Raw genomic sequence first — 55706 nt, 5'->3', positions numbered from 1 at the left:
GCTATTATCGTCGGTGAGGCTTGTCAGCCCCATTAATAATTTTCCACCATGGTTTCCATTAAACTGCATTAAACCTATACGCACGCCTTCCAACCCAGAAATTAGATTCTGAGCAGCAGTCTTCATTATGTCAGTACGGCGTATATCTAATTTAGACCGTCTAGCCTCACCATCATCAGTGATAAATTTTGCAGCTGTAAAACCGCCAGTTTCTCTGTCTTCAGAAAAAAACCAGTTTAAAAAATGGCCACTCGCATAATCTTTATTAAACCCATTTGGAATCTTATAGTCAGCAGCATCTACACCAACACTGAAATAAGTACTATTATTTCCTCCTCCAGCTGCATATAGCCATGCGGTATACTGCTCATCTTCATCAAAGCAATCGCCATTAGTATCCCACGTACGCCAATCACCCGTTGCGATTACAGAACCGTTATATCGCTCTACTAATCGAAACTGAACATTACCACTGCTTACATTTACACGATATTCAACCTCATCATAATGTCGAGTGGAATAACTTCCATTACTATGCCGATATGTATATTCTGTTGAGACAGGATTATTACAATTAAAACTTGAAGGGCTATTAGCATCATAGCCATCTGCGGGAAGAACCATTTCTTCCATAGATCCCGAGGAATCCAGCACAAACATAATATTGGGCTCAGCCGACCCCCGCGAGTACAAAGGCACATCAGATAGCTCCCCTGGCGCAGCAGATGAATGTGTTGCCAATATCATAAAAAAGGCGGCACTTAATGAACGCAATGGGAAATATTGTTTTTTTTGATTTTTTATTTTCACAGCAAAGTCCTCAAAACTCTTTTCCATATAAAGTAACAATAATCCTCTCGGTACCGCTGTTACCTACCCCGCGACTGACGATCTTAAATACTTCGACAATGGTTTCCTCACCACCGGTTTGCCCCACACCAATATTAATATCACCAACGTTATCACTTGAGGCCAACCCGAATCTTTCGATATACATCCGCCCTTTCATTTTTTTTCCATTGGAATCAAGCATGTAAACTTCTCTCGCAATGGAATTACTGTTTTCCCAGGTTTCCTCTGCAAATATATCTTCAGGGCCCTCACCCTCATTATGCTGCCAGGTGGCTGCCCCAAAATCGCTACTTTTACCAAGCGCGTTTATTGCTTGCTCGCCAAAACGAGCCATGGATTCGGCAACTTCCAGAGCGACTTTCGCATCTCGTGAAGCCGAGGTCATTCGCTCCCCCATCAAAACCCCACGAGCTCCAGAAATGCCAATTAACGTTAAAACTAAAAGAATAATCAGGCTGACCATCAGCACTGCACCTTGCTGATTCTTTATTATCCCCATTACATGCTTCCTCTATTACGCACCTTGACCGTAGCAACATACAATTTGCGCAGCAGACCATCATCGTATTCTTTTTTACTACCATCCAGGCGTGTAATAGTCTGCTTATCGACCCCAGCGACACTATCACTAGATACCAATAACTCTATTTTTATTGCAGTTACTTCAGCCATGCTTATGACATTATTAGCAGTCTGCCACTGATTAACGATACCGTTACCATTCGTATCTACACCATATGATACCTGCATATCATCTATTCCGGGGACGAGTTCCTGAACATTTCCAGCCTCATCCTTCATAAATAAAGAATTAGTATCCTGAGTACCTGAGGCGATAAAAAACACTTTTTCATAAGGGGTAAGAATTTTTGAATCAACCCCATACTCTTCTTTGAAAACTATTCCAGCTGGATAATTCAGTTTTTTATGGCCAGCTGTTTCAGTAGTACTCAAAACAGTAAATACACTTCCAGATTTACAGTTTGACACTATGACGATATCGTTATTTTTAATTGGGCAACTATCACTAACAACAATATCCCCTTTATCTGTACCATTTAGCATTCGCCCTTCTCCAGCACATGCATCTTCAGCGCCACTAAGGGTCAAAACGTCTGTTCCCACGATAACTGCGGTATTTTTAACCTTAGTATTAGTGGCAACATTGTCCTGACCAGCCACGCCAATATTATCCCCACCAATACTTGAATAAAATTTATCTACAGAAGCAGACAAATTTTCTATATTTTTATTTTCAGCACATCCCCAAAAATCGGCTTGGCGAATTTCTTTGCTGAGCATATCAACTGCAAAACGCCCACTTTCCTGTACTCTTGAAAAGCCATTCTGCATACGCAATGTATCGCTGTTGCTCTGGAAGATCTGCAGGACACCAAGTAGTAATAAAGAGCCTAATAAAATACCAATCATCAGCTCAATCAATGAAAGACCTCGCTGCGATATAAATAAATTCATAATTTACAGCTCCACGCTCATTTCAAAAATCGCATCATCTAAATCAGCTTTACTACCAGCATAATCTTCCCCTGTATGCTGTTCCTTCCAATTGATAGTTACCGTAACTTGCCCCCCTTTACTTACAATTTCCCCTGTCGCGCTGGGTAGGTTATTGGAAAGTAATAGTCCCCACTCATATAAATCCAAGCCTGCCAGCTGTGAGGGTTGACAGCCACTACTGCAATCTGGGGAACTACCAACACTCGAACCTATATCGGAACTATCATAATCCCCCGACTTAAAGCCGGTGGGATTAGCTCTCATCCGCTCAATAATTTCCTGTGCTGCCAGAGCTGCCATATAACGATGATGCGAACCATTACCATTTTTTAGACTCATCATTTGGGTCGAGGCTAATCCCAACAAACCAATTGCGAGAACTAAAACAGATACCAGAACTTCAATTAATGTTGCGCCGCTTTGTTTATGCATTGGCAGACCCTCCGCTGCAGTCAGCAGACTTTATTAGTCGTAATGCCCCAGAAGCTAATAGCTCCAATTGGCGACCATAATCTCCTTTTCGATCATCACAAAGACTAAGTATTAATGGGCTTACCAAGCTACTCTCACCTCGGGCATTAAATGAAAAAGCTACATTTTTCAACGCACCGCTATTTAACTCTGCGGCAAGCGTGATCATTGCTGGATCAACTTCCAAAACCCGCAACTCCGTGTCACCGCTGCCAAAAGCACCATTCCCATCAACATCAATCCAGACTCTGAGGCCATCTTTTACATCACCACCAATTGCCGATACCTGAACTGCACCTCTATGCCGCACAGCTTCAGAACGTGCATATTGCAAAGTACTGCTCAAGTCATTTGTCATTGTTGACATACGATTGTTATCTATAAGCGTGCTAAAGGACGGAACTCCAACGGCGACAATTATGCCTAGCACAGTAACTACAACCATCAGCTCAATCAGGGTGAAACCCTGCATTCCTTCAGGATTATTCATGCTGCTTTACCTTTAAAAACAGGCTTGTGGCCCAGTAGAATCGATAATTTCAATACCAGTAGCTCGCTTCAATTAATAAAGACAAACCGCATCGACTACACACGGCTACACCACTCTAGGCATGTATTACCTTACGGGGTGCTTAGAAGCTAGACGGCCAGATATCAATATCGCTAAACGCTATCTATAACGTATGTATATCAATTTATCATTATGCTTTGAGCGATGGGGTCGAGGGTTTGGTCAGTTGCCGACAGGCGGCTTCACTAAAGCGACGGGCGGGTAGTTAAAAACAAGAGGGCTGAGAAATGGAAGAGCTGCGTATTAACGCAGCTCTTTGGGAAGGGAAAAACGGATGTTCTCTTCGCACCCATCCATCTCTTCGGGCAGATTAGCCCCAAGTTCTTGCAGCCTCGTGATCACTTCTTGTACCAATACCTCTGGAGCGGAGGCGCCGGCAGTGATACCAATGGATTGCTTACCAACAAGCCAATTGGCATCGACATCTGCCGCTCCATCAATCAACTTAGCAGTAGCACCACATCGCTCAGCCAATTCACGCAAGCGATTAGAATTAGAACTGTTGGGACTTCCTACCACCAGCACCAAGTCACTTTCCAGAGCCAGTTGTTTGACTGCATCCTGGCGGTTCTGTGTTGCATAGCAAATATCGTCTTTTCGTGGGCCACGGATGTTGGGGAAGCGTAGCCTCAGGGCGTTAATTACTCTTTCGGTATCGTCCATCGAGAGTGTTGTTTGGGTAACATAGGTAAGATTGTTTTCATCTTTAACCTGCAATCTGGCCACATCCTCTTCATCTTCGACCAAATAAATTGCACCCCCGGTCGTATTATCATACTGGCCCATGGTGCCCTCAACTTCCGGGTGTCCGGCATGGCCAATCAATATGCATTCAGCACCATCACTGCTGAACTTGCTGACTTCAATATGCACCTTAGTAACCAGTGGGCAGGTGGCGTCGAAGACGCGAAGTCCACGGCTTTCCGCTTCCCCCTGCACCGCTTTGGATACTCCATGGGCACTGAAGATAACGATAACATCGTCCGGTACTTCCGACAGCTCATCCACAAACACGGCACCGCGCTCGCGCAGGCTTTCAACCACAAACTTGTTATGTACGACTTCATGGCGAACATAAATGGGCGCACCAAAAACATCCAGGGCTCGATTGACGATATCTATCGCACGATCGACTCCGGCACAGAAACCGCGGGGATTAGCCAGTCGGATTTGCATCTTTACTTCAATACTCTCTAGATAATCAGCTCAGCGTGAAACCCGGCCCAATATTTATTGGATTGAGTCCACCGCAATAATTTTCACGTGGAAATTAAGGGTCTGTCCTGCCAGTGGATGATTAAAATCAACTGTCACTTCGTCTTCACCAATCTCACGAATAACGCCGGGGAGTTCACCACTGCCATTGTCAAAAGACACAACCAAACCCGCTTCAAGCTCAATATCTGGGGAAAAGCTATCACGACGCACCTTTTGCATATTCGCGGGGTTACGCTGGCCAAACCCTAACTCGGGTGGAATCTCAATTTCAGCTTCATCGCCTTCCTTGAGGCCAAATAGGGCTTTCTCAAAACCCGGTAGAAGACTGCCATCCCCAACGCTAAAGGAAGCAGGATCGCCTTTAAACGTAGAATCCACTTCGGTGCCATCATCCAGCTTCAGGCTGAAATGTAGGGTTACCCGGCTATGTTCGCCGATAACGCTATTGCTCATAGTTTATTAAATTTCCGCATTATTTTTTGCTTTATCGCTGTCTTTTTCCGCAAAAAAAAGCAGCTCGATAACCAGCATGGCCGCGCCGATACTGATACCCATATCCGCTACATTAAATACTGGGAAGTGCCAGTTGCCGTAATAAACGGAAATAAAGTCTCGCACATAGCCCAATAAAATACGGTCCCACAAATTACCCAGAGCACCGCCAAGGATTAGCGCCAGGGCACAGGGTTCCCAACGTTTCCTAGAGGGCAGTCGCCATAACCAGATAGTAACCACAACACTAAAGCCCAAAGCGATAATGCCAAAGAACCAGCGCTGCCAACCTCCAGCGTCAGCCAATAAACTGAAAGCTGCACCATAGTTTTCTGCATAGGTAAATTGCAGTAAGCCCGGGATTATCTGCATCGCCGGGCCGTGCATAAACATATCCACAGCCCATACTTTAGTAACCACATCCAGAGCCACCACCACCAGCGCCAGCCAATACCAACGCCAGGGGTGCCCTAGAAGAAGATTGGACTTAGGCATAGTGCCTCACCTCACCTTCGCCAGCTACGTTTTCCACGCAGCGCCCACAAATATCCGGGTAATCACTGTTTCCGCCCACATCAGCACGGTAATGCCAGCAGCGCGCACACTTGGGGTGATCAACCTTACTTACGCTAACCTTTAAACCCTCCATTTCGGTGGCTTCAGCACCGGCCGCATCACTGAGAGGCTGAACCGAAGTAGAGGAACAAATCAGCACAAAACGCAGCTCATTCTCCAACTCCAGTAATTTCTCGCGCAGGTCATCACTCGCATAGAGGGTCACCGCTGCCTGCAGGGACCCACCTATGGCGCCAGCCCCACGCTGTTCCTCCAGCACCTTGTTAACCGCTGTTTTTACCTCGGCAATAGCAGCCCAATAATCCGCCCCCTTACCTGCCTCAACCGGCAGTTTAGGCAATGGGTACCACTCTTCGATAAATACGCTATCGGCATTGGCACCAGGAATGAATTGCCAAAGCTCTTCTGCAGTAAAGCTAAGGATAGGGGCTATCCAACGTACAAAAGCCTGCACAATATGATAAAGGGCTGTTTGAGCAGAGCGGCGCGCGGCACTGTCTTCCTTGGTGGTGTACTGGCGATCCTTGATGATATCCAGATAGAAACCGCCCATATCCACTACGCAGAAGTTATGCAACTTCTGATAAATCTGGTGGAACTGGTAGTTGTCATAGGCAACCAGGATCTCATCCTGCAGGCGCGCTGCCTTGTCGAGAGCCCAGCGGTCCAGAGCCAATAGCTCATCCTCAGGGAGTAAATCTTTTGCCGGATCAAAACCTGCCAGATTGGATAGGAAAAAGCGCGCCGTATTGCGCAAACGGCGATAGGAATCAGCTGTGCGTTTTAAAATCTCATCGGAGACAGCCATTTCACCACTAAAATCCGTGGCCGACACCCACAGTCGTAGAACATCAGCACCCAGCTTGTTAATCACATCCAGGGGCGCAACGGTATTGCCAATAGACTTTGACATTTTGCGTCCCTGGGCATCCACGGTGAAACCATGAGTCAACACCTGCTTGTAGGGGGCGCAATCGTTGATGGCGATAGAGGTCTTGAGGGAGGACTGGAACCATCCGCGATGCTGGTCAGAGCCCTCCAGATACAGATCAGCAGGGAAACGCAGTCCTTCACGGCGCTCCAAAACAGCGTAGTGAGTTACACCTGAATCGAACCACACATCGAGAGTGTCTGTCACTTTCTCATATTGATCGGCGTCATCACCCAGCAGTTCACTGGGATCCAGGTCAAACCAGACATCCATACCTGCAACATCTACCTTCTCAGCGACTTTGTCCATTAGTGCTGGGGTATCTGGGTGCAGCTCATGGGTTTCTTTATTCACAAACAACGCGATCGGCACACCCCAGGTGCGCTGGCGGGAAATACACCAATCCGGGCTACCGTCCAGCATGGCGTCTATACGGGCTTTACCCCAACCGGGTATCCACTGCACGTCATCAGCTGCTTTTTGTGCCTGCTCCAGTAGATCGTTTTGCTGCATACTGATAAACCACTGGGGCGTCGCGCGGTAGATCAGTGGGGTCTTGGTACGCCAACAGTGCGGATAGCTGTGCTCCAATTTATCCTGGTGTAGTAGTACACCACGCTCCTTTAGAAGGGCGACAATTTTATCGTCAACCTTGTAGACATGCTCACCGGCAAACAACGGCACACTATCGCGATATACACCGTTATTATCGATGTAATTGAGAGTCTCGATACCATAGCGCTTACCCACCTGGAAGTCGTCCGGCCCGTGATCCGGTGCCGTGTGTACACAGCCGGTACCGGCATCCGTTGTAACATGATCACCAAGGACGATCGGCAGTAACTTATCGTAAAAGGGGTGATGTACTTTCAAGTGCTCCAGAGCCGCACCGCGGATACGACCAACCACCTCACCCTTCAAACCGGCACGGCTCAGTACAGTTTCCTGAAGGGCTTCAGCAACCAGCAGACGGCGATCGCCAGTCTGAACAACCACGTATTCCAGCTCAACATTCACAGAAACAGCCTGGCTCGAAGGCAGGGTCCAAGGTGTCGTTGTCCAGATAACCACAGATAAAGGACCGTCACCGGCATGGCCTCCGGCGGCGTCCGCAATAGCCAGGGCGGCCTCTTCACTCACTGGGTAGCAAACATCAATGGAGTAGGAAGTTTTATCCTGGTATTCCACTTCCGCTTCTGCCAGGGCTGAGCCACCCACAACACTCCAGTAGACAGGTTTGAAGCCGCGTGCCAAATGGCCGTTCTTCACCACACGTCCGAGGGCGCGGATAATATCGCCCTCAAATTGAAAATCCATAGTGCGGTAGGGGTTATCCCACTCGCCGAACACCCCCAGGCGAATGAAATCTTTCCTCTGCCCTTCCACCTGTTTGGCAGCGTACTCGCGGCACTTTTGGCGGAAAGTCTTAAAGTCTACCTTGGTGCCGGCCTTACCAATTTTTTTCTCTACCCTGTGCTCGATCGGCAGGCCGTGACAATCCCACCCCGGAACATAGGGAGCATCAAAACCACTCAAGGTTTTCGACTTGATAATAATGTCTTTGAGAATTTTGTTGACTGAGTGACCAATATGGATGTCACCATTCGCATAGGGAGGGCCATCGTGCAGAATAAACTGTTCACGCCCGGCACGTGCCTCGCGAATTTTTTCATAGAGCTTATTGTCCTGCCATTTTTTCAGAATTGCCGGCTCACGCTGCGGCAGGTTGCCACGCATGGGAAAGTCGGTCTCAGGCAAATTCAGGGTCGCTTTATAATCAGTCATTGGGTGTCTACTTCAGCTCTAGTAGAAAATAAATTATTTCTTGTCAGTTTTTCGGGGGTTTTGCTCGAACCAACACTTGGCATTATCAATATCCTCGGCAATGCGGGCCTTGAGGATATCCAGAGAGGCAAATTTTTCCTCATCGCGCAATTTATGGCAGAACTCTACCGCCAATTCACGACCATATAGATCGCCACTAAAGTCGAACAGGTTAACCTCCAGTAGCGGCCTGGCACCTTCACCTTCGACTGTCGGGCGGAAGCCTACGTTCGCTACGCCATCCAGTTCCGTATATCCACAGGCCATATCTCTACCGTCAGTGGCAGTGGTACGAACCGTATAAACTCCCACCAATGGGGAGCGGTAGCGGCGCAAGCGGACATTGGCTGTAGGCGCGCCCAACTGACGTCCCAGGGCGCGACCTGGGGCAACCCGGCCGGTAATCCGGTAGGGTTTGCCCAGTAGTGCCTGTGCCAGCTCAAAATCCCCCCGCTGCAGGGCCTCACGGATGCGGGTGCTGCTAACCCGGGCCCCACGTATTTCCAAGGTTGCCGTATCTTCAACGGTAAACCCGTGCTGCTCCCCCATTTTTTGTAACAGAACATAATCGCCACTGCGATCGCAGCCAAAACGGAAATCATCGCCAACTACCAGGTGGCGAATGTCCAGTCCGTCGAGCAGTATATGCCGGACAAATGCCTCGGCGCTGAGGTTGCGCAGGGTTTCATTAAACTGAAGACACAGAACTCGGTCGACACCAGCCTCGAATAGCGCCAGCACTTTTTCCTTAAAACGCATCAGTCGCGCGGGGGCTTTATCGCTAGAAAAAAATTCGTGGGGTTGAGGCTCGAAAATAATCGCCACTGAGGGCAGACCTTGTTCCAGCGCACGCTGCCCTAACTGCGAAATTATTGCCTGGTGACCGAGATGCACACCGTCGAACGAGCCGATCGTCGCCACGCTTCCCCGGTGGCGGGGGCGCAGGTTGTGCAACCCGCGGATTAGTTCGCGCTCCTGGGCCAAAACGATCTTCCCATCCTCACAAAATCGAGCCGCACAGTATAGCGGATTCCCACTTGGCGGCCAGTGGTCGCTCATATTTACCGCCGGACAAAGACATTTACGCCTGAAGACCTTAACTCGTCGCGCGGAAATGGCGCGGGCGCAAGCCCGATGCAAGCAGCACCAGGAGATAAGTCAGGCCTCCAGCCGCAACCAACAGGCCCATACGCCAAGCCCTAGTAAACCAACCCCACTCACTCCAACCGCTCCAGAAATGCAGCACCCCGAGCAATACTGCCACCATGAGCAGATTCGCTACTACAAGGCGCAACAAATAACCCACCCAACCGGCTTCAGGGGTATAGACGTCATCCCTGCGCAGCCCCTTGTACAATAGCCAAGCATTAATAGCCGCCTGGCAGGCAGTGGCAAGGGCCAGCCCCATATGACCCAGCTTGAAATAGTGATTCAGCGGAATGACAAATAAGAGGCTCAAAACCATCTTGGCCGAAATCGCAATTAACCCAAAACGAACTGGAGTATAAGTATCCTGGCGTGCAAAGTAGCCGGGTGCCAAAACTTTGATCAACATAAAGGCCAAGAGCCCCATGGCATAGGCGCGCAGGGACCAAGCCGCCATCTGCATATCTCGCGGTTGCATCTCTCCGTATTGGAACAGCGTGGTCAGCAAGGGCTCAGCCAGTACAATCAGGGCTACTGCCGCAGGCAGGGAGATCAGAGTGACGCTGCGTAATGCCCAGTCGAGGGTGTGTCGAAAACGGCGAGGGTCCCCATCACTGTGCTGGCGCGAGAGATTCGGCAGTATCACCGTGGCCACGGCAACCCCAAATACTCCCAGAGGCAATTCTGTAAGGCGGTCAGAAAAGTACAACCAGGATACACTGCCGCTGGGAAGGAATGACGCGAGCAGTGTATCCAAAACCAAACTGATCTGGGTAACCGAAACCCCAAATATGGCCGGAGCCATTAGGCGCAGGACCTTGCGCACCCCGGGATGACTCCAATCCCATTTGGGTCTTGGCAGCAAACCCTCTCGGGCCAGGAAAGGCAACTGGAACAGTAGTTGCACAACTCCAGCCACAAACACCCCCCAGGCAAGCGCCAAGATTTGCGGATCAAACCAGGAAGTGGCCACCGTCGCAGCCCCGATCAATACCAAATTCAACATTACCGGAGTCAGTGCTGGAATCGCAAAACGGTCAAAGGTATTCAGGATTGCGCCGGTAAATCCGGCGAGGGAAATCAGCATCAGGTAGGGAAAAGTAATCTGTAACATATCTGCAGCTAGATCGAACTTCTCCCGCTCACTGCCGTCCCACCACCAACCAAAAGCAAAAATACCCGTCACTATTGGCGCGAACAGCACCCCAAACAGGGTCACTAGCAGCAGCACTCCACCCAGAGCACCGGCAACCCTGTCGTTCAGCTCCCTTGCCGCCGCTACTCCCCCTTTTTGGCGGTATTCAGCTAGTACTGGCACAAACGCCTGGGCAAATGCCCCCTCAGCAAACAGGCGACGAAAGAAGTTGGGAATTTTGAAAGCGACAAAGAAGGCATCGGCGGCATCTCCCGCCCCAGCAAAGCGGGCCAGAGCCATATCCCGCGCCAGACCGGCAATCCGTGACAGCATTGTCGCAGCGCCAACCACTGAGCTACCACGCAGCAGTCGCGAGGCGCCAGATTTTTCAACGGGTTGCTGCTGAACAGGGGGCTGCTGGGACAAAACTTCAACTCCTGGCAATAGGTAGGATCATTTGGACGGCAAGTCTACCGCAATTCAACAGTAACTTTGGAAGATCAGGAGGAGTCCGCGGCCCTACGACATAGTGCCTGCGAGCCTATACTAGCAATGAGCTAGTCACGCGTCCCACGGATCAGGTGGCGCGGGGAGATAAAGGATGACCATTAACGCTTTAATTATTGCTCTGGCACTGGCGATTGTGCTCTATATAGCAGTGATGCGCGGTCCCCGTCCCCGGCGAGTCCGAGTTCGAGTGGATTCACCTCGCGACCGGCGCTACCGTCGCCTGCTGTAACTGGCCACTTGGCCACCTGCCACATTTCGCCATATTTGCTCTGCAGTTTGCCACTGCAGCGCCACGCCAGCGCCTCCATGAGGCTTTTTAATAACACTCAAACGGGCCGGGAACACCCCGACCCCAACGAGTAAGAAAAAAAGCCCCCAAGGAGAAAAGCAATGAAAAAAGCGTTATTGGTAGCAGCCCTGACTTCCCTGATCGCTTCCGGTGCCCAGGCAAAGGAACACAATGAATCAAATCTGACCCCGGCCAAACAGGCCACGGTCTTTACTTCAGCAGCGGTTGCCGGCGCAGCCGTTGGTGGACCGGTTGGATTTATCGCTGGAGCACTCGGCGGGGCTTGGCTCGGCGAGCAGATCAAGCAAGCAGACGAGGCAGATATGCTGGCAACACAACTGACAGAGAGCCGTGCAGGGCTCAGCAACCTGGCACAGCAATTGGATGCGGCTCGACTGTCCGCGAACGATGCCAGCCAACTGGCACTGGATTCCCTCCAATTCCAAATGCTGTTTACCACCGGAGAAGACGAGCTTCAGGAGGGCCAACTCCAACAATTGGGTGCCATGGCCGATTTCCTCAAGCGCCACCCGCACCTGCAAATTCAACTGGAGGGCCATGCCGACCCTCGGGGTAGTGATGGCTACAACAACGTGCTGTCAGACCAGCGCGCCCTGAGTGTGGAACAGGCTCTGGTATCTCTGGGTATCGACGCCTCCCGTATAAATCGCCGCGCTATGGGCTCCACTTATTCCCAGGCGACTCGCGGCGATGTAGATGCCTATGCGATGGAACGCCGGGTAGACATCCGTTTCTCTATGCCGGAATCTGTTGCCGGCAGTTTCTGAACCTGCATCGGCGGGCCCTAGCGGACTGTAAATCCGCTATCGTAAGTCAAGATATAAAATGCACTGGTATCAGGTGGGCGGATTACAAATACGCTCACCTGCCCCCCTCCAAAGAAACCCTGTTGTGCTTGCGGGCGATCTGCGCCCGCCTTTTTGCCAATAACCCGCAATTTCGTGCATGATTCTCAACCATAAAAAGGAAGCAGCCGGAATCAGCCATGAGTGCAACTATCGCCATTGTCGAAGACGAACGCGTTATCGCCGAAAATTATCGCGACGCTCTGCGCCGCAGCGGTTATCGGGTCGATCTCTATAGTGCGAGAGCTGAGGCTATGGATGCCTTTCGCCAGCGTTTGCCGGACCTCGCTGTGATCGATGTCGGCCTAGGCAGCGAAGTGGAGGGTGGGTTCGAACTGTGCCGCGAGTTACGAGCCATGGCACCTAGCCTGCCAATCCTGTTCCTTACAGCCAGAGATTCGGAGCTGGATATTATCTCCGGGCTGCGCCTCGGTGCCGACGATTACCTGACCAAGGATATTTCTCTGCCGCACATGCAGGCACGCATCAACGCGCTGCTACGCCGGGTGAGTGTTCTGCGAGACCAAGGTGATCAAGGGGAGAGCCTGACCCAAGGTAAATTGGATCTGGATATATCCAGGCTTCACTGCCACTGGGATGGACAGCCAGTAGACCTGACCGTTACTGAATTCTGGATAGTTCACGCACTGGCTAAGAGACCCGGGCACGTCAAGTCGCGCAACCAACTTATGGAAGCTGCGCGAGTGGTTCTGGATGACAACACCATCACGTCTCATGTGAAGCGTATTCGCCGCAAGTTCCAGACCCTGGACGGAGAGTTCAACTCCATTGGCACTGCCTACGGTATGGGTTATCGCTGGCAACTTTAATAATTTTGGCCTCGGCGCATAAGATTTAAAGAGCACCGCCCATGAAGCTTCGCCGCCAACTCCTGCTTGTCAGCCTTGTCGCCCTGGCCCTTCCATGGGCCGGCTGCCAGTATCTGCGCCAAGTGGATGCGGCCCTGGCGCAGGGACAGTTACAGGCACTAGAAGCGACCGCCGCGGCAATTGCCGCCCGTTTAGCCAGTGCACCGCAGTTGATTGCCCCTGATCCCCTGCGCCACGCTCGCCCTCCTGGCGCTCAACTCTACCTAAACCCGCTTTCACAGCCCCCGATGGTCGATGGCTATGGCGATGACTGGCGCCCCTTGGGCCTGAAACCCAGAGAGCTACTCGACGAAAAGCTTAACCCGCTGGCACAGGTAACCTTCGGGCAATATAGCGAACAGGTTTTCATGCTTCTGACTGTCAGTGACTCCACGCCGGCTTACCGCGACCCCCGAACCGGCCTGCTGGCCGGTGGTGATACTGTCGAACTATTCACTGGTGGCCGGCATTACATATTGCCAGTGGCAAGCCGGGGCACCACAAGCGCCATGTGGCATAATCCAAGAGAGGGGCGATACGAACGTGAGCTGCGCCTGCGCGGACGCTGGACCTCCTCTCCTGATGGCTACCAGCTCGAATTAACCCTTCCCTACGATCTAACTCAGGGAGGCCTTTCAATTCGCATCCTGGATCGCAACCGCAGTGACGGTGTAGCGCCTGTTCGCAGTTCCAGCACATTGCCCTCCGATGGACAGCCCGGTCGCCTGACAGCCCCCCTGCCTCAACTACAGGCCGAGCTGGATCATTTTGCCCGCCCGAGTCTGCGCCTAGCCGTAGTGGATAACGAAGGATTCCTTCTCGCAAGCAGCGGGCATCTGCAGCCAGAGCCCTCCGAGAAGGTAACCACCACTCCCTGGTTGCGCAGCTGGATTTACCGCAAGTTATTGGCGCGAGAAACTTTACCGCCACTACCTGTGGATAGGTTGCCATTGAGTCATGCACCTAACCGCGATACCGAAGAGCAGTGGTTTGGCGGTCCCCTACAGTCACGCATTGGTGTTGTCAGCGTCCCGGTTGTCACTCGAGCCGACGAAGTAATCGAGCGACCAATGCTAGGTCGGGTATTGGTGCTTCAATCCGGCGAAGCCATACAGTCCATGACAGAGGGCGCTGCCCACCGGCTTTGGCTGATTAGCTGTGCTGCCGCAGCCACTGCATTGATGTTTCTACTTGGCTATGCCAGCTGGCTATCCTGGCGTATACGCAAACTGAACCGCGCCGCACGCCACGCCGTAGACGCAAGCGGCAAGTTGCGCGGTAACTTCCCTCATTCAAAGGCCAGCGATGAGCTGGGCGCCCTAAATCGCGCCTTTGCCAGCCTGCTCGGTGAACTGGACCAATATCATCAGTACCTGCGCACATTAGCCAGCAAGCTCTCACATGAGCTGCGCACACCCCTGGCTGTAGTTCGCTCTTCCCTGGATAACCTTTCTGCTGGCGAACTGGATTCCCACAGCCGCCGCTACGCTGAGCGCGCATTAGACGGCAGTGAACGCCTTTCCAGCATCCTCAACAGCCTCTCTGCCGCGAGCAACCTCGAGGCCAGTATCCATCAAGCTGAGCGCGAAACGTTTGATCTCGCCGACCTCCTTGAAGTTATGGTCCAGTGTTATGGCGATGCTCACCCTAAACACCACTTCACGCTGGATAAGCCCCCGGGAGAGTTACACTGTCACGGCGCCCCGGAGTTACTTGCGCAACTACTGGACAAACTGGTAGACAATGCCTGTAGCTTCGCCCCGGAAGGCAGTGATATCCACTTGTCCGCTCACACATATGATGACAGTTATCTGATCACGGTGAGCAATGATGGCCCACTGCTACCCAGCGGCTATGCGCACAAACTATTCGATTCCCTCGTGTCTGTGCGCAAGGATGGTGATAATGCAGGCCACCTTGGTCTCGGATTACATATCGCCAAGCTAATCGCTGACTATCATTGCGGTCGCTTGCAGGCTCGCAACCGCACCGATAACAGCGGCGTAGAGTTCAGCCTTAAGCTACCAAACCGCTGACACATATCAGAGTTTCTAGCCATATCCACAAGACGCAACCGGCTATGGTTGACAAACAACCAACTGTGGGGATAATGTCGCGTCCCGATCGGGCCCCAGGGCCTGTTAGTTACAGATTTACAGATTCCAGACAGGAGCAACCGGTGGCCAACTCACCTCAAGCGAAGAAACGCGCGCGCCAAAACGACAAGCGCCGCATGCATAACGCCAGTCTGCGCTCCATGGTGCGCACCTACATCAAGAAGGTAGTTGCGGCCATCGATGCAGGCGACGCTGAAAAAGCAAAAACTGCATATGCAGAAGCGGTACCTGTTATCGACCGCATGGCAGACAAAGGCATTATTCACAAGAATAAAGCCGCTCGCCATAAGAGCCGCCTGAACGCACAGGTTAAAGCTCTGGCAGCCTAATTCTTTAGGCAACAGACACAAAAAAGCCCCGCGTTGCGGGGCTTTTTTGTGTCTGTCATTTAACTCTAAAGCAAGATCAGATTATCCCGGTGAATTAACTCATCATCATCGCGGTAACCGAGCAACTCAACAAACTTCTCCGATGCGCGACCAAGAATCCTGGCACTCTCACTGCTATCGTAATTGACCAGCCCGCGGGCAACTTCCCGCCCTTCACCACTGCGACAGGAAACCAGATCCCCCCGCTGGAAACGCCCTTCCACTTCAGTCACCCCCACCGCCAGTAAGCTGCCGCCACTCTCGCAAAGAGCTTTTTCCGCCCCGCTGTCGAGCACCAGGGTACCGCGCACCTGCAGCTGGCCGGCGAGCCAGCGTTTGCGAGCTGTTAAAGGATCAGCGTCTGGCAACAACAGGGTACCCAGAGACTCCCCTGCCCATGTACGCATGATTACTTTTTCCTGTGCACCACCAGCTATCACGGTACAGGCACCGGAGCGAGCCGCCAATTGCGCAGCGCGCACCTTGGTAGTCATGCCACCGCGCCCAAGCCCACTGCGCGAATCCCCCGCCATAGCCAGCAAGCTAGGATCCAGGGCAGAGGCCTTCTCGATTAATTCCGCCTGGGGATTATCACGGGGGTCCTCAGTAAACAGCCCATCCGCATCCGTCAGAATCAGCAGCGTATCAGCCTCCACTAGATTGGCGACTAGTGCAGCAAGCGTATCGTTATCACCAAAACGAATCTCATCGGTGACCACCGTATCGTTTTCGTTGACAATGGGCACGGCACCCAAAGAAAGCAGGGTTTTCAGGGTGCTACGTGCATTGAGGTAGCGGGTACGGTTGGAAAGGTCATCATGGTCCAGCAGAATCTGTGCACTGCGTAAATCAAAGCGCCCAAAAGCCTGCTCATAAACCTGCACCAAATGGCTTTGCCCCACCGCCGCAGCAGCCTGCAACTGATGAATAGACTCCGGTCTTCGCCCCCAACCTAAACGATCCATACCTGCAGCGACGGCGCCAGAAGATACAAGTACCACCTCAATACCACGCTGTCGCAGTTCGGCTATCTGCTCAACCCAGGCAGAGATAGCCACGCTATTTACACCTCGACCGTTATCGGTCAAAAGGGCACTACCAATCTTGACAACCCAGCGCTGGCTATTCGCCAGCTCACGACGGGAATCTGAATTAGAGCCCATGCTCCCCCCTGGATATCGCCCCTAAGGGTCATTTAAACCATTTTTATTATTCAGAAGCCCACAATAATTAGAACCTGGGGCAGCTCAGGAGGGACTTTGCCAAATGAGATAACTCAGGGGCGATACTCAATATCGACATCGTGTTCATCGTCATCCCAATCCTCATCATCATCCACATGCTCCCTGGCTGCCTTGCGCTTAGCCCTATGGCTCTCACGCAACTCCTCAATACGCTCACGGGCCTCACGCTGCATCTGGCGCTGAGACTCCAGTTCTGCCTGCGCCAACTCAGGGTCACGGTCCTCATCTTCCTGACGCTCCTCGAGGTAATCCATTAAACGACCACTGAGGATATCAGTGCCCTCTTTGCGGATTGCTGCCACACGGAAAACAGGACCGGTCCAACCCAGCGCATCTACAATTGCCTGGCAACGCTCCTCCAGTTCTACCGCCGGTACCAAGTCAGTTTTGTTCAGTACTAACCAGCGTTCACGTCCAGCCAGTGTCTTACTGAAGCTGGAGAGCTCATGCTCAATAGCTCGGGCATTTTCCACCGGATCAGAACCATCAAATGGTGCCAAATCCACCAAGTGCAACAGCACACGACAGCGGGTCAAGTGCTTGAGGAAGCGAATCCCAAGACCCGCCCCCTCTGCTGCCCCCTCAATCAGGCCGGGAATATCGGCAATCACGAAGCTTCGGTGCTTCTGCACCTGTACCACACCGAGGTTAGGTACCAGGGTAGTAAAGGGATAGTTGGCCACTTTGGGCTTGGCTGCGGAAACTGCACGAATAAAGGTGGATTTACCCGCATTGGGGAGTCCAAGCATGCCTACATCGGCGAGAACCTTCAGCTCCAGCTTGAGACTGCGCACCTCCCCCTCAGTACCATTTGTTGTCTGCCTGGGAGCGCGGTTGGTACTGGACTTAAAGCGAGTATTACCCAGACCGTGAAAGCCGCCCTGGGCAACCAGAAGGCGCTCGCCGGCCTCAGTCATGTCGCCGACCGCTTCGCCACTATCCACATCAATCACAGTGGTTCCCACGGGGACTTTCAGCACCAGGTCTTCTCCCTTGGCCCCCGTACAGTTGCGCCCGCGGCCCGGCTGTCCACTTTCAGCTGCATAGCGAGGTTGATAGCGGTAATCTACCAGGGTATTGAGGGAATCATCGGCTTCCAGGTAAACGGAACCACCATCGCCGCCATCACCGCCATCCGGGCCTCCTTTTTCTACAAACTTCTCCCGACGGAAGCTCAAGCAACCGTTACCGCCTTTACCTGCCTGGACAACGATGGGCGCCTCATCGACAAACTTCATAATCTCTCCACCGCTATAGCGGTTGCCTTATCCGGTACGCGCATCCGCGCACCCCTATCATCATACCAGCCGACAAGCCGCCCCCTGTGGGCACCTGCCACCCTAACTTCCCGTCGCCGCTTTTCTGCGACTTTTCCAACAAAAAAGCCCCGCAATAGCGGGGCTTTTTATGAAGCTTGGGCTAATGGCCGCTTAAGCAGTTTCGATAGAAACAAACTTGCGGTTGTTGGGGCCCTTAACTTCAAACTTCACAACGCCGTCCGCAGTGGCGAACAGGGTGTGGTCTTTGCCCATACCAACGTTAATACCTGCGTGGAATTTGGTGCCACGCTGACGAACGATGATATTGCCTGCTGCTACAGACTGGCCGCCAAAGCGCTTCACGCCCAGGCGTTTACTCTCGGAATCGCGACCATTTCGCGTACTACCGCCAGCTTTCTTATGTGCCATGAGTCGTTACTCCTCTGTTATGCCTTAATGCCAGTGATTTTGACTTCGGTATACCACTGACGGTGGCCTTGGCGCTTCATGGAGTGCTTGCGACGACGGAATTTGATGATTTTCACCTTCTCTCCGCGGCCGTGGCTCACTACTTCAGCCGATACTTTAGCGCCCTCTACAACGGGAGCGCCGATGTTAATCTTGTCGCCATTAACGACCATCAGCACTTTGTCGAAATCAATGGTTTCGCCGGTAGCTACTTCCAGCTTTTCCAGGCGAAGAACTTCGCCCTCTTCTACACGGTGTTGCTTACCACCGCTCTCAAAAACAGCGTACATATTTCTATGCTCCGATATGGACGACACGAAGCAGCGGGAGGACTATTGAGTCACTGCTCCGCATTTCGGGAGCTTGCGCCGTGTTGTTTAACATCTATATTCGCCAAACGACCCCAAAGCAGCTGAATAGCCACATGAAGCCCGCAATTGACGGGGCGCAGATTCTAATCAATTCGTCGGGTTGATACAATAGCGCCCCTTTGCTGCCCGGGCCCCGGGGGGCGCCAGTCTAGTCGTATAAGGAACTCTCACATGCTGCCTTTTCACCGGGTCGCCGCCGAAGACTTTGCCGCGGTCAACCAGCGCATTCTCGATCAACTGCACTCGGACGTTCCTCTGGTGGAAAACATAGGGCACTATCTGGTCGAAGCTGGCGGCAAGCGCTTGCGCCCTCTTCTGGTGCTTCTCTGTGCACGTGCCTGTGGTTATAAGGGGGAGAGCCACATTGACCTCGCGACTATCATCGAGTTCATCCATACCGCCACATTACTGCACGATGATGTGGTGGACACATCCGACATGCGTCGTGGCCGCCTCACAGCTAACGCAAAATGGGGCAATGCTCCTAGCGTGCTAGTGGGGGACTTCCTCTATTCCCGCGCATTCCAGATGATGGTAGCCCTCAGGGATATGGATATCATGGCAATCCTCTCCGACACCACCAATACTATTGCTGAGGGTGAGGTTCAGCAGCTGGTAAATGCTGGTGATCCCGCGGTGGGCGAGGACAATTACTTTACGGTTATCCACAAAAAGACCGGCGCCCTGTTTGAAGCCGCCTGTGAAACTGCCGCCGTAATGGCTAACTGCACCAACGGGGAACAAACGGCCCTGAAACTCTATGGCCGCCACTTGGGCCTTGCCTTCCAACTTGTGGATGATGCTCTCGACTATCGTGGCAACCCAGAAGAACTTGGGAAAAATGTAGGTGACGACCTGGCGGAGGGCAAACCAACCCTGCCACTAATCTATACCATGGCCAATGGCAGCAAAGATCAGGCCCAATTGGTAAAAGAAGCGATAGAGCAACGCAGCGCGGAAAAACTATCCGAGATAGTCGACGCGATTGAAGCCTGCGGCGCCCTGGACTACACCATGGAGCGTGCACGTGCCGCTGTTAACAACGCTAAAGAGCAGCTGGAGTTCCTACCCAACTGCGAACAAAAGCTGGCTCTGCAACAACTGGCCAGCTTTGCTGTAGAGAGAAGCGTATAGCACTTTTAGCCACAGCAGCCGGGCCACCAACTATATTAGTTAGTGGCCCTATCACTCAAATACGCCTCCAGGAACATAAGTACTCCCCATACCTGAGTGCACTCCCCTCACTTACAAGGTGGGCAATATTTGTAACAATACGTTGCGAATTAAAGAGTCGTCCTCCAGATAGCAGCCTCTATAACTCTTAATCACATCTTTACAAAAATCGAGCCAGGTTACTTCCCTATAAATGCAACACCACCACCTGTAGCCAAGCTATTGCACTACTTATCCGAAAAATTAAATAAGCAGGACCAAAACTTAGCCATATCAAAGATTTAGGCATTTATTATTTTTAGTCCATAAATACCAAACGAAACTTTAGCACCATCAGTTTGAAGGAAAACAGCTTCAAAGTTTCACCCAATGGAAAATACCCAGAAGAAAAATTATGAGGCCATCCACTGCCCTATATCAATTCAGATTAGCACCTGAAAAATTCCCACAAAATAACCTTGTAATCACTAGAGGTGGACTAACTTCATTATACGTAGTGGATTACAAATTCCTGCATGACAACAATCCTTGCAGCAATAAGCTGGAATTTTTAATTTTGCAAATACACAATATTCCTCTATGTATACTAAGGACCCTATAGCTGCAAAAAAATACTGGATACAGCTGTAATCAACAAAGGAAGCTTTGGTTTTTTGGTAAAGTCAGAAGGTCATTTGGACGGTTCAAATTGAACAGGCATCAGTATGAATATTTGGTCTATGCGACAGCAATTGTTGCATGCGTCCATGAACGGTGGAAAATTTATGCACAATATTTAAATACCATGCAAAACTCTATTACCAGAAAGACCCGCCCGCTTTAGACTTACGGGACAACAGATTAAAATATGAAATTTTATTTACTAGTAATTATAGTATTAATTTAGGCAGGGAAGGCCAGCCAAATTTTTGACTGACCTTAAACAGGTCTCTTAAATTTTAACTACTGTATTTACTCTATCTTTTTCAAGCGCGAATTAAATCAAGAAGCTCTTGAGTTTTTTCACGCATTAGCGCCTCATTCCCACGGGACTCAACATTTAAGCGTACTACGGGCTCGGTATTGGACATACGCAAGTTAAAGCGCCAATCGGGATAAGCCACACTCAAGCCATCTACATGCTCAACGCTCTCAGCTCCCGGAGCATACTTTGCTTCGGCCATTTTTAGTAATTCAGCGGCATCCTTCACCTTAGAATTAATTTCCCCAGAACAGGGGAAAGCAGCCATACGCTCACTCACCAACTGAGACAAAGACTTACCACTGCGACTTACCAGCTCTGCCACTAAAAGCCAGGGGATCATACCGCTGTCACAGTAAGCAAAGTCGCGGAAATAGTGGTGCGCACTCATTTCACCGCCATAGATAGCGTCTTCTTTACGCATGCGCTCTTTGATAAATGCATGACCGGTCTTGCTCTGCACGGGCTCCCCGCCAGCTGCATGGACAATGTCCTCGGTATTCCACAGCAGGCGTGGATCATGAACAATTTTCGCACCATCATTTTTGAGCAAAAATGCCTCTGCAAGCAGGCCTACCACATAATAACCTTCGATAAATTCACCTTTTTCATCGAAGAAGAAACAGCGGTCGAAATCGCCATCCCAGGCAATCCCGAAATCGGCACCACACTCTCTCACAGCTTCCGCAGTCGCTGCACGGTTTTCCGGCAAAATTGGATTGGGAATACCATTCGGGAAGTTACCATCCGGCTGATGGTGTACTCGTACAAATTCAAATGGCAGATGCGGTGCCAAGGCATCAACCACTGCACCAGCGCCGCCATTACCAGCATTTACCACTAGCTTGAGTGGCTTCAAAGCCGTGCTATCGATATAAGACAGCAAATGTTTTACAAAATCGACACGGTGTTCAAAGCGATATAGATCACCTCGCCTTGGTGCTGAGGCAAAGTTATTTTGCTCTGCCAATCGCTTGATATCCAACAGACCAGTATCGCCACTAATTGGACTACTTCCTGCACGGACAAATTTCATACCATTGTAATCCATAGGGTTATGACTCGCGGTTACACAGATGCCGCCATCAAAATCCCCATGGGAAGTGGCAAAATAAACTTCTTCAGTGCCACACTCGCCAATATGAAATACGTCAGCACCGGCATCGCGTAAACCATTCGCCAGAGCATCGGTCAGTTCAGGGCTGGTCAAACGAATATCATGCCCAACTACAACCCGTCGCGCTCCGAGGAATTGGGCAAAAGCACGCCCCACACGATACGCAACATCTGGATTTAACTCTTCCGGCACACGACCGCGTAAATCATAGGCCTTAAAACAGGTAAGCTCAGCCACTTACTTCTTCTCCTGGGCAGCCTGCTTGGGCAGGTAAACATTCTCATAGACATGGTTCGTAGCTTCGATAAAGCCTTCAACCGAACCACAATCAAATCGGCGCCCCTTAAATGCGTAGGCCAAAACGCAGCCCTGGCGGGCCTGGGCTAGCAGCGCATCGGTAATCTGTACCTCTCCATTCTTGCCAGGAGGAGTATCGCGTATCAGGTCAAAGATATCTGGAGTCAGAATATAGCGACCAATAATCGCATTATTGCTTGGCGCCTCTTCGGCCGTCGGCTTTTCCACCATATCGGTAACCTGGTACAAACCGGGCTTGATCTCATTACCCGCAATCACACCAAATTTGTGGATATGTTCAGTAGGCACCTCTTCGACAGCAACAATACTGCAGCGAAACTGCTTGTATAACTGCACCATCTGCGCAAGTACGCCTAACTCCTCATTCAGGCACAGGTCATCTGCCAGCACTACAGCGAATGGTTCGTCCCCTACCAAGCGGCGCCCCTGAAGAATTGCGTCCCCCAAACCGCGCATTTCTCCCTGGCGCGTATAGGAAAAACTGGCGCTATCAATGACTTTGCGAACGGAATCAAGGTATCGTTCCTTACCAGTACCCGCTATCTGGTGTTCCAACTCAAAATTGGTGTCGAAATGATCTTCGATGGCGCGCTTGCCCCGACCAGTGACAAAGCCGATTTCCGTCAGCCCGGCTTCTATCGCTTCCTCTACGCCATACTGCACCAGTGGCTTATTCACCAGAGGCAGCATCTCTTTGGGCATGGCTTTCGTAGCAGGTAAGAAGCGGGTGCCGTAACCGGCAACCGGGAATAAACATTTCTTGAGCATTATGCTCCCCCATAATTTTGAAACGAGCGCACCCAGTGCTTGGCCGGCAACTTATCATAGTTGTTAGGGCCATTCACTTACAGATAATGACGCTAAAATCCCCTATTGGACCATAAAATCTACTACTGAATGCTCTAAGATTGTGAAAGCAATTCCAGCGCCAGTCACAAAAACAGCCCTGACCGACTAGACAAGCGACACAGAGCCCTTAGAATGCCCGCTCTTACAAAAACGCCCAGTATGGATTGCGTAACCACCCACCAACGGGGAAAAAATGAGTAATTTTGTTCAAAAAAGCACCTATAGCAGAGAGGAGCTACTGACCTGCTCCCGGGGCGAGATGTTTGGCCCTGGCAATGCACAACTGCCCGCTCCCAATATGCTGATGCTGGATCGCATCACACATATCTCAAAGGAAGGCGGAGCCTTCGGTAAGGGAGAACTGATTGCGGAACTGGACATTCACCCCGACCTTTGGTTTTTCGATTGTCACTTTCCAGGCGATCCGGTAATGCCCGGTTGTCTCGGGTTAGATGCAATGTGGCAGCTACTCGGCTACTTTTTGGCCTGGAAAGGTAACCCCGGGCGCGGTCGCGCACTCGGCTGTGGCGAGGTCAAATTTACCGGTCAGATTTTGCCCACCAGCAAGAAAGTCACCTATCACATCCAGATGAGCCGTATTGTTGAGCGCAGGCTTGTTATGGGAATTGGCGATGGTACCGTTGCTGTAGACGGCCGTGAAATTTACACAGCTAAGGATCTTCGCGTAGGCTTATTTACCCGTACCGATAATTTTTAAACACACCGTAAACCATTGTCGGTAGAAATCATGTAGTCCTCTACCGACAAGCTATGCTGGAGACCACTATGCGTCGGGTAGTCATTACCGGAATGGGTATTACATCCTGTATCGGCACCAATACAAAAGAAGTCACCGCCTCGTTGAGAGAAGGACGCAGCGGAATCCGCTTTCAGGAGGAGTACCGGGAGCTCGGCCTGCGCAGCCAGGTAGCGGGCCAGGTCGATATCGACTTCAAGGAACATATCGATAGAAAGCAGCTCCGCTTTATGGGTGATGCAGCCGCCTACGCATATATAGCCATGCAAGAGGCCATTGATATGTCAGGCCTGCAGGAGGATCAGATATCCAACCCGCGCACAGGTATTGTGATGGGCTCAGGCGGCACATCCACCCAGCAAATTATTGATGCGGCCCATACCCTCAAGGAAAAGGGCGTAAGGCGCGTGGGCGCCTACCGGGTGCCTCAGGTAATGAACAGTACCGTTTCCGCTTGTTTAGCCACCCCATTCAAGATCAAGGGAGTGAACTACAGCATTTCCTCCGCTTGTGCCACCAGTGCGCACTGTATAGGGAATGGAGCCGAGCTGATCCAGATGGGTAAGCAGGACATTGTCTTTGCAGGTGGTGGTGAGGAGCTAGCCTGGAGTTTGACTCACCTTTTTGATGCAATGGGCGCCCTATCGAGTAAATATAACGATACCCCAACGAAGGCCTCACGTCCCTACGATGCCGACCGGGATGGCTTCGTTATCGCCGGTGGCGGCGGCTGCCTGATATTGGAAGAAATGGAGCACGCTGTAGCCCGTGGAGCCACCATCTATGCCGAGCTGACCGGCTACGGCGCAACCTCTGATGGTTACGATATGGTCGCCCCCAGTGGTGAGGGTGCAACCCGCTGTATGCAACAAGCGTTAGCGGGAATGGACGGCAAAGGACTGAGAGGTAACGTGGATTACATTAATACCCACGGCACCTCAACCCCAGTTGGAGACGTGGCTGAATTGAAGGCTATGCGTGAAGTCTTTGGTGACACAGTTCCAGCATTTGCCTCTACCAAGTCCCTTACAGGCCACTCCCTCGGCGCCGCTGGCGTACAAGAGGCGATTTACAGTCTACTGATGATGCAAAACAACTTTATCGCTGCATCTGCCAATGTAGAGAATCTGGACCCTGCAGCTGTGGGTATGGATCTGGTGACCGAAGTTCGCGACAGTGAGATCAAGCGGGCCATGTCTAATAGTTTTGGATTTGGTGGTACTAACGCCTGCCTAGTATTCGACAAGATCTAAACAAAAAAAGGCGCCATATAGGCGCCTTTTTTATCTTTGCTGATAGAAACCTAACCAGACTTTTCTGCACCCAAACGTTCTAACCAAAGCTCTACCTGTCGGGTGAGCCCCTGGCGCCAGCTGTGCTGCTGAATGCCAAACACATCCCTCAATTTTCCACAGGCCAGCACAACACTGCGATCCTTTTGACCAGAATCCTCTAATGCACTGAGTTGCACAAACCGCTCTTCATCGTGAAATGACTGTGCCCGCTCCACAACCTCTAACGCAAACTCTATAGCGGTGCAGCTGTCTGAACTTCCGTAATGATAAACCCCTGGAGCAAAGGCACCACTGGCTAGCTGTTGTGCTATCGCTACCGTCACACGAGACAAATCGAGAACAGTAACCGGATTACCGTTATTGATACCATCCAGTTCGAGCGGTTCACCAGTTATAAAGCCCCGTAATACCCGCGCAAGCAGGGCTTCCAGGTTGCTATCCACCATCCAGCCAAATCGCAGGATAGTCAGGTTTTCTAATCCACTCAGGGCACGCTCACAAGCCAACCACTGGCGACCGCTTCGAGCCTGTGGATCCGCCACTTCATCCTCATCATATCTCCGCTGTTCACCTCCAGCGAATACCTGATAAGAGGAAAGGTGAATAACATGTTGACAGAGTCCTCTCGCGAGCTGCTTAGCCACCTGCAGAGACTCTGGCATGCCCTGGCTGTCTGCGCAGGCCGAGGCATTGATAACAATCGAGCTTGATCGCAGCTGGTCGAGCTCTGCGGGTAAAAGCTGTTGAACACGAAAGCCAGCGCGCTGCAGGCGTTTCTGCAGAGCGCTGTCGATATCGTTACCAGCAGTAATGACCGCTACCGTGTCCGGCTTATAACCGGTATGTAGATCAGACACTGGATGGGCTTAGAAGGGAATATCGTCGTCAAAGCTGTTATCGAAACCACCCGCTGGCCCCTGGTTAGGCTGCGGCTGCGGTTTGCTGGACGGTGCCATTGGTGATGGCGCCGTGCGCCCCTGAGCAAAGGAATCCTGACCTCCCTGCTGATAACCGCCCTGGAAACCACTCTGTTGTTGCTCGTAGCCACCCTGGCTACCGCCCATAGATTGGCCGCTCATGCCAGCAGCACCCATTCCGGCACCACCCATACCCTGTCCGAAACCTCCTTGCTCCCCACGGCCGTCGAGCATCTGCATTTCACTGGCAACAATCTCGGTAGTGTAACGGTCCTGACCAGTATTCTTATCTTGCCATTTGCGGGTGCGCAGAGAGCCCTCAATGTACACCTTAGAGCCTTTGCGCAGGTACTCACCGGCAATCTCGGCCAGGCGGTTAAAGAATACCACCCGGTGCCACTCAGTGCGCTCCTGCTGCTGACCGGTCTGCTTGTCCTTCCAGCTCTCACTGGTTGCCAAGCTCACATTAGTGACCGCACCGCCACTCGGCATATATTTGGTCTCTGGATCATTACCCAAATTACCAATCAGAATTACTTTGTTGATCCCCCTGGCCATGGCCCTCTCCTCTCTTCGACCCAGGTCCTACCCAGGCAATAATCATTCAATATTTAAGATGTGAGGTGACTCACACCAACCATGCGCGACCGCCCAGATTGGCGACCAGTGTATTTTTATCCAGCAGCATACAACAGACACTACCAGTTAGTAAGCACTACCCTCTCGAGCTTTTGGCTCCCGCTCCCGCAACAACCACCAAAGCAGAATCCAAACAGACAGAACGGAAAAACCGAGCCATGCTACGGCACTGGCACCCCCAAGGCCAAAAAGGTATCCCCCCAGACTACCGCCTACAAAAGTGCCGAAAAACTGCAGTGTGGCATAGAGCCCTGAAGCTGCGCCACGGGCATTCTCAGGTGCTTTGCGAGTCAGCTGGGCTGGCAACAGAGCTTCAAGCAGGTTAAAACCAGTAAAGAAAATACCTAGCAGCAGCACAACAGCTACGGGGCCATTTATAGGCAGCAATGCCGCGCTCCCCCCCACCAGGGCAACACAGGCAAAATTCAAAGCGAGCCCCACTCTATCGCTGCGCTCTGCCGCCCGCATCAGAGGCAGCATCAGGATAAAAGTACCCAGCATCAGCGGGCCATATAGTTTCCAATGCTCTCCCGCCGGCCAGCCAAGCCTGTCGACCAACACCAATGGAAGGGCGACAAACATAGCTGTTAATAAGAGATGAGAAAAAAACGCTCCTGAAACCAATCTCCAGGTAAGGCCACTAACCAAAACCTTACGAAAACCACCGCTGAAAACCGCTGGGCGCCTTGCCACCTGGGGAGTGGGCACCACTCGCCAGACCAGCAACATCCCCAGAATTGCCAGCCCTGCTGTCACCCAGAAGATAACCGGGAGTCCCCCTGCTCCCGCGAGAGCAGGGCCCAATATTACCGCCAGCATAAATGCCACCCCTATAGAGGCCCCTATGATAGCCATGGCAATGCCTCGCTTCTCATCCCGGGTGAGATCAGCAACCAGCGCCATCACTGCTGCGGCAATCGCTCCACATCCCTGTAGAATCCTACCCACAATCAGGCCATAAACAGAGTCTGTCTGCGCGGCAATAACACTGCCTAAGGCAAAAACCGCGAGGCCAGTATAAATAACAGGCTTACGTCCCCAGCGGTCGGACAGAAGGCCCAAAGGAATCTGTAACAGTGCCTGGCTCAGCCCATAGGCGCCCATCGCCAATCCCAATAGCATCGGTGTGCTATCGCGATAACCCTCACCGTAAATTGTGAGAACCGGCAATACCATAAACAGGCCGAGCATGCGAAAGACATAAAGGGAAGCCAGCCCGCCCAGGGCCCGGCGCTCAATGGAATTCATGCAGTTCCCGGAACAGCGTTAAATTGGGCGCGCATTGTACAGCGAGCAGCCGCCAGGCTGTAGTGGAAGGCGTACAACTTTCGGGCTTTTCTAACCGCGACCATAGTCATCATCAAAGCGGACTATATCGTCCTCTCCAAGATAACTGCCGGATTGGACTTCAATTAATTCCAGGGGAATGGTTCCAGGGTTTTCCAATCTGTGCACCACCCCCAAGGGGATGTAAGTGGACTGATTTTCTGTGATCAACAGCTCTTCTTCACCACGAGTTACCTTGGCGGTACCCCGCACTACGATCCAATGCTCGGCGCGGTGGTGGTGCATCTGCAAGGACAACTGCTGTCCCGGCTTAACTACAATACGCTTGACCTGGAAGCGCGGTCCGGCATCAATAGAGTCGTAATAGCCCCAGGGACGATAGACTTTGCGATGGCGCTGGGCCTCGCTGCGGCCAGAGCGCTTGAGACTGCTAACCAGCTTCTTAACCTCCTGAACCCGCTGTTTTTCAGCGATCAGCAAAGCATCATCAGTGTCTACAACTATCAGATCCTTCACTCCCAACAGGCTTACCAAACGGCTCTCTGATCGCACTAGGCAACCCTCACTCTCTTCCAGCAGGATATCTCCATGTAGCAGATTGTCATCGGTATCCCGTTCTGCCAGTTCCCAGAGTCCGAGCCAAGAACCTACGTCGCTCCAGCCCGCATCCATTGGCACCACCGCGGCAGATTCAGTGAGCTCCATCACCGCATAATCCACGGACTCATCAGCACAGGCAGCAAAAGCGACTTTATTCACACGTGTAAAGTCTAAATCCCTAACAGCACCTTTATAGGCTTCTCGGCAGGCGGTGAGTATATCTCCACGGTGCTGCCCCAGCTCTTCCAGGTAACGGGAAGCGCGAAATAAGAACATGCCACTGTTCCAGCAATGCTCACCTCCTGCCAGATAAGACTCAGCCGTCTCGGAGTCAGGCTTCTCGACAAATTCCGCCACTTTCCAGGCCTTTGCTGTCAAGAGCTCTCCACGGCGAATATAGCCATATCCCGTTTCAGCACGTGTTGGCACAATTCCAAATGTTACCAGGTGCCCTTGCTCCGCCAAGGCACTTGCCGATTGCACAGCCTCTTGGAAAGTCGTGACATCAGCCACAGCATGATCCGCCGGCAATACTAATAGCAACGGGTCATCACCACCCTCCAGAGCCGCTAAAGCCGCAAGAGCGATAGCCGGCGCCGTATTGCGCGCACAGGGCTCCAGCAGGATAGACTGAGTTCCATGGCCGATCTCCTGTAATTGCTCTGCAGCTGCAAAGCGGTGCTCCTCATTGCACACCAAAATGGGGGCCTGCAGCTGCTGTATTCCCTCCAAGCGCCGCACCGTAGCCTGCAACATGGTCTCGCTACCAATTAAAGGTAAAAATTGCTTTGGGTAGGCTTCACGGGAGAGCGGCCACAGACGAGAACCTGTGCCGCCACAGAGAATTACGGGAATCATCAATTCAATCTGCTTGGCTGTTGGATATTTGCGGCAGACGATTTTGGCACATCGGATAGCGAGTTTATACTTGGCTGTTTTTCCGGCACCGCAGTTGTGATCGCCCTGAGCGTAACAAGTTCGAAGTCCGGCCCAGTATTATCAGTAGATAGGTAGAGCGTGGACACGATTTATGTAAGGGGTGCGCGCACCCACAACCTGAAGAATATCGATCTCGACATTCCCCGCGACAAGCTGATCGTGATAACCGGACTGTCTGGTTCCGGTAAATCCTCCCTGGCATTTGATACTCTCTACGCAGAGGGCCAGCGCCGTTATGTTGAGTCTCTCTCCACTTATGCGCGTCAGTTCCTATCGATGATGGAAAAGCCCGACGTGGATACCGTAGAGGGCCTGTCTCCTGCCATCTCCATTGAGCAGAAGTCCACCTCCCACAATCCGCGCTCTACAGTGGGTACCATCACTGAAATTTACGACTATCTAAGGCTATTATTTGCCCGGGTAGGTGAGCCTCGCTGCCCGGAGCACAATGAGCCACTCCAGGCCCAAACTGTTAGCCAGATGGTGGACCAGGTATTAGCCCTGCCAGAAGGCAGCAAGATCATGTTATTGGCACCTGTGGTTCGCGATCGCAAAGGCGAGCATCAACATGTGTTCGAGCAGCTGCGTCGAGACGGATTTGTACGTGCACGTATCGATGGGCTTATCTGCGACCTGGACGATACCCCCAAGCTGGATAAGCGCCGCAAGCACACCATTGAGGTGGTGGTAGATCGCTTTAAGGTACGTGAAGACCTGCAATTGCGCCTGGCTGAATCCTTCGAGACCGCTTTAAATCTCACTGATGGTATCGCTTCCATCAGCTTTATGGATGGTGACCAGGAAGACCGCCTCTTTTCAGCCCGCCATGCCTGTCCAGTATGTGACTACTCACTGGATGAGCTGGAGCCACGCCTGTTCTCCTTTAACAATCCTGCCGGTGCTTGTCCCAGCTGTGACGGCCTGGGAGTCAAGCAGTTCTTCGATGAAGACAAGGTGATTCTCGACCAGGAAAGCAGTATCTCCGAGGGCGCCATTCGCGGCTGGGACCGACGCAATATCTATTACTACCATATGCTCGACTCCCTCGCCGAACATTACGGATTCGACCTCGACAAACCCTGGAAAAAGCTTCGTAAAACCCATCGCAGAATTATCCTGCAGGGTAGTGGCGATGAGGAAATCGATTTCAGCTATGTCAATGATCGCGGTGATGTCACCGTGCGCCAGCATACCTTCGAGGGGATTATCCCCAACTTCCAGCGCCGCTATAGGGATACAGAATCCCAGTCTGTACGCGAAGAGCTGGCTAAATACTTGAGCACACAAAAGTGCCCTGAGTGTCACGGCACCCGTTTGCGCCGTGAGGCTCGACATGTATTTGTGGATAACCGTACACTGGCGCAGATTACCGAGTTACCCGTTGGCGACGCCTTTGATTATTTCGACCACGAACTGACCTTCAAAGGCGCACAGAAAGAGATCGCCGATAAGATTCTTAAAGAGCTGCGAGACCGCTTTCGCTTCCTTGTAGATGTAGGTCTGAACTACCTGACTCTGAACCGCAGTGCAGAAACCCTATCCGGCGGTGAGGCACAACGGATCCGCCTCGCCAGTCAGATCGGTGCCGGCCTTGTCGGCGTAATGTATATCCTCGACGAGCCCTCCATCGGTCTACACCAGAGGGATAATGAGCGCTTACTGAATACACTTACCCACCTCCGTGATATTGGTAATACCGTAATCGTTGTTGAGCACGACGAAGACGCCATTCGCAGTGCCGATTTTATTGTCGATATCGGCCCCGGTGCCGGCGTTCATGGTGGCGAAGTGGTCGCGGCTGGCACCGCTGATAAGATTGCCAGGTGCAAGAAATCCCTAACCGGCCAATACCTGTCAGGTAAAAAGAAAATTGCCGTACCAGAAGAGCGTTACATCCCTGCCCCCGATTATGTTCTGCGACTCGAAGGAGCCAGCGGTAACAACTTGCAGAATGTTGACTTAGAGATTCCCGTTGGGCTATTTACCTGTATCACGGGTGTTTCAGGCTCCGGCAAGTCCACGTTAATTAACACCACCTTGTATCCGCTTGCTGCCACTGCCCTCAACAAGGCCACCACCCTAAAGGCCTCCCCTTACAAGGCTGTCCATGGGCTGGAACACTTCGACAAGTGCGTGGATATAGACCAAAGCCCCATCGGGCGTACCCCAAGGTCCAATCCGGCTACCTACACCGGCATCTTCACTCCAATTCGCGATCTGTTTGCCGGCACCCAAGAAGCTCGTTCACGCGGCTATAAGCCTGGACGTTTCAGCTTTAATGTTAAGGGCGGGCGCTGCGAGGCCTGTCAGGGTGACGGCGTGATCAAGGTGGAAATGCATTTCTTACCAGATATCTATGTACCCTGTGATACCTGCCATGGTAAACGCTATAACCGTGAAACCTTGGAAGTACACTACAAAGGCAAGAATATCCACGAAGTGCTGGAGATGACAGTAGAAGATGCTCGGGGGTTTTTTGATCCCGTGCCGGTAATCGCCAAAAAATTACAAACCCTAATGGATGTAGGCCTCTCCTATATCAAGCTCGGCCAGGCAGCCACCACGCTCTCCGGCGGTGAAGCCCAGCGAGTGAAACTATCCCGCGAACTCTCCAAGCGAGATACAGGGCAAACCTTATATATCCTCGACGAGCCCACAACCGGCCTACACTTTGCCGATATCCAACTGTTATTGGATGTTCTGCACCGCCTGCGCGACCATGGTAATACGATAGTTGTAATAGAACACAATTTAGACGTTATCAAAACTGCAGACTGGATCGTAGACCTGGGCCCCGAGGGCGGTTCAGGCGGTGGGCAGATCATCGCTGCTGGGACACCTGAGGAAGTTGCTGAAATAAAAGTTTCCCATACCGGACGTTTTCTGAAACCGATGCTTAGTTAGTTAAGTAAGATAGGGTGCCAGTCTAAAAACCGGCATCCTGAAATCCATTGAATACCATTATAGTGGCAATAGCTATCCTAATTACTTTGAGCTTCTACAGGCCTGCTGCAAAGAAGAATTCAGGATAGTGCGACAGAAAATTAGAGAGGCTAAATCTAATTCCTCCTATTCTCTCTCCAAGAATGGATCCATATGGTCTGGAGAGAGAAGGGAATTTATAATTCCAGCACAGGACAAATACACGCTTCTTGCAGTCTCTCGTGGAGAGGAAACCGCTGAGCTATGGGAAAAACTCAACAAAGAAAGATGGAACATTACTGTGTCTTCCTATTTTTGCTCTCCACTTGAAAATTGTTATCAATCAAATTCTCTAAAAATGTCTGCAGAGGTAGATCATTGCTCAACAGATTAACACCTATACACGCCATTATTTGCTGTAAAGTAAAAAACCACCAAAACAGCTAACATATTTATTAGCAAATGGCGCCGATTTTCCACTATAGAAAACAAACAGAGCGCACTCCAGTTCTGACTGACTTGTAGGCACATAATTATGAAATATCTTAATAAGGAAAGGCTCAACTTAATAATTGCACTAAGCGCCATCTTTATTTCTATAGCCTCTTTTTACGCCACTTATCTTCAAGCTAAAGCAGCTAATAAACAGGTCAGAGTAATGACGATGCCAGTCGTTAAATTTGACCAAGGCAACTTTGACGGATCAACTCAAAAAGCAACTATAATTTTCGCATTGCATAATGCCGGCGCAGGGCCTGCCATCCTAAAGAACCTAGAGTTCACATACCAAAATAAAACCTACCCTGACTTAGATACTTTTCTAGACGGCTGCTGCGCCAAGGAAAAAAAGAAATTATATGAAGCTATAAGTGAACTTAAAAAAGAAGGTGATAGTATTCTTGCCAACCAGAGCGGTTTGAACACGGTGATATTGGAACAAGCCATCATTCCTGCTCAGGCATCTATAAAATTCTTAACGTTGCAAAGAACAGTGGCAAGTGACCCGCTCTGGGAAAAGCTCGACATGCTTCGAAACCATATTGAAGTTGAAGCATGCTTTTGCTCACCCTTGGGTGATTGTTACGAATCAAAGGGAGTTCAAATTTCCTCTGAAGTAAAACATTGCCCCCATAATAAAAAATAAAAAAACAGCACCTATTTGTTTAAGCGGCGCCAATTAAGACTTCAGAGGCAAGCATTGTGCATATTGATATCAACTGCGATCTAGGTGAAGGTGTTGATCTAGCCAGCTGTGAAAAGGATGCTCAACTTATGCCCTTTATCTCCCGCTGTAATATCGCCTGTGGCGCGCACGCGGGAAGCCTAGAGATAATGCGCCTCTCCGTTATCAATGCAAGAAAACACCAGTTACAAGTTGGCGCACACCCCAGCTACCCTGATAGGGAAAATTTTGGGCGCAAATCAATAAAAATTTCCATCAATCAGTTGCTCGACTCTTTATACGAGCAACTTGAACTATTGCAAGGCCTTACTCAGGAAGTAGGAGCGCATCTCGATCATATTAAACTGCACGGAGCTCTATATAACGATGCAGAAGCAGATATAGTGCTAGCACGAAAAATTACCTCCTTACTCAATGAAGAATATCCCTCTCTGAAAATTATCGGCTTAGCCAATGGCGCAATGGAAGTTATAGCCAAGGAGAAAGGCCGCATATTTTATCGAGAGGGCTTTATGGATCGGCAATATTTAACTCCAGATAAACTGGCGCCTCGCTCCCTGCCAGGTTCCGTACTGAGTAACGTAGATTTATGCCTTGAGCGGGCTGTTGCGCTAGCTAAGGGAAAGAAATTTGCAAGTTATCATGGCACACCCCTTAAATTTTCTGTCGATACAATATGTTTACATGGGGACAACCCCCAGGCGGTTAATATTGCACAGAGGCTGATCAACCATCTACACCATCATGGGCTGAGTATCGGCTCGTGATATCTACCCAAGAAAAGCCGCGTTTCCTAAAACTCGAGTTTGACATCATTGCAAATGGGGATTGCGCGCTGGATATTCGCTTTTCAGCTGAACCCAGTGAACTCCTTAGTCGATATATAATTGGATTGCGACAGTACATTCTCAAGCAGGACGACCTAAAAGTTATCGATCTGATTCCCGCTTACCAGTGCCTGACTATTACTTTTGATCCACTTTTATATCTTGACGAATCGCTTTCACGGGAAGTGAAAACTCTGACCAAAAAATTCTTAAAGGCCACGAACTCCCACTTCCTGGAAAGAGAACCCTGCGTAATCCGCATTCCAGTATGCTATGAAAATTCTTTTGCCCCAGACATGCTTACTGTGAGCGAATACACAGGCCTAACACCTGAAGAAATTATTGAGCTACATAGCACTTCCGTTTATTTAGTGCATATGCTGGGTTTTTCTCCCGGTTTTTTATATTTGGGTGGACTGGACCCCAAGCTACATTGCCCGCGAAAAGAAGCGCCGCGCTTACACATTCCCGCAGGTGCCGTTGGTATCGGTGGCGGCCAGACTGGGATCTACCCACAGGCCACACCAGGTGGTTGGCAAATTATTGGGCAAACGCCTATCAAACTCTTCCAGCCTTACAATACATCCCCCTTTATTGCCCAGCCCTTGGATACCATCGAATTCTACTCTATCAGTGAGTCAGAATTTAATGACATAGCACCGCAAGTACAGTGTAAATACTCTAAGGAAAGCTATCCATGAGCATGCACTTTATCCGGGCAGGGTTACAAACTAGCATCCAGGACTATGGCCGTCCCGGCCTAATGCACTATGGCATTCCCATTGGGGGGGCCGCAGATCCTCTCTCTATGAAACTCGCAAACATGTTACTGGGCAACCCATTAAATAACCCTGTGCTGGAAATTACCTTGACCGGTCCCCTTATTGAGTTCACTTGTGATGTCTCAATAGCCATTACCGGAGCGCAATTCAAAACATCTTTAAATAACAGGGCCATTGAGTATTACAGGGTTATCCAGGTAAAACGTGGAGATATTCTGAATTTTTCTAAACTTATCAGCGGTATGCGTGCTTATATAGGTATTTCTGCAAAGATATCGACCCCTATGATTTTAGGCAGTACTGCAACCCATTTAATCAGTGGTTTTGGCGGACATCATGATAGAGCCATTGAAAATGGTGATAGAATTGGCTTCGTAGATACTTGGACAGCTAGGCCTGCAAAACTAAAACGTGAACTTCAACCCAATTATAAATTACGCCCCCTAATAAGGGTGGTACATGGCCCGGAAGCTGGTAGTTTTAGCCAGGAAATCATGGAAAAGTTCAGCGGGACCTCTTTTCAGGTATCCGCTCAGAGTAACCGTATGGGGATACGCCTATCTCCCTCAATTAATCCTAGTCGTGAAGCTCTTACTGAAACTTCAGGGAAAATGATCTCGTCCGGTCTATATCCGGGGAGCATCCAAATTCCCGAGAATGGTGAACCCATCATTTCTTTTATAGAGGGACAAACTATCGGTGGTTATCCCCGGCTGGCCCATGTCATCCGGGCAGACCTCCACAGATTGGGTCAACTAAACGCATTAGATAAAATTAGTTTTCAGGTAATTACCTTGGAAAACGCGAGAATAATTCTACGCGAAAAGCAGAAAAGTTTGGAAAAACTACAAAGGGAGATTGCTACAGAAACCAGGGATTTACTTACTCTCTGAAAGTATTTTTTCTTATTTAGAATTCCGAACTAAGAGCATAGAGCAAACAATATTCTCACTCCTTACATACCTCTTTATTTTGAAAACCAAAGCTTGTCACTTCTAGCATCACCGGTTTCAATAGAAACACATCTTACCCAAAATCAAAAAATTTCAAACATTAATAAAATATCTTCAATAAATCCGCCTGGACCAAGCAGTCCTTAATGACCAATAAGTTTTTATACGGCTCCTGCTAGACCAGAAGATCAATATTAACTAACCTCTTTGGGTTTTACCGAAGCAGCGATTTGGACGAGTGTTCTAATTGACTTGCAGGAGTAGAGGCCACAACCGACCTCTATACTTAGCGCCCCCAATTCGACCTGGTCCAGAGAGAATATATCAACTACCTCAAGGGGATTAATAATGATAAGAATTCTCCGTGGTTTTATTACGGCACTGATTGCCAGCTCATTTCTAATCACCTCCTATGCTCAAGCAGAGCCCGGAGATTACAATTTTTGGACAACTTTAAAACATTTATTTAATCCACCCAGTGCTAATGCTCCTGTAACTACCGAGCAGGCCCAAGGGATGTATCCATTAACAATAGATGATCCCAGCTTTAACGATGACTTCGATCCCAGCGATTTCAACACCTGGCAAAAAATCGACGTTCCTGCCAACACAGGCGCCATGTGCGGCAACGGCTCCCCCTATAAATTCTTCGTATACCGAGTGCCCGATACCAGCAACACCGTTTTCTATTTTGAGGGTGGCGGTGCATGCTGGGATTATGAGAGCTGTTCAGGGCAGGCGGGCATTCGCGGGGCACGTAACCCCAATGGCATTCCTGACGACTATCTCAGCAACATAAATTTATTAGATTTCAGTAATCTAGATAACCTGACGACTGCCGGCGTATCCCCCTTAATCTACACCCACCATCCCTATAACCAATACAAGACTGGTGAATGGAATTTAGTATATGTTCCCTATTGTACCGGTGATATTTATGTTGGCGATAAAACAGAGATTTATGAAGATTCCAGCGGTCAAAATCCAGATTTAATTTGGCACCACAATGGATTACGTAATGTCCAGGCTGTCACTTCGTGGGTAAAAAATAATTTACAGAAGCCTAAACAAATGCTGACTGCTGGATGCAGCGCTGGAAGTGTAGGGGCTCTGTTAAATTATACAAAACTTCGCGAGGATATGGATGTCGACTATGGTTATTTAATTGATGACTCCGGCCCGCTTTATAAAGCACCTTTAGATAGTGATAACAGCACCGAGTACCCATCGTTACCGTTACATAACGAAGTTCTTCACTCCTGGACCACTTACACAACTGACGGGGACCCCAATGAAGAGAACCCAATTAATGCGATAAAATCCTTTACTCCTGGGTTTGATAGCAATCAGCTGGCTTCGATATACAGTGCATTATCAAATAAATTTCCCACAGATCGCCTTGGTATCACGCACTTCCTGGCTGACGGTAATTTTTCTTCATACTCCTATGAGCGCTTCTACGAAGATATTTACAATGATCCAGATGCCAACTCTCGCTTAAATAAACTGCGCCAACGCTGGCAAAAGGACACCCATGAGAATCTAATCCCTCTCTTGGACCAAACCAGTAATTGGGGCTACTACTTCCCGATGTTCCGTAATCTTAACGAGAGCCATTGCACTACCATTATCGACTTGCACTATGGTGAGATTGCAGAACATGGACTGGAGTTAAAAGATTTTCTCAACAACATTGTGAACCATAACGGTGGGGGTATGATTCGCGCCTACGAAACGGATAAAGTTTCAGACTTTGAAAACAATAGTAATTGGTTTTACGACCTGATCGGCCTGTTCATGTAGGTAAAGCCTGAAAGAAAGCAGTGCTGTTAGTTTATTACTAGCGGCACTGCTATCTAATTAGGAGCCGTAAACAGTTTCCCGTGCTTCTTGCAGGCGTTTACGAAGGTACTCATGTTTGCTCATTCCATCTGGGAAGGAGGTCATTTGCTGCACTTCTTCAACAATAGACCTTTCAAGATCTTTATATGTTGAGAAGCCAGGCACCTCTGTATGGGGATCATAGTGACTAATAACTGATTGGGCCTGCTCACGGTAGATATTAAACAGCTCTTCCGCGCGCTGCTTGAACTCAGCTTCGTTGATACTATTTTTTTCCAGCCAGGCGAGCTTTAAGGACAGCGCCTCGTAACCGGTAACTCGCTTTTCACTTTCCACTTGTTCTATCGTATCCCAGGCCTCCTCACTGGATAGGTTTCCAAGATTTGCAAAATAGTTCTGCAAAGCCTTCTTCGCCTTTTCCTGGTCCAGGTAAGCTTTCACACGGGGGTGGTCCAATAACTCCTCCACTTCCGCATTTTCCAGCTGTGACCACGGTATACGCTCAGCAATATCCTTCGCTAACTCACTATTTTCGGTTAAAGGAGTTATAAATTGCCGAACTTTGGCAACACCGGCCTGCACGTCAATATCGTAGTGATCAATGCCAACAACTGCTAGAGTTACTGCGCCGGCAAGCAATATCAGTTTTTTCATAATCAGTTACCGAGCAAATTGGAAATTTTGTATTTCTATGTCGGTAACTATATAAGCAGAGAAAGCTGAAGTGATGAATGGAAAGGGCGTCCCAGATGTAGATATTTGCGCCAATATCTCTAAAGCCTGCTGAAAACAAAAACCATGATCTCAATCTGTGCGATATTAAACCCAGTTCAATGGCTGCTCATCATCCTTTTTGCCCGCACAAGGTTCTTCTGAGGCCTTCGGAGTTACATAGCCTACCTGCTGCTCCTTAGGCAGGTTCCGTGCCTCCCAGTTGGCTACAGCCTCTCCACAAAGCCTACGCTGCTCTGGGGTAATAACAACACCATTAGGCCATTTACCCAACTCAATAGCACGCCTCAGGCTCGCTACAATGTGGGGGTTCAAGTTACTCAGTAATTGTTCAAAAGACATACAAACCCTTCTAAACGCATAAAAAAGGCCGGTCTATGACCGGCCTTCCGTAGCACTATGGCTAGTTGGCAAGCTTACGCTTCCGCAGCTTCGTCTTCAACCTGAGGACGATCTACCAGCTCAACATAAGCCATTGGTGCTTTGTCACCAGCGCGGAACCCACACTTCAGGATACGAATATATCCACCAGGACGGGCTTCGTAACGAGGACCCAACTCGTCGAACAACTTGCGCACAGCATCCTTGTCACGGATACGAGCGAAAGCCAGACGGCGGTTGGCAACACTGTCTTTCTTAGCCAGAGTGATCAGCGGCTCGGCAACGCGGCGCAGTTCTTTGGCTTTGGCCAGTGTGGTTTTGATCAGTTCGTGCTCCACCAGAGAGGCGCTCATGTTCTTGAACATGGCCTTGCGGTGAGCGCTCGTGCGGCTGAATTTACGGCCACTATAGCGATGACGCATGACTCAATTCCTTACGACCTAAGTTGCTGTCACAGCAGGTCGTTCTGGAGCGGTGTCGCGCTAAGCTGTGGCACCGCTCGGGTTCTTTCTACTAGTCGCGGCACCGCCGCGACTACCAAATGCTTACAGGGGGCTTAACTTGCTGTCGCCTTTCAAGCTGGCCGGCGGCCAGTTTTCCAGGCGCATACCCAGGGATAAACCACGGGAAGCGAGTACGTCCTTGATTTCTGTCAGAGACTTCTTACCAAGGTTCGGCGTCTTCAGCAGCTCAACTTCGGTGCGCTGGATCAGATCACCGATGTAGTAAATGTTTTCTGCTTTCAGACAGTTGGCCGAACGTACGGTCAGCTCCAGGTCGTCTACTGGGCGCAGCAGTACCGGGTCAACTTCGGGCTCTTCAGCTTTCGGTTGCGCATCCTTTTCACCTTCCAGGTCTACAAAAACTGCAAGCTGCTGCTGCAGAATCGTAGCGGCGCGGCGAATTGCCTCTTCCGGGTCCAGGGTACCATTGGTCTCCAGGTCCAGAACCAGCTTGTCCAGGTCAGTGCGCTGCTCTACACGCGCGCTTTCCACACTGTAGGAAACACGACGTACCGGGCTGTATGAAGCATCCAGCTGCAGACGGCCAATCGCGCGGCTTTCCTCTTCCTCGTCACGACGAGCGTCCGCTGGCTGATAGCCACGACCGCGCGCTACGGTGAGACGCAGGTTGAGTTCCACATCACCAGTGATATTGGCGATCACGTGCTCAGGATTCACAATCTCGATATCGTGATCTACCTGGATATCTCCAGCAGTCACTGCACCTGGGCCCTTCTTGCTCAGGCTCAATACCGCCTGATCCTTGCCGTGCATAACAACCGCGATTTCTTTCAGGTTGAGCAGGATTTCAATAACATCTTCCTGCACACCCTCAATCGCGCTGTACTCGTGCTCGACACCGTCGATTTCGACTTCGGTGACGGCGCAGCCCGGCATGGAGGACAGCAGGATGCGACGCAGCGCATTGCCAAGAGTGTGGCCAAAGCCACGCTCCAGGGGCTCCAAAATCACCTTGGCGTGATTCGGATTGTACTCGGTGACGTCAATACGACGCGGTGTCAAAAACTCGTTGACAGCAGTCTGCATAGCCATACCTGTTTACAGTTGCATTCCTTAAAGTGGACTAATTGTTACTTGGAGTACAGTTCCACGATAAGGTTTTCGTTGATCTCTGCCGGCAGATCGACACGATCTGGAGTGCGCTTGAAAGTGCCTTCCAGTTTGCTCGCGTTTACGTCTACCCACTCGACATCGCCACGCTGGGCAGCGAGGGAAACGGAATTCTGGATACGCAGCTGCTTCTTAGCTTTTTCACGTACAGCAACTACATCACCTTCCTTAATTTGGTAAGAAGGAATGTTAACAGTTGTGCCGTTTACCAGAATCGCCTTGTGGGAAACCAGCTGACGCGCTTCAGAGCGCGTTGAGCCGAAGCCCATGCGGTAAACCACGTTGTCCAGGCGTTTTTCCAGAAGTTGCAGCAGGTTCTCACCAGTTGCACCTTTCAGGCGCGCCGCTTCCTTATAGTAGTTACGGAACTGCTTTTCCAGTACGCCATAGATACGGCGAACCTTTTGCTTCTCGCGCAGCTGAATACCGTAATCGGACAGACGACCACGGCCAGCACCATGCTGGCCGGGCTTGGATTCTGCGCGACACTTAGAGTCATGCGGACGAACGCCGCTCTTCAGCTGCAGGTCAGTCCCTTCACGACGGGACAGTTTACATTTTGGTCCAATATAACGTGCCATTTTATCAGCCCCCTCTTACACGCGACGTTTCTTGGGCGGACGACAACCGTTATGCGGGATTGGCGTCACGTCGGTGATGTTGGTGATCTTGTAGCCGCAGTTGTTCAGTGCGCGAACAGCGGATTCGCGACCGGGGCCAGGGCCCTTTACTTCTACGTCGAGGTTTTTCAGGCCGTACTCCTGAGCTGCAGTACCTGCGCGCTCAGCGGCAACCTGGGCTGCAAACGGGGTGCTCTTTCTTGAGCCACGGAAGCCGGATCCACCTGCGGTGGCCCAGCTGAGGGTATTACCCTGGCGATCAGTGATCGTCACGATCGTATTGTTAAACGATGCGTGGATGTGGGCAATACCGTCAACAACGGTCTTTTTGACCTTTTTGCGAACAGTAGTTTTTGGCTTAGCCATACCAGTATCCTAAATCCTGTATCAAATCCCCTCGGTTCACTACCGGGAAGGGGCTTGTTAAACCGCGATATCGCGCCTTAATCAGGCTTACTTGCGAATCGGCTTGCGCGGACCCTTACGGGTGCGAGCATTGGTTTTGGTGCGCTGACCACGCAGCGGAAGGCTGCGGCGGTGACGCAAACCGCGGTAGCATCCCAGGTCCATCAATCGTTTGATGTTCATGGATACTTCACGGCGCAGGTCGCCCTCTACAGTGAGTTTTGCAACTTCACCGCGGATGGTTTCGATCTGCTCTTCAGACAGGTCGCGGATTTTGGTGGATTCAGCGATACCAACCGCTGCCAAAATAGACTTTGACTTAGTGAGACCTACCCCGTAAATGTGGGTCAGGGAGATCACGGCGTGCTTGTGGTCTGGTACATTGACACCAGCAATACGTGCCATAGAGGCGTACTCCACGTATTGGAGCCACTGCTATAAATAAGTATGTGGCTCTACTTTGATTTCGGCGCTGACAGCGACTAAAAAACCGGCGGCGCCACCAAAAAGGCGCGCAAGAATAGCTTTTCAGACACTAATTTGCAATAGCCCACGACCGTTTCGGCCTCCCGAAACGGCTGCGGACGACAGTCAACGCCCCCAATTGGAAGAAGGCTTTACCACCTCCTCCCCACCCCAAAAATTTTGAGGTGTTGCCAATCGATACGGGGCTGTAGCGATCAGCGAATTCTTCCAGCTTTTACGGGGGCGCCCAATGGACGCACCCCGAAGGGGCTGGCCCCTTTTTAGCCTTGACGCTGCTTGTGACGTGGCTCAGCGCTGCAGATTACCCGCAGAACGCCTTTGCGACGTACGATTTTGCAGTTACGGCAGATCTTTTTTACAGAAGCGCGTACTTTCATGACCTTACCTCAATTCAATCAAACTGCGAGCAGGTGACGCACTAGCGACGACCGTAGCTTTGCAGGTTCGCTTTTTTCATCAAGCCTTCGTACTGGTGTGACAGCAGATGCGACTGTACCTGCGCCATAAAGTCCATCACTACGACTACAACGATCAGTAGTGAGGTACCCCCCAGATAGAAGGGAACGTTAAACCCAACTACCAGGAACTGCGGCAGCAGGGATACCAGCGCGATATACACGGCACCTACCAGGGTGAGTCGGGTCAACACGCTATCGATATAGCGGGCTGTCTGCTCACCAGGGCGAATACCTGGCACATAAGCACCGGACTTTTTCAGGTTATCTGCTACTTCATTCGGGTTGAACATCAACGCCGTGTAGAAGAAACAGAAGAAACCGATCAGCAGTGCGAACAAAATAATGTTCAGCGGCTGCCCTGGCCCCAGCTGCAATGCCATCCACTGCAGAATCTGAGCACCAACACCTTCCCCGCCCTGACCAAACCACTGCGCCAGCGTAGCCGGGAACAGCAGGATACTACTGGCGAAGATCACCGGAATAACACCGGCCATATTCACCTTCAGGGGCAGGTGGCTCGCCTGCGCAGCCGGTGCGGCAGAATAGCGACCAGCCTGGCGTCGGGCGTGGTTAATTGTGATTCGACGCTGACCGCGCTCCATCACTACCACAAAGAACACCACCGCAAGAGCAATTACGCCGATGATCAGCAGCATAAGGATATGCAGCTCACCCTGCCGTGCCTGTTCAAACGCCTGACCGATGGCACCGGGCAAACCGGCGACGATACCGGCGAAAATCAGCATGGAAATGCCATTGCCAACACCGCGCTCGGTGATCTGCTCACCGAGCCACATCATAAATACGGCACCGGTCACCAGTGACGTTACCGCCACAAAGTAAAAACCAAACGCAGGCTCAGATGAGTAAGCCAGATTCTGTCCAGCAAGCCCGAAAGTCATACCAATACCCTGAATCAGGGCCAGCACTACCGTGAGGTAGCGAGTATATTGGTTGATCTTGCGCCTTCCGGCCTCCCCTTCCTTCTTCAACGCTTCCAGAGAGGGAGTCACCGCGCTCATCAACTGCATGATGATGGACGCGGAGATGTAGGGCATGATGCCCAGCGCCAGAATACTCATCCTTTCCAGGGCGCCGCCAGAGAACATGTTAAACAGGCCAAGGATGGTCCCCTGGTTCTGGTTAAACAGGTTTGACAGCTTTTCCGGATCAATACCGGGCACCGGAATATGCGTCCCCAGTCGATAAACAAGAATCGCTAGAAACAGAAAACGAAGGCGAGCCCAAAGCTCGCCCAATCCCTTGCTGTTGCCCAGGGGATTTCCACCGGATCCTGGTCGTGCCATTGGCGCCTCGATTAGTCTTCTATTTTACCGCCAGCAGCTTCGATAGCCGCCTTTGCACCTTTGGTCACTCCCAGACCCTTTACGGTAACTGCTTTAGTCAGTTCACCTGAGAGGAACACTTTGGCGCGTTTAATATGGCTGCCGATAATATCGGCATTCTTCAGCGCTGCCAAATCGATTACGTCACTTTCTACCTTGGCCAGCTCAGCCAGACGTACTTCCGCGGTGAAGCGAGAAACACGAGCGGTGAAACCGTACTTAGGCAGACGCTTCTGCAAAGGCATCTGACCGCCTTCGAAGCCTGGACGAACACTACCGCCGGAACGTGCTTTTTGACCTTTGTGGCCACGGCCACCGGTCTTACCCAACCCACTACCTATTCCGCGACCAACGCGCTTTGCGCTGTGCTTGTGGCCTTGTGCGGGAGATAAGTCATTCAAACGCATGTTATTCCCCCTCAACCTTAACCAGGTAGTTTACTTTGTTGATCATGCCGCGCACGGAAGGAGTATCTTCCACTTCCACTGTGTGGCCGATGCGGCGCAGGCCCAGACCCGCAACGCACGCCTGATGGCTTTTCAGGCGTCCGTTGATACTTTTGGTCTGGGTGACTTTAATGGTCTTCTTAGCCATGGTCTTAACCCACCAATAACCTTAAATCTGGACTGTGATTAGCCCAGAATCTCTTCGACTGATTTACCGCGCTTGGCAGCAACATCTTCAGGGCTCTGCATTTGCTCCAGAGCTTTGAAGGTTGCGCGCACTACGTTCACCGGATTGGTGGAACCGTAGCACTTGGCCAATACGTTGTGTACACCAGCCATTTCCAGTACGGAGCGCATAGCACCACCGGCAATTACACCGGTACCCTGGGAAGCGGGCTGCATGTAAACCTTGGAACCACCATGGCGACCATTGGTAGCGTACTGGATGGTATCGCCATTCAGTTCTACCTGGACCATGTTGCGGCGCGCAGCTTCCATCGCCTTCTGAATCGCTACAGGCACTTCACGCGCCTTACCGCGACCGAAACCGACACGGCCATTGCCGTCACCAACGACAGTCAGTGCGGTAAAGGCGAAGATACGACCACCTTTAACAGTCTTGGCAACGCGGTTGACCTGGACCAGCTTCTCCTGCAGGCCTTCGTCGTTGCTTTTGTCTTTCTCTCTAGCCATAACTCAACCCTTAGAATTTCAGACCGGCTTCGCGGGCAGCGTCAGCCAGAGCCTTAACACGGCCGTGGTACTTAAAGCCACTGCGATCAAAGGCAACTGCTTCAACGCCGGCGGCTTTTGCACGCTCAGCGATCAGCTTGCCAACCGCGGTAGCAGCGTCGACGTTACCGGTTTTACCAGCGCGCAGGTCCTTGTCCAGGGTAGAGGCGGAAGCCAATACCGTATTGCCTTCGGCAGACAGGATCTGTGCGTAAATGTGACGTGGAGTGCGGTTCACGGTAAGGCGAACGGCGCCCAGCTCACTGATCTTGGCGCGGGCACGACGTGCACGACGCAAGCGAGATGCTTTCTTAACGTTCATATCTATGCCCTATTTACTTCTTCTTGGCCTCTTTGCGATACACGCGCTCATCGGCATAACGGACACCCTTACCTTTGTAGGGCTCCGGCGGACGGAACGCACGGATCTCAGCGGCCACTTGGCCCAGCAGCTGCTTATTGCTGCTCTTCAGTACGATTTCAGTCTGGGAGGGAGTTTCCGCAGTCACACCTTCCGGCAACTGATAATCGATCGGATGGGAGAAGCCCAGGGTCAGGTTAACCGTTTTACCGGCGGCTTTCGCACGATAACCAACACCCAGCAACTGCAGCTTCTTCTCGAAGCCAGCGCTTACGCCTATCACCATGTTATTAACCAGTGCACGGGTAGTACCCGCCAAGGCCCTGGCTTGCTTGGAGCTATTGCGCGCGGCAAAAGTCAGCTGGCTGTCTGCCTGGCTCACTTCTACTTCACCGTGAATAACCATATCCAAGTTACCGCTACCGCCCTTAACAGCGATGTTCTGACCTTTCAGGTCAACGGTAACACCTGCGGGGATAACTACCGGACTATTTGCTACTCGAGACATTATGACCCCCCGCTTAGAATACGGTGCAGAGCACTTCGCCACCGATACCGGCCTGGCGAGCAGCGCGATCGGTCATTACACCTTTAGAGGTGGAAACGATCGCGATACCCAGACCACCACGTACGGTAGGCAGAGTTTTCTTACCAGTGTAAGAGCGCAGACCCGGACGGGAAACGCGGTCCAGTTCAGCGATAACCGGCTTGCCCTGGAAGTATTTCAGAGCGATAGTCAGTTCAGGCTTAGCGCCCTCGCTTACATTCAAGTCAGTAACGTAACCTTCGTCTTTCAGGACTTTGGCTACAGCCACTTTCAATTTTGATGATGGCAGGGTGACTTCCGCCTTTCCGCGCGCCAGGGCATTGCGGATGCGAGTCAGCATATCTGCCAACGGATCTTGCATACTCATCTTATGAGACTCCTCAAATCTGCCTTAAACCAGCTGGTAATTACCAGCTGGACTTCACGAGGCCAGGAACATCACCACGCATCGCAGCTTCACGAAGCTTGTTACGGCACAGGCCGAACTTGCGGTATACAGCGTGGGGGCGACCAGTAATACGACAGCGGCGTTGCTGACGTACCGGGCTTGCATCGCGCGGCATTTTCTGCAGCTTGAGTTGAGCCTCCCACTGCTCCTCTTCGGAAGCAGTGGAACTGGCGATGATCGCCTTCAGCTCTTGACGCTTCTCGGCGTACTTAGCTGCGGTTCGAGCGCGCTTGTTTTCGCGCGCAATCATGGATTTCTTCGCCATGGAATCCTCTTAACCCTTGAAAGGGAAGTTGAACGCTTTCAGCAGCGCGCGACCTTGATCGTCGTTTGCAGCTGTAGTGGTAATACAAATATCCAGACCGCGGAGCTTGTCTACTTTGTCGTAGTCAATTTCCGGGAAGATGATTTGCTCGGTCACGCCCATAGAGAAGTTACCGCGGCCGTCAAACTGCTTCGGGCTAATGCCACGGAAGTCACGGATACGCGGAATCGCGATGTCAACCAAACGCTCCAGGAACTCATACATGCGCTCACCGCGCAGAGTTACCTTGCAGCCGATCGGCCAACCGTCACGAATCTTAAAGCCCGCAATAGATTTGCGCGCTTTAGTAACGATGGGCTTTTGACCAGTAATTGCTGTCATATCATTAACAGCGTGCTCCAGCACCTTCTTATCACCAATCGCTTCACCAACACCCATGTTGATGGTGATCTTGGTGATGCGCGGCACTGCCATCACATTCTCGAGACCAAGCTCTTCTTTTAGCTTGGCCACGAGGTCCTTAGTGTAGAGCTCTTTAAGCTTTGCCATGATCTACCAACCTGCTTTTGCGTCAAGAGCCTTAGATGGCTTCGCCGCTGGATTTGAAGACGCGAATCTTAGTGCCGTCTTCCAGTACTTTAAAGCCCACCCGGTCAGCCTTCTGGGTGTTGGGGTTGAAGATGGCTACGTTGGAAGCTTGGATCGCAGCTTCTTTTTCAACGATGCCGCCAGCAACGCCCAGCTGGGGATTTGGCTTTTGGTGTTTCTTGATCATCTGTATGCCGGAAACAATCAGGCGACCGTCGTTCAGTACTTTACGTACTGAACCACGCTTGCCTTTGTCGCGACCGGCGATAACGATCACTTCATCGTCACGCTTGATCTTGCGCATAACTCTTCTCCGCTCGAGGCTTAGATAACTTCGGGGGCGAGCGAGATGATCTTCATGAACTTCTCACCGCGCAGTTCGCGAGTTACCGGACCAAAAATACGGGTGCCAACCGGCGCCAATTGCTGGTTCAGCAGTACCGCTGCGTTATCGTCAAACTTAATCAGGGATCCGTCGTTACGGCGTACACCTTTTTTGGTGCGAACCACAACAGCGTTCATTACCTGACCTTTCTTTACTTTACCGCGGGGAATGGCTTCCTTAACGGTTACCTTAATAATGTCGCCCACGCCGGCATAACGACGATGGGAGCCGCCCAGCACCTTGATGCACATGACGCGGCGAGCCCCACTGTTGTCAGCTACTTCTAAGTAGGATTCCGCTTGAATCATTGTCTCTCTCCGAAACCTTTCAATTCGGCAGTCAATGCGCTAGGGGTTATACCTTCGCCGCACGCTCTACAATTTTCTGCAAGGCCCAGGATTTGCTCTTGGACAGCGGACGAGATTCCTCGATGGTTACAACATCACCGATGCTGCAATCATTGTTCTCGTCATGAGCCTTAAGCTTTGTGGACTTGCTCACAATTTTGCCGTAGATCGGGTGCTTAACACGGCGCTCGATCAAAACGGTGATGGTTTTATCCATCTTGTCACTCACGACCTTACCGGTCAGAGTACGCTTCAGTTTTGCTTCAGCCATGATTAGTTACCTGCCTTCTCGGTCAACACAGTCTTAATGCGAGCAATGTCGCGACGAGTCTGCTTCAGCAGATGAGTCTGTGCCAGCTGACCGGTGGATTTTTGCATACGAAGCTTAAATTGAGCTTCGAGCTGGTTCAGCAGTTCCTGGTTCAGCTCTTCAACTGACTTTTCGCGTAGATCTGCAGTCTTCATTACATCACCGAACGCTTAACGAAAGTTGTCTTTACAGGCAGCTTGGCCGCAGCAAGTGCGAAAGCCTCACGAGCCAGCTCTTCGGACACGCCCTCCATTTCATAGAGAACTTTGCCCGGCTGGATCTGAGCCACCCAGTATTCAACGCCACCTTTACCTTTACCCATACGAACTTCGAGGGGCTTGTTGGTAATTGGCTTGTCCGGAAACACGCGAATCCAGATTTTACCGCCACGCTTAACGTGACGAGTCATTGCGCGACGAGCTGCTTCGATCTGGCGCGCAGTAATGCGACCGCGACCGATAGCCTTAAGACCAAACTCGCCAAAGCTCACTTTAGAGCCGCGCTGAGAAAGACCGCGGTTGCGACCCTTCTGTACCTTGCGGAATTTTGTACGCTTTGGTTGCAGCATCTGCGTACCCCTTATTTAGCAGCTTTCTTGCGGGTCTTAGCCGGCTTCTCATCGGGAACTTCGTCACCGATAACTTCGCCTTTAAAGATCCACACCTTGATACCGATGATGCCGTAGGTTGTCATCGCTTCAGCAGTGGCGTAGTCGATGTTAGCGCGCAGGGTGTGCAGGGGCACACGACCTTCGCGGTACCATTCGGTACGTGCGATTTCCGCACCACCGAGACGACCACTCACCTGAATCTTGATACCTTCGGCACCCTGACGCATAGCGTTCTGTACCGCACGCTTCATAGCGCGACGGAACATAACACGGCGTTCCAGCTGCTGGGCAACGTTCTGGCCAACCAGAGCCGCGTCCATATCAGGCTTGCGCACTTCTTCGATATCGATGTGCACAGGTACGCCCATCTGCGCGCTTACTTCGTTGCGCAGACGTTCTACGTCTTCACCTTTTTTACCGATTACGATACCGGGGCGTGCAGTGTGAATAGTCACACGTGCAGTGTTTGCCGGACGTTCGATCTCGATACGGCTCACGGAAGCGTGGGCCAGTTTTTTGCGAATGTATTCGCGAACTTTCAGATCCGTGTACAGCTTGTCTGCGTACTCGTCGCTGCCGGCATACCAAACAGAGGTATGCTTTTTAACGATACCCAGACGAATGCCGGTAGGATGTACTTTTTGTCCCATGGTTTTCTCGCCTGCTCTCTTATTTCTCGGCCACTTTCACAGTGATGTGACAAGTACGCTTAAGAATGCGATCTGCACGACCTTTCGCACGCGGTTTAATGCGCTTCATGGTCATACCTTCGTCCACAAAAATTGTGGAAACTTTCAGCTCGTCAACGTCAGCACCTTCGTTGTGCTCAGCGTTGGCAATGGCCGATTCCAGTACTTTCTTGACAATCGCCGCACCCTTTTTATTGCTAAATGCAAGAATATCCAGGGCTTCTTCAACGCCTTTGCCGCGAACCTGATCAGCTACCAGTCGCGCCTTTTGCGCCGATAGACGTGCGCCGCGTAATTTTGCTGCTACTTCCATCTTTTTAACCTCGGCTTAGCGCTTCTTCGCTTTCTTGTCCGCAGCATGACCGCGGTAAGTGCGGGTAGCAGCGAACTCGCCCAGTTTGTGGCCAACCATTTCTTCGTTAACCAAAACGGGCACGTGTTGACGACCGTTGTGTACGGCAATCGTCAGTCCAACCATTTCCGGCATAATCATGGAACGGCGGGACCAGGTTTTAATCGGTCGACGATCGTTTGCTTCAATCGCCGCCTCCACCTTCTTGATCAAATGCAGATCAATAAAGGGACCTTTCTTTAATGAGCGTGGCACTGTCGATTCCTCTCTAGCTGCTCAGACATCGCGCGGCTTACTTGCCGCGACGACGTACTATCATCTTATCGGTGCGCTTGTTCTTGCGCGTTTTCTTACCCTTGGTCGGAACGCCCCACGGAGTAACAGGGTGACGGCCACCGGAGGTACGACCTTCACCACCACCGTGCGGGTGATCTACCGGGTTCATCGCCACACCGCGAACGGTAGGACGAACACCACGCCAGCGTGCAGCACCGGCTTTACCCAGCTTGCGCAGGCTGTGCTCGGAGTTGCTCACTTCACCCAGGGTTGCGCGGCACTCAGCGAGAACCTTACGCATTTCGCCGGAACGCAGACGAATAGTCGCGTACTGGCCTTCACGAGCTACCAGCTGTACAGAGGCACCTGCAGAGCGGGCTAACTGAGCGCCTTTACCAGGCTTCAGCTCAATGCCGTGAATTACAGAACCTACCGGAACGTTGCGCAGAGGCAGAGTGTTACCCACAGCAATCGGTGCGGCATCGCCGGACTGAATGGTGGCACCAGCCTTCAGGCCTTTCGGTGCAATGATGTAACGACGCTCACCATCTGCATAACACACCAGAGCGATGTGCGCGCTGCGATTGGGATCGTACTCCAGGCGCTCAACTTTAGCCGGAATACCGTCTTTGTTGCGCTTGAAGTCGATAACGCGGTAGTGCTGCTTGTGACCACCGCCGATGTGGCGAGTGGTAATACGACCATTGTTGTTACGGCCACCGCTTTTGCTTTTACTCTCCAGCAGAGGAGCGTAAGGAGCACCTTTGTGCAGGTCGGGGTTAACAACCTTAACCAGGTGACGACGGCCGGCGGAGGTCGGTTTTGTTTTTACAATTGCCATTGTAACAGTCCCCTTTACTCAGCAGCTTCAAAGTTGATGTCGCTGCCTTCAGCCAGGCGAACGTAGGCTTTTTTCCAGTCGCTGCGACGGCCCATGCCGTGGCGAGTGCGCTTGGTTTTACCTTTTACGTTCACGGTGCGAACCTGCTCAACGGAAACGTTAAACAGTTTCTCTACCGCAGCCTTGATTTCTGCTTTCTCAGCATCGGTGGAAACCTTGAAAACCACCTGGTTGGCACTATCGGCCAGCACAGCAGCTTTTTCGGAAATTACCGGGCCCAGCAGTACTTTGTAGAGTCGCTCTTGGTTCATCCCAGCACCTCTTCAATTTTCTTGAGCGCAGAAACGGTAACCACGACCTTATCAAAGCGAATCAGGCTTACGGGATCGATCGCCTGTACATCGCGGACGTCGATCTTGTGCAAGTTGCGAGCGGCCAGGTAGAGGTTTTCGCTAACCTCTTCAGTCACGATCAGCGCGTCGGACAGGTCAAATTGAGCCAGTTTGCTTACCAGCTGCTTGGTCTTGGGTGCATCCACGTCGAAGGACTCAACCACTACCAGGCGCTCCTGACGAGCCAGCTCAGACAGAATGCAACGCAGTGCAGCGCGGTACATTTTCTTGTTCAGCTTAACGCTGTGATCGCGCGGATCAGCGGCGAAAGTTACGCCACCGGAACGCCACAGCGGGCTGCGGATAGTACCGGCACGTGCACGGCCAGTACCTTTTTGGCGCCATGGCTTCTTGCCACCACCAGAAACGTCGGAACGATTCTTCTGCGCCTTGGTACCCTGACGAGCGCCGGCCATATAGGCCACTACTGCCTGGTGCACCAGATCTTGGTTGAACTCACGCCCGAAAGTCACTTCAGAGACAGCTACTGTGCCTTTAGCGCCTTCGGGAGTAGCGATATTCAGTTCCATATCTATTTCCCCTCAGACTTAGGCTTTAACTGCCGGACGAACGATAACATTGCCACCGGGTGCACCGGGAACAGCGCCTTTAACCAACAGCAGGTTGCGTTCGGCATCGACACGAACCACTTCCAGGTTTTGCACGGTTACGCGCTCAGCACCCATATGGCCAGCCATCTTCTTGCCTTTCCATACGCGGCCAGGAGTCTGACACTGACCGATAGAACCGGGTGCGCGGTGAGACAGGGAGTTACCGTGGGTTGCGTCCTGGGTGCGGAAATTCCAACGCTTAACGCCGCCCTGGAAGCCTTTACCTTTGGAAGTGCCGGTTACGTCGATCATCTGGCCAGCTTCGAAGCTGGAGACAGTGATTTCAGAACCGATTTCGAAAGTCTCTTCAGAACCGTCAGTGCGCAGTTCGAAAAGATTAGTGCCAGCCTCTACATTGGCTTTGGCGAAGTGGCCCGCTTCGGGCTTGGAGACACGGGAAGCTTTGCGGTTACCCACTGCTACTTGAACAGCGGTATAGCCATCAGTTTCCTGAGTTTTCACCTGGGTGACGCGATTCGGAGCAACCTCAACAACGGTTACCGGAATGGATACGCCATCTTCAGTGAAGATGCGAGTCATGCCGCTCTTGCGGCCGACAATACCTATAGTCATCTTTATTAACCTCTCAGTGCACGGGGCTTTAACCCACTGCGGCCGCCCAGTTTCAGAGCGTTACACTACCCGGACCGTTTTCGCCCGGGATTCGGTAGTTAGTAAAAGTGTTAGCCGAGACTAATTTGGACCTCAACACCGGCCGCCAGATCGAGCTTCATCAGCGCGTCGACGGTTTTCTCGGTAGGCTCAACGATGTCCAGCAAACGCTTGTGAGTACGGATTTCGTACTGGTCGCGAGCGTCTTTATTAACGTGCGGAGAAATCAGTACGGTGTACTTCTCTTTGCGAGTCGGCAGCGGGATAGGACCGCGAACTTGTGCGCCAGTGCGCTTAGCCGTCTCTACGATCTCCTGAGTGGACGCGTCGATCAGCTTGTGATCGAAGGCCTTCAGGCGAATACGGATACGTTGACCCTGCATGGAATCAAACTCCAACTTATGAACTAAAGAACGTCCTCTTCCGCAGCCCCGAGGGCGGGCGAAAAGGAGCGCGAATTCTACGGGGAGCGCGGGAGGCTGTCAACTGTACAGCCTGCGCAAATTTCAATCTGCGCAAACTACAATGAAGTACCTAAAGTGGAACGAGGGTACAGAAATGACTATTGCCGCAAAATTGAGTCAATACCTCAATGACCAGTCGGTCGACTACCACCTGGTTCAACACCCACACACACGAACCAGCCGCGAAAGCGCACACGCAGCCCATGTCAGAGAGGACCAGGTAGCCAAGGCGATTATGCTGCAGGACAATGACGGCTATGTAATGGTGGTGATACCCGCCAGTAGCAGCCTGGATATGCGTGCCGTACATATGGAAACCGGTCGTAACGGCCTGGAAATGGTTGCGGAGAATGAACTCGGCTCAATCTTCCCGGATTGTGAATTGGGCGCCCTCCCCCCAATTGGCCAGGCGTATGGCATCACCACCCTGCTGGACAGCAGCCTCAGCCACCAGGAGACCATTTATTTCGAGGCCGGTGACCACGAAGAACTTGTGGAAATGGACGGACCACAATTCACCAAGCTCTTTATCAGCAGCCACACAGCCGACCTGAGCAAGGATTGGCCGTAAATTACCACCCGACCAACCAGGCCGCTGGCCAACCGTAATTAAGGGTGCTTTCAATTATGTCGCCAACCCTTAACTCCAAATCTCTATTCCGGGCATAAAAAAAGCCGCAGCGTTTCCGCCGCGGCTTTTTCAGATCACGAGTAACGATTACTCGATGATCTTAGCAACAACGCCCGCACCTACGGTACGACCACCTTCGCGAATAGCGAAACGCAGGCCGTCTTCCATGGCGATCGGAGCGATCAGGGTAACAACCATTTGAATGTTGTCGCCCGGCATTACCATTTCAGTACCTTCCGGCAGCTCTACCGCACCAGTTACGTCGGTAGTACGGAAGTAGAACTGAGGACGGTAGCCTTTAAAGAACGGGGTGTGACGACCACCTTCGTCCTTGGACAGTACGTACACTTCCGCTTCGAACTTGGTGTGCGGAGTGATAGAACCAGGCTTAGCCAGTACCTGACCACGCTCCACTTCGTCACGCTTGGTGCCGCGCAGCAGCGCGCCGATGTTCTCACCTGCACGACCTTCGTCGAGCAGCTTGCGGAACATCTCAACACCAGTACAGGTGGTAGTGGTGGTCTCTTTGATACCAACGATTTCGATCTCGTCGCCAGTGTGGATTACACCGCGCTCTACACGACCGGTTACCACGGTACCACGGCCGGAGATGGAGAATACGTCTTCGATCGGCATCAGGAACGGCAGGTCTACAGCGCGCTCCGGCTCAGGAATGTACTCGTCCAGGGTTTCAACCAGCTTCTTAACAGCGGTGGTACCCATTTCGTTGTCGTCTTCGCCGTTCAGGGCCATCAGAGCAGAACCAACGATGATCGGAGTGTCGTCACCCGGGAACTCGTACTGGTCCAGAAGTTCGCGAACTTCCATCTCTACCAGCTCGAGCAGCTCTTCGTCGTCTACCATGTCCGCTTTGTTCAGGAACACAACGATGTAAGGTACACCTACCTGACGGGAAAGCAGGATGTGCTCACGAGTCTGCGGCATGGGGCCGTCAGCTGCGGAACATACCAGGATAGCGCCGTCCATCTGAGCAGCACCGGTGATCATGTTCTTAACGTAGTCGGCGTGTCCCGGGCAGTCTACGTGCGCGTAGTGGCGAGTCGGGGACTCGTACTCAACGTGAGAGGTAGCGATGGTGATACCGCGCTCACGCTCTTCCGGTGCATTGTCGATACCGTCGAAAGCTACAGCGTCACCGCCCCATACTTCCGCACATACGCGGGTCAGAGCAGCGGTCAGGGTGGTTTTACCGTGGTCAACGTGACCGATGGTGCCCACGTTCACGTGGGGCTTGGAACGTTCAAACTTTTCTTTTGCCAT

General features: G+C 51.5%; 67 protein-coding genes (1 of these 67 running past the window's edge). 15 read left to right on the top strand and 52 right to left on the bottom strand.

Annotated features, from left to right (window positions below; translation table 11 throughout):
• From G367_RS0102160 to murJ, 11 genes are all read right to left on the bottom strand, one after another.
• On the bottom strand, positions 1-837 hold the start of the coding sequence (locus G367_RS0102160) for a pilus assembly protein (RefSeq protein WP_020411447.1). Its footprint begins 2634 nt before the window's first position; only the first 837 of its 3471 coding nucleotides appear in the window; it begins with the start codon at positions 835-837; its stop codon lies off the left edge, out of view.
• Positions 821-1351 (bottom strand): pilus assembly PilX family protein, encoded by a 531-nt coding sequence (locus G367_RS24830; protein WP_020411446.1) that lies wholly within the window; start codon positions 1349-1351, stop codon positions 821-823. The genes G367_RS0102160 and G367_RS24830 overlap by 17 nt, the downstream gene beginning before the upstream one ends.
• Complete coding sequence (locus tag G367_RS0102150; RefSeq protein ID WP_020411445.1) at positions 1351-2328, bottom strand: PilW family protein; 978 nt, start codon at positions 2326-2328, stop codon at positions 1351-1353. The genes G367_RS24830 and G367_RS0102150 overlap by 1 nt, the downstream gene beginning before the upstream one ends.
• Before the next feature lie 3 nt (positions 2329-2331).
• Positions 2332-2802, bottom strand: a complete 471-nt coding sequence (pilV, locus tag G367_RS22905) for a type IV pilus modification protein PilV (RefSeq protein WP_020411444.1) — start codon at positions 2800-2802, stop codon at positions 2332-2334.
• Positions 2795-3331 (bottom strand): GspH/FimT family pseudopilin, encoded by a 537-nt coding sequence (locus G367_RS22900; RefSeq protein WP_020411443.1) that lies wholly within the window; start codon positions 3329-3331, stop codon positions 2795-2797. Before G367_RS22900 ends, pilV begins: the two co-directional genes overlap by 8 nt.
• 324 nt (positions 3332-3655) lie before the next feature.
• Positions 3656-4588, bottom strand: coding sequence for a 4-hydroxy-3-methylbut-2-enyl diphosphate reductase (gene ispH / locus G367_RS0102135; protein ID WP_020411442.1), 933 nt, complete (start codon positions 4586-4588; stop codon positions 3656-3658).
• A gap of 54 nt (positions 4589-4642) precedes the next feature.
• Positions 4643-5083, bottom strand: a complete 441-nt coding sequence (fkpB, locus tag G367_RS0102130; protein ID WP_020411441.1) for an FKBP-type peptidyl-prolyl cis-trans isomerase — start codon at positions 5081-5083, stop codon at positions 4643-4645.
• Between the two features lie 6 nt (positions 5084-5089).
• Positions 5090-5617: a signal peptidase II gene (lspA, locus tag G367_RS0102125; protein ID WP_020411440.1), complete on the bottom strand. Its 528-nt coding sequence runs from the start codon at positions 5615-5617 to the stop codon at positions 5090-5092.
• Complete coding sequence (ileS, locus tag G367_RS0102120) at positions 5610-8414, bottom strand: isoleucine--tRNA ligase (RefSeq protein ID WP_020411439.1); 2805 nt, start codon at positions 8412-8414, stop codon at positions 5610-5612. Before ileS ends, lspA begins: the two co-directional genes overlap by 8 nt.
• A gap of 33 nt (positions 8415-8447) precedes the next feature.
• Positions 8448-9512, bottom strand: a complete 1065-nt coding sequence (ribF, locus tag G367_RS0102115) for a bifunctional riboflavin kinase/FAD synthetase (RefSeq protein ID WP_020411438.1) — start codon at positions 9510-9512, stop codon at positions 8448-8450.
• Positions 9513-9549: 37 nt separating this feature from the next.
• Positions 9550-11160, bottom strand: a complete 1611-nt coding sequence (murJ, locus tag G367_RS0102110; protein WP_020411437.1) for a murein biosynthesis integral membrane protein MurJ — start codon at positions 11158-11160, stop codon at positions 9550-9552.
• A 175-nt stretch (positions 11161-11335) separates the two neighbouring features.
• Here murJ and G367_RS25955 point away from each other — a divergent pair, with 175 nt between their 5' ends.
• The 5 genes from G367_RS25955 to rpsT all read left to right on the top strand — a co-directional run bounded on the left by G367_RS25955 (position 11336) and on the right by rpsT (position 15714).
• Positions 11336-11473 (top strand): hypothetical protein, encoded by a 138-nt coding sequence (locus tag G367_RS25955; protein WP_157533299.1) that lies wholly within the window; start codon positions 11336-11338, stop codon positions 11471-11473.
• A 161-nt stretch (positions 11474-11634) separates the two neighbouring features.
• Positions 11635-12321 (top strand): OmpA family protein, encoded by a 687-nt coding sequence (locus G367_RS0102100; protein WP_020411435.1) that lies wholly within the window; start codon positions 11635-11637, stop codon positions 12319-12321.
• A gap of 218 nt (positions 12322-12539) precedes the next feature.
• Positions 12540-13229, top strand: a complete 690-nt coding sequence (pdsR, locus tag G367_RS0102090; protein WP_020411433.1) for a proteobacterial dedicated sortase system response regulator — start codon at positions 12540-12542, stop codon at positions 13227-13229.
• Positions 13230-13270: 41 nt separating this feature from the next.
• Positions 13271-15304 (top strand): ATP-binding protein, encoded by a 2034-nt coding sequence (locus tag G367_RS0102085; protein WP_020411432.1) that lies wholly within the window; start codon positions 13271-13273, stop codon positions 15302-15304.
• Between the two features lie 143 nt (positions 15305-15447).
• On the top strand, positions 15448-15714 hold the full coding sequence (gene rpsT / locus G367_RS0102080; protein ID WP_020411431.1) for a 30S ribosomal protein S20: 267 nt from the start codon (positions 15448-15450) through the stop codon (positions 15712-15714).
• Positions 15715-15779: 65 nt separating this feature from the next.
• Here rpsT and proB read toward each other — a convergent pair whose 3' ends face one another.
• From proB to rplU, 4 genes are all read right to left on the bottom strand, one after another.
• Positions 15780-16916, bottom strand: a complete 1137-nt coding sequence (proB, locus tag G367_RS0102075; protein ID WP_020411430.1) for a glutamate 5-kinase — start codon at positions 16914-16916, stop codon at positions 15780-15782.
• A gap of 113 nt (positions 16917-17029) precedes the next feature.
• Entirely contained in the window at positions 17030-18235 is a 1206-nt protein-coding gene (cgtA, locus tag G367_RS0102070) for an Obg family GTPase CgtA (protein WP_020411429.1), read from the bottom strand.
• Between the two features lie 192 nt (positions 18236-18427).
• Complete coding sequence (rpmA, locus tag G367_RS0102065) at positions 18428-18685, bottom strand: 50S ribosomal protein L27 (protein ID WP_020411428.1); 258 nt, start codon at positions 18683-18685, stop codon at positions 18428-18430.
• A 17-nt stretch (positions 18686-18702) separates the two neighbouring features.
• On the bottom strand, positions 18703-19014 hold the full coding sequence (gene rplU, locus G367_RS0102060) for a 50S ribosomal protein L21 (protein ID WP_020411427.1): 312 nt from the start codon (positions 19012-19014) through the stop codon (positions 18703-18705).
• A 252-nt stretch (positions 19015-19266) separates the two neighbouring features.
• Between rplU and G367_RS0102055 the strand changes: the two genes are divergently transcribed.
• Entirely contained in the window at positions 19267-20229 is a 963-nt protein-coding gene (locus G367_RS0102055) for a polyprenyl synthetase family protein (RefSeq protein WP_020411426.1), read from the top strand.
• Positions 20230-21233: 1004 nt separating this feature from the next.
• Here G367_RS0102055 and G367_RS0102050 read toward each other — a convergent pair.
• On the bottom strand, positions 21234-22583 hold the full coding sequence (locus G367_RS0102050) for a phosphohexomutase domain-containing protein (RefSeq protein ID WP_020411425.1): 1350 nt from the start codon (positions 22581-22583) through the stop codon (positions 21234-21236).
• Positions 22584-23432: a UTP--glucose-1-phosphate uridylyltransferase GalU gene (gene galU, locus G367_RS0102045; RefSeq protein WP_020411424.1), complete on the bottom strand. Its 849-nt coding sequence runs from the start codon at positions 23430-23432 to the stop codon at positions 22584-22586.
• A 274-nt stretch (positions 23433-23706) separates the two neighbouring features.
• Between galU and fabA the strand changes: the two genes are divergently transcribed.
• Together fabA and fabB are read left to right on the top strand one after the other, a co-directional pair.
• Entirely contained in the window at positions 23707-24231 is a 525-nt protein-coding gene (gene fabA / locus G367_RS0102040) for a 3-hydroxyacyl-[acyl-carrier-protein] dehydratase FabA (RefSeq protein ID WP_020411423.1), read from the top strand.
• Positions 24232-24299: 68 nt separating this feature from the next.
• On the top strand, positions 24300-25523 hold the full coding sequence (gene fabB / locus G367_RS0102035; protein ID WP_020411422.1) for a beta-ketoacyl-ACP synthase I: 1224 nt from the start codon (positions 24300-24302) through the stop codon (positions 25521-25523).
• A 50-nt stretch (positions 25524-25573) separates the two neighbouring features.
• Here fabB and G367_RS0102030 read toward each other — a convergent pair whose 3' ends face one another.
• From G367_RS0102030 to G367_RS0102015, 4 genes are all read right to left on the bottom strand, one after another.
• On the bottom strand, positions 25574-26422 hold the full coding sequence (locus G367_RS0102030) for a sugar nucleotide-binding protein (protein ID WP_020411421.1): 849 nt from the start codon (positions 26420-26422) through the stop codon (positions 25574-25576).
• Between the two features lie 9 nt (positions 26423-26431).
• The gene (gene ssb / locus G367_RS0102025) at positions 26432-27040 is read right to left on the bottom strand and encodes a single-stranded DNA-binding protein (protein ID WP_020411420.1); all 609 of its coding nucleotides are present in this window, start codon (positions 27038-27040) and stop codon (positions 26432-26434) included.
• A 147-nt stretch (positions 27041-27187) separates the two neighbouring features.
• Positions 27188-28369 carry an MFS transporter gene (locus G367_RS0102020; protein WP_020411419.1) on the bottom strand — a complete coding sequence of 394 codons (1182 nt, stop codon included), beginning with the start codon at positions 28367-28369 and terminating at the stop codon, positions 27188-27190.
• Between the two features lie 90 nt (positions 28370-28459).
• Positions 28460-29866, bottom strand: a complete 1407-nt coding sequence (locus G367_RS0102015) for a mannose-1-phosphate guanylyltransferase/mannose-6-phosphate isomerase (protein ID WP_020411418.1) — start codon at positions 29864-29866, stop codon at positions 28460-28462.
• Between the two features lie 159 nt (positions 29867-30025).
• On the opposite strand from G367_RS0102015, the gene uvrA reads away from it, so the two are divergent.
• The 6 genes from uvrA (at position 30026) to G367_RS0101985 (ending at position 38417) form a co-directional block, all read left to right on the top strand.
• Entirely contained in the window at positions 30026-32851 is a 2826-nt protein-coding gene (gene uvrA, locus G367_RS0102010; RefSeq protein ID WP_020411417.1) for an excinuclease ABC subunit UvrA, read from the top strand.
• A gap of 553 nt (positions 32852-33404) precedes the next feature.
• A complete protein-coding gene (locus G367_RS0102005; RefSeq protein ID WP_020411416.1) occupies positions 33405-34013 on the top strand; it encodes a hypothetical protein in 609 nt (202 codons plus the stop codon).
• A gap of 56 nt (positions 34014-34069) precedes the next feature.
• On the top strand, positions 34070-34819 hold the full coding sequence (pxpA, locus tag G367_RS0102000; RefSeq protein ID WP_020411415.1) for a 5-oxoprolinase subunit PxpA: 750 nt from the start codon (positions 34070-34072) through the stop codon (positions 34817-34819).
• Positions 34816-35580, top strand: a complete 765-nt coding sequence (pxpB, locus tag G367_RS22895) for a 5-oxoprolinase subunit PxpB (protein ID WP_020411414.1) — start codon at positions 34816-34818, stop codon at positions 35578-35580. The genes pxpA and pxpB overlap by 4 nt, the downstream gene beginning before the upstream one ends.
• Positions 35577-36554 (top strand): 5-oxoprolinase subunit C family protein, encoded by a 978-nt coding sequence (locus G367_RS0101990; RefSeq protein ID WP_020411413.1) that lies wholly within the window; start codon positions 35577-35579, stop codon positions 36552-36554. The genes pxpB and G367_RS0101990 overlap by 4 nt, the downstream gene beginning before the upstream one ends.
• Before the next feature lie 408 nt (positions 36555-36962).
• Positions 36963-38417: a pectin acetylesterase-family hydrolase gene (locus G367_RS0101985; RefSeq protein WP_020411412.1), complete on the top strand. Its 1455-nt coding sequence runs from the start codon at positions 36963-36965 to the stop codon at positions 38415-38417.
• Positions 38418-38474: 57 nt separating this feature from the next.
• On the opposite strand, the gene G367_RS24825 is transcribed toward G367_RS0101985, so the two are convergent.
• The 30 genes from G367_RS24825 to rpsJ form a co-directional block, all read right to left on the bottom strand.
• Entirely contained in the window at positions 38475-39110 is a 636-nt protein-coding gene (locus G367_RS24825) for a hypothetical protein (RefSeq protein ID WP_020411411.1), read from the bottom strand.
• A 165-nt stretch (positions 39111-39275) separates the two neighbouring features.
• On the bottom strand, positions 39276-39530 hold the full coding sequence (locus tag G367_RS0101975; RefSeq protein WP_020411410.1) for a YeaC family protein: 255 nt from the start codon (positions 39528-39530) through the stop codon (positions 39276-39278).
• 74 nt (positions 39531-39604) lie between these two features.
• Complete coding sequence (rplQ, locus tag G367_RS0101970) at positions 39605-39991, bottom strand: 50S ribosomal protein L17 (protein WP_020411409.1); 387 nt, start codon at positions 39989-39991, stop codon at positions 39605-39607.
• A gap of 123 nt (positions 39992-40114) precedes the next feature.
• Positions 40115-41119, bottom strand: coding sequence for a DNA-directed RNA polymerase subunit alpha (locus tag G367_RS0101965; RefSeq protein ID WP_026304886.1), 1005 nt, complete (start codon positions 41117-41119; stop codon positions 40115-40117).
• A 44-nt stretch (positions 41120-41163) separates the two neighbouring features.
• On the bottom strand, positions 41164-41784 hold the full coding sequence (rpsD, locus tag G367_RS0101960; RefSeq protein WP_020411407.1) for a 30S ribosomal protein S4: 621 nt from the start codon (positions 41782-41784) through the stop codon (positions 41164-41166).
• Between the two features lie 15 nt (positions 41785-41799).
• A complete protein-coding gene (gene rpsK / locus G367_RS0101955) occupies positions 41800-42189 on the bottom strand; it encodes a 30S ribosomal protein S11 (protein ID WP_020411406.1) in 390 nt (129 codons plus the stop codon).
• Between the two features lie 87 nt (positions 42190-42276).
• Positions 42277-42633: a 30S ribosomal protein S13 gene (rpsM, locus tag G367_RS0101950; RefSeq protein ID WP_020411405.1), complete on the bottom strand. Its 357-nt coding sequence runs from the start codon at positions 42631-42633 to the stop codon at positions 42277-42279.
• 341 nt (positions 42634-42974) lie between these two features.
• Positions 42975-43091: a 50S ribosomal protein L36 gene (gene rpmJ, locus G367_RS25535; protein WP_010133825.1), complete on the bottom strand. Its 117-nt coding sequence runs from the start codon at positions 43089-43091 to the stop codon at positions 42975-42977.
• Positions 43092-43132: 41 nt separating this feature from the next.
• Positions 43133-44479: a preprotein translocase subunit SecY gene (secY, locus tag G367_RS0101945; protein WP_020411404.1), complete on the bottom strand. Its 1347-nt coding sequence runs from the start codon at positions 44477-44479 to the stop codon at positions 43133-43135.
• A gap of 11 nt (positions 44480-44490) precedes the next feature.
• On the bottom strand, positions 44491-44925 hold the full coding sequence (gene rplO, locus G367_RS0101940) for a 50S ribosomal protein L15 (RefSeq protein WP_020411403.1): 435 nt from the start codon (positions 44923-44925) through the stop codon (positions 44491-44493).
• 1 nt (position 44926) lies between these two features.
• Positions 44927-45112, bottom strand: a complete 186-nt coding sequence (rpmD, locus tag G367_RS0101935) for a 50S ribosomal protein L30 (protein WP_020411402.1) — start codon at positions 45110-45112, stop codon at positions 44927-44929.
• Between the two features lie 38 nt (positions 45113-45150).
• Positions 45151-45657 carry a 30S ribosomal protein S5 gene (rpsE, locus tag G367_RS0101930; protein WP_020411401.1) on the bottom strand — a complete coding sequence of 169 codons (507 nt, stop codon included), beginning with the start codon at positions 45655-45657 and terminating at the stop codon, positions 45151-45153.
• Positions 45658-45667: 10 nt separating this feature from the next.
• Positions 45668-46018: a 50S ribosomal protein L18 gene (rplR, locus tag G367_RS0101925; protein WP_020411400.1), complete on the bottom strand. Its 351-nt coding sequence runs from the start codon at positions 46016-46018 to the stop codon at positions 45668-45670.
• A gap of 13 nt (positions 46019-46031) precedes the next feature.
• On the bottom strand, positions 46032-46565 hold the full coding sequence (rplF, locus tag G367_RS0101920; RefSeq protein ID WP_020411399.1) for a 50S ribosomal protein L6: 534 nt from the start codon (positions 46563-46565) through the stop codon (positions 46032-46034).
• 13 nt (positions 46566-46578) lie between these two features.
• Positions 46579-46971 (bottom strand): 30S ribosomal protein S8, encoded by a 393-nt coding sequence (gene rpsH, locus G367_RS0101915; RefSeq protein ID WP_020411398.1) that lies wholly within the window; start codon positions 46969-46971, stop codon positions 46579-46581.
• Between the two features lie 40 nt (positions 46972-47011).
• Positions 47012-47317, bottom strand: a complete 306-nt coding sequence (rpsN, locus tag G367_RS0101910; RefSeq protein ID WP_020411397.1) for a 30S ribosomal protein S14 — start codon at positions 47315-47317, stop codon at positions 47012-47014.
• 9 nt (positions 47318-47326) lie between these two features.
• Complete coding sequence (gene rplE, locus G367_RS0101905) at positions 47327-47866, bottom strand: 50S ribosomal protein L5 (RefSeq protein WP_020411396.1); 540 nt, start codon at positions 47864-47866, stop codon at positions 47327-47329.
• A 31-nt stretch (positions 47867-47897) separates the two neighbouring features.
• On the bottom strand, positions 47898-48209 hold the full coding sequence (gene rplX / locus G367_RS0101900; protein ID WP_020411395.1) for a 50S ribosomal protein L24: 312 nt from the start codon (positions 48207-48209) through the stop codon (positions 47898-47900).
• Between the two features lie 20 nt (positions 48210-48229).
• Entirely contained in the window at positions 48230-48598 is a 369-nt protein-coding gene (gene rplN, locus G367_RS0101895; RefSeq protein ID WP_020411394.1) for a 50S ribosomal protein L14, read from the bottom strand.
• Between the two features lie 46 nt (positions 48599-48644).
• Entirely contained in the window at positions 48645-48908 is a 264-nt protein-coding gene (rpsQ, locus tag G367_RS0101890) for a 30S ribosomal protein S17 (RefSeq protein WP_020411393.1), read from the bottom strand.
• A 2-nt stretch (positions 48909-48910) separates the two neighbouring features.
• A complete protein-coding gene (gene rpmC, locus G367_RS0101885) occupies positions 48911-49102 on the bottom strand; it encodes a 50S ribosomal protein L29 (RefSeq protein WP_020411392.1) in 192 nt (63 codons plus the stop codon).
• Positions 49102-49515: a 50S ribosomal protein L16 gene (rplP, locus tag G367_RS0101880; RefSeq protein WP_020411391.1), complete on the bottom strand. Its 414-nt coding sequence runs from the start codon at positions 49513-49515 to the stop codon at positions 49102-49104. Before rplP ends, rpmC begins: the two co-directional genes overlap by 1 nt.
• 11 nt (positions 49516-49526) lie before the next feature.
• On the bottom strand, positions 49527-50207 hold the full coding sequence (rpsC, locus tag G367_RS0101875) for a 30S ribosomal protein S3 (protein ID WP_020411390.1): 681 nt from the start codon (positions 50205-50207) through the stop codon (positions 49527-49529).
• A 19-nt stretch (positions 50208-50226) separates the two neighbouring features.
• Positions 50227-50559: a 50S ribosomal protein L22 gene (gene rplV, locus G367_RS0101870; protein ID WP_020411389.1), complete on the bottom strand. Its 333-nt coding sequence runs from the start codon at positions 50557-50559 to the stop codon at positions 50227-50229.
• 15 nt (positions 50560-50574) lie between these two features.
• Complete coding sequence (rpsS, locus tag G367_RS0101865) at positions 50575-50853, bottom strand: 30S ribosomal protein S19 (protein ID WP_020411388.1); 279 nt, start codon at positions 50851-50853, stop codon at positions 50575-50577.
• A gap of 37 nt (positions 50854-50890) precedes the next feature.
• On the bottom strand, positions 50891-51715 hold the full coding sequence (gene rplB / locus G367_RS0101860; RefSeq protein WP_020411387.1) for a 50S ribosomal protein L2: 825 nt from the start codon (positions 51713-51715) through the stop codon (positions 50891-50893).
• A 14-nt stretch (positions 51716-51729) separates the two neighbouring features.
• Complete coding sequence (gene rplW, locus G367_RS0101855) at positions 51730-52026, bottom strand: 50S ribosomal protein L23 (RefSeq protein ID WP_020411386.1); 297 nt, start codon at positions 52024-52026, stop codon at positions 51730-51732.
• Positions 52023-52637 carry a 50S ribosomal protein L4 gene (gene rplD / locus G367_RS0101850; protein ID WP_020411385.1) on the bottom strand — a complete coding sequence of 205 codons (615 nt, stop codon included), beginning with the start codon at positions 52635-52637 and terminating at the stop codon, positions 52023-52025. The genes rplW and rplD overlap by 4 nt, the downstream gene beginning before the upstream one ends.
• An 18-nt stretch (positions 52638-52655) precedes the next feature.
• Positions 52656-53291 (bottom strand): 50S ribosomal protein L3, encoded by a 636-nt coding sequence (gene rplC / locus G367_RS0101845; protein ID WP_020411384.1) that lies wholly within the window; start codon positions 53289-53291, stop codon positions 52656-52658.
• A gap of 110 nt (positions 53292-53401) precedes the next feature.
• Positions 53402-53713: a 30S ribosomal protein S10 gene (gene rpsJ / locus G367_RS0101840; RefSeq protein WP_010133849.1), complete on the bottom strand. Its 312-nt coding sequence runs from the start codon at positions 53711-53713 to the stop codon at positions 53402-53404.
• A gap of 142 nt (positions 53714-53855) precedes the next feature.
• On the opposite strand from rpsJ, the gene G367_RS22885 reads away from it, so the two are divergent.
• Positions 53856-54365 (top strand): aminoacyl-tRNA deacylase, encoded by a 510-nt coding sequence (locus G367_RS22885; protein WP_020411383.1) that lies wholly within the window; start codon positions 53856-53858, stop codon positions 54363-54365.
• 147 nt (positions 54366-54512) lie between these two features.
• On the opposite strand, the gene tuf is transcribed toward G367_RS22885, so the two are convergent.
• Entirely contained in the window at positions 54513-55706 is a 1194-nt protein-coding gene (tuf, locus tag G367_RS0101830) for an elongation factor Tu (RefSeq protein WP_020411101.1), read from the bottom strand.

This window comes from Microbulbifer variabilis ATCC 700307 (genome assembly GCF_000380565.1).
Lineage (GTDB): Bacteria > Pseudomonadota > Gammaproteobacteria > Pseudomonadales > Cellvibrionaceae > Microbulbifer > Microbulbifer variabilis.
Note: the sequence above shows the minus strand (reverse complement) of the source record. Positions and strands in the feature narration are given on the sequence as shown.

Excerpts from the sequence above, each read along its gene's own strand:
- fkpB (WP_020411441.1), bottom strand. The coding sequence starts at position 5,083 with ATGAGCAATAGCGTTATCGGCGAACATAGCCGGGTAACCCTACATTTC.
- rplO (WP_020411403.1), bottom strand. The coding sequence starts at position 44,925 with ATGCGTTTGAATGACTTATCTCCCGCACAAGGCCACAAGCACAGCGCA.
- lspA (WP_020411440.1), bottom strand. The coding sequence starts at position 5,617 with ATGCCTAAGTCCAATCTTCTTCTAGGGCACCCCTGGCGTTGGTATTGG.
- rpsN (WP_020411397.1), bottom strand. The coding sequence starts at position 47,317 with ATGGCGAAGAAATCCATGATTGCGCGCGAAAACAAGCGCGCTCGAACC.
- G367_RS0101965 (WP_026304886.1), bottom strand. The coding sequence starts at position 41,119 with ATGCAGACTGCTGTCAACGAGTTTTTGACACCGCGTCGTATTGACGTC.
- G367_RS24830 (WP_020411446.1), bottom strand. The coding sequence starts at position 1,351 with ATGGGGATAATAAAGAATCAGCAAGGTGCAGTGCTGATGGTCAGCCTG.
- proB (WP_020411430.1), bottom strand. The coding sequence starts at position 16,916 with ATGGGCTCTAATTCAGATTCCCGTCGTGAGCTGGCGAATAGCCAGCGC.
- ribF (WP_020411438.1), bottom strand. The coding sequence starts at position 9,512 with ATGAGCGACCACTGGCCGCCAAGTGGGAATCCGCTATACTGTGCGGCT.
- fabB (WP_020411422.1), top strand. The coding sequence starts at position 24,300 with ATGCGTCGGGTAGTCATTACCGGAATGGGTATTACATCCTGTATCGGC.
- rplC (WP_020411384.1), bottom strand. The coding sequence starts at position 53,291 with ATGACTATAGGTATTGTCGGCCGCAAGAGCGGCATGACTCGCATCTTC.
- G367_RS0102100 (WP_020411435.1), top strand. The coding sequence starts at position 11,635 with ATGAAAAAAGCGTTATTGGTAGCAGCCCTGACTTCCCTGATCGCTTCC.
- G367_RS0101985 (WP_020411412.1), top strand. The coding sequence starts at position 36,963 with ATGATAAGAATTCTCCGTGGTTTTATTACGGCACTGATTGCCAGCTCA.
- G367_RS24825 (WP_020411411.1), bottom strand. The coding sequence starts at position 39,110 with ATGAAAAAACTGATATTGCTTGCCGGCGCAGTAACTCTAGCAGTTGTT.
- rpsD (WP_020411407.1), bottom strand. The coding sequence starts at position 41,784 with ATGGCACGTTATATTGGACCAAAATGTAAACTGTCCCGTCGTGAAGGG.
- rplV (WP_020411389.1), bottom strand. The coding sequence starts at position 50,559 with ATGGAAGTAGCAGCAAAATTACGCGGCGCACGTCTATCGGCGCAAAAG.
- ileS (WP_020411439.1), bottom strand. The coding sequence starts at position 8,414 with ATGACTGATTATAAAGCGACCCTGAATTTGCCTGAGACCGACTTTCCC.
- rplU (WP_020411427.1), bottom strand. The coding sequence starts at position 19,014 with ATGTACGCTGTTTTTGAGAGCGGTGGTAAGCAACACCGTGTAGAAGAG.
- rpsK (WP_020411406.1), bottom strand. The coding sequence starts at position 42,189 with ATGGCTAAGCCAAAAACTACTGTTCGCAAAAAGGTCAAAAAGACCGTT.
- rplW (WP_020411386.1), bottom strand. The coding sequence starts at position 52,026 with ATGAACCAAGAGCGACTCTACAAAGTACTGCTGGGCCCGGTAATTTCC.
- G367_RS0102020 (WP_020411419.1), bottom strand. The coding sequence starts at position 28,369 with ATGAATTCCATTGAGCGCCGGGCCCTGGGCGGGCTGGCTTCCCTTTAT.
- G367_RS0101990 (WP_020411413.1), top strand. The coding sequence starts at position 35,577 with ATGAGCATGCACTTTATCCGGGCAGGGTTACAAACTAGCATCCAGGAC.
- G367_RS0101975 (WP_020411410.1), bottom strand. The coding sequence starts at position 39,530 with ATGTCTTTTGAACAATTACTGAGTAACTTGAACCCCCACATTGTAGCG.
- rpsQ (WP_020411393.1), bottom strand. The coding sequence starts at position 48,908 with ATGGCTGAAGCAAAACTGAAGCGTACTCTGACCGGTAAGGTCGTGAGT.
- rplP (WP_020411391.1), bottom strand. The coding sequence starts at position 49,515 with ATGCTGCAACCAAAGCGTACAAAATTCCGCAAGGTACAGAAGGGTCGC.
- G367_RS0102085 (WP_020411432.1), top strand. The coding sequence starts at position 13,271 with ATGAAGCTTCGCCGCCAACTCCTGCTTGTCAGCCTTGTCGCCCTGGCC.
- rpsE (WP_020411401.1), bottom strand. The coding sequence starts at position 45,657 with ATGGCTAGAGAGAAAGACAAAAGCAACGACGAAGGCCTGCAGGAGAAG.
- rplF (WP_020411399.1), bottom strand. The coding sequence starts at position 46,565 with ATGTCTCGAGTAGCAAATAGTCCGGTAGTTATCCCCGCAGGTGTTACC.
- pdsR (WP_020411433.1), top strand. The coding sequence starts at position 12,540 with ATGAGTGCAACTATCGCCATTGTCGAAGACGAACGCGTTATCGCCGAA.
- fabA (WP_020411423.1), top strand. The coding sequence starts at position 23,707 with ATGAGTAATTTTGTTCAAAAAAGCACCTATAGCAGAGAGGAGCTACTG.
- G367_RS0102005 (WP_020411416.1), top strand. The coding sequence starts at position 33,405 with ATGAAATATCTTAATAAGGAAAGGCTCAACTTAATAATTGCACTAAGC.
- tuf (WP_020411101.1), bottom strand. The coding sequence starts at position 55,706 with ATGGCAAAAGAAAAGTTTGAACGTTCCAAGCCCCACGTGAACGTGGGC.
- rpsC (WP_020411390.1), bottom strand. The coding sequence starts at position 50,207 with ATGGGACAAAAAGTACATCCTACCGGCATTCGTCTGGGTATCGTTAAA.
- rplE (WP_020411396.1), bottom strand. The coding sequence starts at position 47,866 with ATGGCAAAGCTTAAAGAGCTCTACACTAAGGACCTCGTGGCCAAGCTA.
- rpsM (WP_020411405.1), bottom strand. The coding sequence starts at position 42,633 with ATGGCACGTATTGCTGGTGTCAATGTACCAGACCACAAGCACGCCGTG.
- G367_RS0102055 (WP_020411426.1), top strand. The coding sequence starts at position 19,267 with ATGCTGCCTTTTCACCGGGTCGCCGCCGAAGACTTTGCCGCGGTCAAC.
- rpsH (WP_020411398.1), bottom strand. The coding sequence starts at position 46,971 with ATGAGTATGCAAGATCCGTTGGCAGATATGCTGACTCGCATCCGCAAT.
- rplX (WP_020411395.1), bottom strand. The coding sequence starts at position 48,209 with ATGCGCAAGATCAAGCGTGACGATGAAGTGATCGTTATCGCCGGTCGC.
- rplB (WP_020411387.1), bottom strand. The coding sequence starts at position 51,715 with ATGGCAATTGTAAAAACAAAACCGACCTCCGCCGGCCGTCGTCACCTG.
- G367_RS0102015 (WP_020411418.1), bottom strand. The coding sequence starts at position 29,866 with ATGATTCCCGTAATTCTCTGTGGCGGCACAGGTTCTCGTCTGTGGCCG.
- ispH (WP_020411442.1), bottom strand. The coding sequence starts at position 4,588 with ATGCAAATCCGACTGGCTAATCCCCGCGGTTTCTGTGCCGGAGTCGAT.
- secY (WP_020411404.1), bottom strand. The coding sequence starts at position 44,479 with ATGGCACGACCAGGATCCGGTGGAAATCCCCTGGGCAACAGCAAGGGA.
- rpmJ (WP_010133825.1), bottom strand. The coding sequence starts at position 43,091 with ATGAAAGTACGCGCTTCTGTAAAAAAGATCTGCCGTAACTGCAAAATC.
- pilV (WP_020411444.1), bottom strand. The coding sequence starts at position 2,802 with ATGCATAAACAAAGCGGCGCAACATTAATTGAAGTTCTGGTATCTGTT.
- rpsJ (WP_010133849.1), bottom strand. The coding sequence starts at position 53,713 with ATGCAGGGTCAACGTATCCGTATTCGCCTGAAGGCCTTCGATCACAAG.
- rpmA (WP_020411428.1), bottom strand. The coding sequence starts at position 18,685 with ATGGCACATAAGAAAGCTGGCGGTAGTACGCGAAATGGTCGCGATTCC.
- G367_RS22885 (WP_020411383.1), top strand. The coding sequence starts at position 53,856 with ATGAAGTACCTAAAGTGGAACGAGGGTACAGAAATGACTATTGCCGCA.
- ssb (WP_020411420.1), bottom strand. The coding sequence starts at position 27,040 with ATGGCCAGGGGGATCAACAAAGTAATTCTGATTGGTAATTTGGGTAAT.
- rplN (WP_020411394.1), bottom strand. The coding sequence starts at position 48,598 with ATGATTCAAGCGGAATCCTACTTAGAAGTAGCTGACAACAGTGGGGCT.
- rplD (WP_020411385.1), bottom strand. The coding sequence starts at position 52,637 with ATGGAACTGAATATCGCTACTCCCGAAGGCGCTAAAGGCACAGTAGCT.
- G367_RS22900 (WP_020411443.1), bottom strand. The coding sequence starts at position 3,331 with ATGAATAATCCTGAAGGAATGCAGGGTTTCACCCTGATTGAGCTGATG.
- rplQ (WP_020411409.1), bottom strand. The coding sequence starts at position 39,991 with ATGCGTCATCGCTATAGTGGCCGTAAATTCAGCCGCACGAGCGCTCAC.
- rpmC (WP_020411392.1), bottom strand. The coding sequence starts at position 49,102 with ATGAAGACTGCAGATCTACGCGAAAAGTCAGTTGAAGAGCTGAACCAG.
- G367_RS0102150 (WP_020411445.1), bottom strand. The coding sequence starts at position 2,328 with ATGAATTTATTTATATCGCAGCGAGGTCTTTCATTGATTGAGCTGATG.
- rpmD (WP_020411402.1), bottom strand. The coding sequence starts at position 45,112 with ATGGCTAAGAAGACCATTAAAGTCACCCAGACCAAAAGTATCAACGGA.
- rplR (WP_020411400.1), bottom strand. The coding sequence starts at position 46,018 with ATGAACGTTAAGAAAGCATCTCGCTTGCGTCGTGCACGTCGTGCCCGC.
- cgtA (WP_020411429.1), bottom strand. The coding sequence starts at position 18,235 with ATGAAGTTTGTCGATGAGGCGCCCATCGTTGTCCAGGCAGGTAAAGGC.
- galU (WP_020411424.1), bottom strand. The coding sequence starts at position 23,432 with ATGCTCAAGAAATGTTTATTCCCGGTTGCCGGTTACGGCACCCGCTTC.
- G367_RS25955 (WP_157533299.1), top strand. The coding sequence starts at position 11,336 with ATGACCATTAACGCTTTAATTATTGCTCTGGCACTGGCGATTGTGCTC.